This is a genomic window from Rheinheimera sp. B2H12, from assembly GCF_059620065.1.
Window position 1 is genome coordinate 2823052 of record NZ_CM184363.1, and the last position, 57671, is coordinate 2880722.

General features: G+C 47.9%; 52 protein-coding genes (1 of these 52 running past the window's edge). 24 read left to right on the top strand and 28 right to left on the bottom strand.

All coding sequences use genetic code 11. The annotated features are described in order from the left end of the window. Nucleotides 1-21 precede the first annotated feature (21 nt). Nucleotides 22-438, top strand: a complete 417-nt coding sequence (locus AC53GJ_RS12210) for a nucleotidyltransferase substrate binding protein (RefSeq protein ID WP_496727977.1) — start codon at nucleotides 22-24, stop codon at nucleotides 436-438. A 132-nt stretch (nucleotides 439-570) separates the two neighbouring features. Here AC53GJ_RS12210 and AC53GJ_RS12215 read toward each other — a convergent pair whose 3' ends face one another. Continuing rightward, nucleotides 571-1494, bottom strand: coding sequence for an FkbM family methyltransferase (locus AC53GJ_RS12215; protein ID WP_496727978.1), 924 nt, complete (start codon nucleotides 1492-1494; stop codon nucleotides 571-573). A gap of 431 nt (nucleotides 1495-1925) precedes the next feature. Here AC53GJ_RS12215 and AC53GJ_RS12220 point away from each other — a divergent pair, with 431 nt between their 5' ends. Next, nucleotides 1926-2822, top strand: a complete 897-nt coding sequence (locus AC53GJ_RS12220; RefSeq protein ID WP_496727979.1) for a hypothetical protein — start codon at nucleotides 1926-1928, stop codon at nucleotides 2820-2822. Here AC53GJ_RS12220 and AC53GJ_RS12225 read toward each other — a convergent pair. Next, entirely contained in the window at nucleotides 2785-3219 is a 435-nt protein-coding gene (locus AC53GJ_RS12225; protein WP_496727980.1) for a helix-turn-helix domain-containing protein, read from the bottom strand. The genes AC53GJ_RS12220 and AC53GJ_RS12225 overlap by 38 nt on opposite strands. Nucleotides 3220-3365: 146 nt before the next feature. Here AC53GJ_RS12225 and tmpT point away from each other — a divergent pair, with 146 nt between their 5' ends. Then, nucleotides 3366-4019 (top strand): thiopurine S-methyltransferase, encoded by a 654-nt coding sequence (gene tmpT / locus AC53GJ_RS12230; RefSeq protein ID WP_496727981.1) that lies wholly within the window; start codon nucleotides 3366-3368, stop codon nucleotides 4017-4019. 56 nt (nucleotides 4020-4075) lie between these two features. Here the strand turns inward: tmpT and AC53GJ_RS12235 are convergent, their stop codons facing one another. After that, nucleotides 4076-4702 carry a DUF7822 domain-containing protein gene (locus tag AC53GJ_RS12235; protein WP_496727982.1) on the bottom strand — a complete coding sequence of 209 codons (627 nt, stop codon included), beginning with the start codon at nucleotides 4700-4702 and terminating at the stop codon, nucleotides 4076-4078. Nucleotides 4703-5093: 391 nt separating this feature from the next. Here AC53GJ_RS12235 and AC53GJ_RS12240 point away from each other — a divergent pair, with 391 nt between their 5' ends. From AC53GJ_RS12240 to AC53GJ_RS12265, 6 genes are all read left to right on the top strand, one after another. After that, a complete protein-coding gene (locus AC53GJ_RS12240; protein WP_496732794.1) occupies nucleotides 5094-5216 on the top strand; it encodes a type II toxin-antitoxin system HicA family toxin in 123 nt (40 codons plus the stop codon). Nucleotides 5217-5268: 52 nt separating this feature from the next. Continuing rightward, complete coding sequence (locus tag AC53GJ_RS12245; RefSeq protein ID WP_496727983.1) at nucleotides 5269-5688, top strand: type II toxin-antitoxin system HicB family antitoxin; 420 nt, start codon at nucleotides 5269-5271, stop codon at nucleotides 5686-5688. Between the two features lie 232 nt (nucleotides 5689-5920). Beyond that, nucleotides 5921-6313, top strand: a complete 393-nt coding sequence (gene mntA / locus AC53GJ_RS12250; RefSeq protein ID WP_496727984.1) for a type VII toxin-antitoxin system MntA family adenylyltransferase antitoxin — start codon at nucleotides 5921-5923, stop codon at nucleotides 6311-6313. Next, nucleotides 6310-6750, top strand: coding sequence for a type VII toxin-antitoxin system HepT family RNase toxin (gene hepT / locus AC53GJ_RS12255; RefSeq protein ID WP_496727985.1), 441 nt, complete (start codon nucleotides 6310-6312; stop codon nucleotides 6748-6750). Before mntA ends, hepT begins: the two co-directional genes overlap by 4 nt. A gap of 844 nt (nucleotides 6751-7594) precedes the next feature. Further along, nucleotides 7595-7957, top strand: a complete 363-nt coding sequence (locus AC53GJ_RS12260; RefSeq protein ID WP_496727986.1) for a hypothetical protein — start codon at nucleotides 7595-7597, stop codon at nucleotides 7955-7957. Beyond that, on the top strand, nucleotides 7947-8924 hold the full coding sequence (locus AC53GJ_RS12265) for a hypothetical protein (protein WP_496727987.1): 978 nt from the start codon (nucleotides 7947-7949) through the stop codon (nucleotides 8922-8924). Before AC53GJ_RS12260 ends, AC53GJ_RS12265 begins: the two co-directional genes overlap by 11 nt. A gap of 61 nt (nucleotides 8925-8985) precedes the next feature. Here the strand turns inward: AC53GJ_RS12265 and AC53GJ_RS12270 are convergent, their stop codons facing one another. Continuing rightward, complete coding sequence (locus AC53GJ_RS12270) at nucleotides 8986-9384, bottom strand: VanZ family protein (protein WP_496727988.1); 399 nt, start codon at nucleotides 9382-9384, stop codon at nucleotides 8986-8988. Nucleotides 9385-9725: 341 nt separating this feature from the next. Here AC53GJ_RS12270 and AC53GJ_RS12275 point away from each other — a divergent pair, with 341 nt between their 5' ends. Next, nucleotides 9726-9944 (top strand): hypothetical protein, encoded by a 219-nt coding sequence (locus AC53GJ_RS12275; RefSeq protein WP_496727989.1) that lies wholly within the window; start codon nucleotides 9726-9728, stop codon nucleotides 9942-9944. Nucleotides 9945-9974: 30 nt separating this feature from the next. Here AC53GJ_RS12275 and AC53GJ_RS12280 read toward each other — a convergent pair whose 3' ends face one another. From AC53GJ_RS12280 to galU, 12 genes are all read right to left on the bottom strand, one after another. Continuing rightward, complete coding sequence (locus AC53GJ_RS12280; protein WP_496727990.1) at nucleotides 9975-10715, bottom strand: WecB/TagA/CpsF family glycosyltransferase; 741 nt, start codon at nucleotides 10713-10715, stop codon at nucleotides 9975-9977. Between the two features lie 4 nt (nucleotides 10716-10719). Next, entirely contained in the window at nucleotides 10720-11916 is a 1197-nt protein-coding gene (locus AC53GJ_RS12285) for a hypothetical protein (RefSeq protein WP_496727991.1), read from the bottom strand. A 42-nt stretch (nucleotides 11917-11958) separates the two neighbouring features. Continuing rightward, the gene (locus AC53GJ_RS12290; RefSeq protein WP_496727992.1) at nucleotides 11959-14139 is read right to left on the bottom strand and encodes a bi-domain-containing oxidoreductase; all 2181 of its coding nucleotides are present in this window, start codon (nucleotides 14137-14139) and stop codon (nucleotides 11959-11961) included. Between the two features lie 4 nt (nucleotides 14140-14143). Next, nucleotides 14144-15151 carry a glycosyltransferase family protein gene (locus tag AC53GJ_RS12295; protein ID WP_496727993.1) on the bottom strand — a complete coding sequence of 336 codons (1008 nt, stop codon included), beginning with the start codon at nucleotides 15149-15151 and terminating at the stop codon, nucleotides 14144-14146. Nucleotides 15152-15180: 29 nt separating this feature from the next. Next, nucleotides 15181-16419: a hypothetical protein gene (locus AC53GJ_RS12300; protein WP_496727994.1), complete on the bottom strand. Its 1239-nt coding sequence runs from the start codon at nucleotides 16417-16419 to the stop codon at nucleotides 15181-15183. A 7-nt stretch (nucleotides 16420-16426) separates the two neighbouring features. Continuing rightward, nucleotides 16427-17200, bottom strand: a complete 774-nt coding sequence (locus AC53GJ_RS12305) for a hypothetical protein (RefSeq protein ID WP_496727995.1) — start codon at nucleotides 17198-17200, stop codon at nucleotides 16427-16429. Next, nucleotides 17197-18141, bottom strand: coding sequence for a polysaccharide pyruvyl transferase family protein (locus AC53GJ_RS12310; protein WP_496727996.1), 945 nt, complete (start codon nucleotides 18139-18141; stop codon nucleotides 17197-17199). Before AC53GJ_RS12310 ends, AC53GJ_RS12305 begins: the two co-directional genes overlap by 4 nt. Before the next feature lie 32 nt (nucleotides 18142-18173). Next, the gene (locus AC53GJ_RS12315) at nucleotides 18174-19328 is read right to left on the bottom strand and encodes a lipopolysaccharide biosynthesis protein (RefSeq protein ID WP_496727997.1); all 1155 of its coding nucleotides are present in this window, start codon (nucleotides 19326-19328) and stop codon (nucleotides 18174-18176) included. After that, nucleotides 19328-20572, bottom strand: a complete 1245-nt coding sequence (gene wecC / locus AC53GJ_RS12320; RefSeq protein WP_496727998.1) for a UDP-N-acetyl-D-mannosamine dehydrogenase — start codon at nucleotides 20570-20572, stop codon at nucleotides 19328-19330. The genes AC53GJ_RS12315 and wecC overlap by 1 nt, the downstream gene beginning before the upstream one ends. A gap of 26 nt (nucleotides 20573-20598) precedes the next feature. Continuing rightward, a complete protein-coding gene (locus AC53GJ_RS12325) occupies nucleotides 20599-21624 on the bottom strand; it encodes an NAD-dependent epimerase (RefSeq protein ID WP_496727999.1) in 1026 nt (341 codons plus the stop codon). Nucleotides 21625-21981: 357 nt separating this feature from the next. Beyond that, nucleotides 21982-23325 carry a UDP-glucose dehydrogenase family protein gene (locus tag AC53GJ_RS12330; protein ID WP_496728000.1) on the bottom strand — a complete coding sequence of 448 codons (1344 nt, stop codon included), beginning with the start codon at nucleotides 23323-23325 and terminating at the stop codon, nucleotides 21982-21984. Between the two features lie 6 nt (nucleotides 23326-23331). Continuing rightward, the gene (galU, locus tag AC53GJ_RS12335) at nucleotides 23332-24276 is read right to left on the bottom strand and encodes a UTP--glucose-1-phosphate uridylyltransferase GalU (RefSeq protein ID WP_496728001.1); all 945 of its coding nucleotides are present in this window, start codon (nucleotides 24274-24276) and stop codon (nucleotides 23332-23334) included. Nucleotides 24277-24624: 348 nt separating this feature from the next. On the opposite strand from galU, the gene AC53GJ_RS12340 reads away from it, so the two are divergent. The 7 genes from AC53GJ_RS12340 to AC53GJ_RS12370 all read left to right on the top strand — a co-directional run bounded on the left by AC53GJ_RS12340 (nucleotide 24625) and on the right by AC53GJ_RS12370 (nucleotide 29915). Further along, a complete protein-coding gene (locus AC53GJ_RS12340) occupies nucleotides 24625-25314 on the top strand; it encodes a transglutaminase-like cysteine peptidase (RefSeq protein ID WP_496728002.1) in 690 nt (229 codons plus the stop codon). Nucleotides 25315-25606: 292 nt separating this feature from the next. Then, nucleotides 25607-27688 carry a bifunctional diguanylate cyclase/phosphodiesterase gene (locus tag AC53GJ_RS12345; protein ID WP_496728003.1) on the top strand — a complete coding sequence of 694 codons (2082 nt, stop codon included), beginning with the start codon at nucleotides 25607-25609 and terminating at the stop codon, nucleotides 27686-27688. 38 nt (nucleotides 27689-27726) lie between these two features. After that, a complete protein-coding gene (locus AC53GJ_RS12350; RefSeq protein WP_496728004.1) occupies nucleotides 27727-28215 on the top strand; it encodes a hypothetical protein in 489 nt (162 codons plus the stop codon). Nucleotides 28216-28288: 73 nt separating this feature from the next. Further along, nucleotides 28289-28630 (top strand): putative quinol monooxygenase, encoded by a 342-nt coding sequence (locus AC53GJ_RS12355; RefSeq protein WP_496728005.1) that lies wholly within the window; start codon nucleotides 28289-28291, stop codon nucleotides 28628-28630. Nucleotides 28631-29047: 417 nt separating this feature from the next. Continuing rightward, nucleotides 29048-29290 carry a hypothetical protein gene (locus tag AC53GJ_RS12360; RefSeq protein WP_496728006.1) on the top strand — a complete coding sequence of 81 codons (243 nt, stop codon included), beginning with the start codon at nucleotides 29048-29050 and terminating at the stop codon, nucleotides 29288-29290. Continuing rightward, nucleotides 29290-29541 (top strand): ATP-binding cassette domain-containing protein, encoded by a 252-nt coding sequence (locus AC53GJ_RS12365; RefSeq protein WP_496728007.1) that lies wholly within the window; start codon nucleotides 29290-29292, stop codon nucleotides 29539-29541. Before AC53GJ_RS12360 ends, AC53GJ_RS12365 begins: the two co-directional genes overlap by 1 nt. Then, nucleotides 29538-29915 carry an ATPase gene (locus AC53GJ_RS12370; protein ID WP_496728008.1) on the top strand — a complete coding sequence of 126 codons (378 nt, stop codon included), beginning with the start codon at nucleotides 29538-29540 and terminating at the stop codon, nucleotides 29913-29915. The genes AC53GJ_RS12365 and AC53GJ_RS12370 overlap by 4 nt, the downstream gene beginning before the upstream one ends. Before the next feature lie 420 nt (nucleotides 29916-30335). Here the strand turns inward: AC53GJ_RS12370 and AC53GJ_RS12375 are convergent, their stop codons facing one another. After that, nucleotides 30336-31268, bottom strand: coding sequence for a sodium-dependent bicarbonate transport family permease (locus AC53GJ_RS12375; RefSeq protein ID WP_496728009.1), 933 nt, complete (start codon nucleotides 31266-31268; stop codon nucleotides 30336-30338). A 125-nt stretch (nucleotides 31269-31393) separates the two neighbouring features. Here AC53GJ_RS12375 and AC53GJ_RS12380 point away from each other — a divergent pair, with 125 nt between their 5' ends. The 4 genes from AC53GJ_RS12380 to AC53GJ_RS12395 all read left to right on the top strand — a co-directional run bounded on the left by AC53GJ_RS12380 (nucleotide 31394) and on the right by AC53GJ_RS12395 (nucleotide 36069). Beyond that, nucleotides 31394-32341 (top strand): LysR family transcriptional regulator, encoded by a 948-nt coding sequence (locus tag AC53GJ_RS12380; protein ID WP_496728010.1) that lies wholly within the window; start codon nucleotides 31394-31396, stop codon nucleotides 32339-32341. A gap of 140 nt (nucleotides 32342-32481) precedes the next feature. Further along, entirely contained in the window at nucleotides 32482-32940 is a 459-nt protein-coding gene (locus AC53GJ_RS12385; RefSeq protein WP_496728011.1) for a hypothetical protein, read from the top strand. A 153-nt stretch (nucleotides 32941-33093) separates the two neighbouring features. Continuing rightward, nucleotides 33094-34173: a low-specificity L-threonine aldolase gene (gene ltaE / locus AC53GJ_RS12390; RefSeq protein WP_496728012.1), complete on the top strand. Its 1080-nt coding sequence runs from the start codon at nucleotides 33094-33096 to the stop codon at nucleotides 34171-34173. 48 nt (nucleotides 34174-34221) lie between these two features. Beyond that, entirely contained in the window at nucleotides 34222-36069 is a 1848-nt protein-coding gene (locus tag AC53GJ_RS12395) for an ABC transporter ATP-binding protein (protein WP_496728013.1), read from the top strand. Nucleotides 36070-36151: 82 nt separating this feature from the next. On the opposite strand, the gene AC53GJ_RS12400 is transcribed toward AC53GJ_RS12395, so the two are convergent. The 4 genes from AC53GJ_RS12400 to apbC all read right to left on the bottom strand — a co-directional run bounded on the left by AC53GJ_RS12400 (nucleotide 36152) and on the right by apbC (nucleotide 41038). Next, nucleotides 36152-36727 (bottom strand): glutathione S-transferase family protein, encoded by a 576-nt coding sequence (locus AC53GJ_RS12400; protein ID WP_496728014.1) that lies wholly within the window; start codon nucleotides 36725-36727, stop codon nucleotides 36152-36154. 45 nt (nucleotides 36728-36772) lie between these two features. After that, complete coding sequence (locus AC53GJ_RS12405) at nucleotides 36773-38917, bottom strand: DUF3300 domain-containing protein (protein ID WP_496728015.1); 2145 nt, start codon at nucleotides 38915-38917, stop codon at nucleotides 36773-36775. Nucleotides 38918-39335: 418 nt separating this feature from the next. After that, nucleotides 39336-39947, bottom strand: a complete 612-nt coding sequence (dcd, locus tag AC53GJ_RS12410) for a dCTP deaminase (protein ID WP_496728016.1) — start codon at nucleotides 39945-39947, stop codon at nucleotides 39336-39338. A 2-nt stretch (nucleotides 39948-39949) separates the two neighbouring features. After that, nucleotides 39950-41038: an iron-sulfur cluster carrier protein ApbC gene (gene apbC / locus AC53GJ_RS12415; RefSeq protein WP_496728017.1), complete on the bottom strand. Its 1089-nt coding sequence runs from the start codon at nucleotides 41036-41038 to the stop codon at nucleotides 39950-39952. Nucleotides 41039-41204: 166 nt separating this feature from the next. On the opposite strand from apbC, the gene metG reads away from it, so the two are divergent. Continuing rightward, entirely contained in the window at nucleotides 41205-43265 is a 2061-nt protein-coding gene (metG, locus tag AC53GJ_RS12420; protein WP_496728018.1) for a methionine--tRNA ligase, read from the top strand. A 153-nt stretch (nucleotides 43266-43418) separates the two neighbouring features. Beyond that, entirely contained in the window at nucleotides 43419-44810 is a 1392-nt protein-coding gene (locus tag AC53GJ_RS12425) for an MFS transporter (protein WP_496728019.1), read from the top strand. A gap of 46 nt (nucleotides 44811-44856) precedes the next feature. Here AC53GJ_RS12425 and AC53GJ_RS12430 read toward each other — a convergent pair whose 3' ends face one another. Beyond that, on the bottom strand, nucleotides 44857-45882 hold the full coding sequence (locus tag AC53GJ_RS12430) for an NAD(P)H-quinone oxidoreductase (RefSeq protein ID WP_496728020.1): 1026 nt from the start codon (nucleotides 45880-45882) through the stop codon (nucleotides 44857-44859). Between the two features lie 17 nt (nucleotides 45883-45899). Further along, nucleotides 45900-46103 (bottom strand): hypothetical protein, encoded by a 204-nt coding sequence (locus AC53GJ_RS12435; RefSeq protein WP_496728021.1) that lies wholly within the window; start codon nucleotides 46101-46103, stop codon nucleotides 45900-45902. On the opposite strand from AC53GJ_RS12435, the gene AC53GJ_RS12440 reads away from it, so the two are divergent. Then, nucleotides 46087-47277 carry a class I SAM-dependent rRNA methyltransferase gene (locus tag AC53GJ_RS12440; RefSeq protein WP_496728022.1) on the top strand — a complete coding sequence of 397 codons (1191 nt, stop codon included), beginning with the start codon at nucleotides 46087-46089 and terminating at the stop codon, nucleotides 47275-47277. The two genes, AC53GJ_RS12435 and AC53GJ_RS12440, sit on opposite strands and share 17 nt — an antisense overlap. A gap of 50 nt (nucleotides 47278-47327) precedes the next feature. On the opposite strand, the gene AC53GJ_RS12445 is transcribed toward AC53GJ_RS12440, so the two are convergent. The 5 genes in view from AC53GJ_RS12445 to AC53GJ_RS12465 are tightly spaced (at most 11 nt apart) and all read right to left on the bottom strand, a layout consistent with a single transcriptional unit that may run on beyond the window. After that, a complete protein-coding gene (locus AC53GJ_RS12445; protein WP_496728023.1) occupies nucleotides 47328-49352 on the bottom strand; it encodes a multiheme c-type cytochrome in 2025 nt (674 codons plus the stop codon). Further along, nucleotides 49349-52537, bottom strand: a complete 3189-nt coding sequence (locus tag AC53GJ_RS12450; protein WP_496728024.1) for an FG-GAP-like repeat-containing protein — start codon at nucleotides 52535-52537, stop codon at nucleotides 49349-49351. Before AC53GJ_RS12450 ends, AC53GJ_RS12445 begins: the two co-directional genes overlap by 4 nt. An 11-nt stretch (nucleotides 52538-52548) precedes the next feature. Then, entirely contained in the window at nucleotides 52549-53415 is an 867-nt protein-coding gene (locus tag AC53GJ_RS12455) for a hypothetical protein (protein ID WP_496728025.1), read from the bottom strand. Next, nucleotides 53412-53825 carry a hypothetical protein gene (locus AC53GJ_RS12460; protein WP_496728026.1) on the bottom strand — a complete coding sequence of 138 codons (414 nt, stop codon included), beginning with the start codon at nucleotides 53823-53825 and terminating at the stop codon, nucleotides 53412-53414. Before AC53GJ_RS12460 ends, AC53GJ_RS12455 begins: the two co-directional genes overlap by 4 nt. After that, on the bottom strand, nucleotides 53822-57671 hold the final stretch of the coding sequence (locus AC53GJ_RS12465; RefSeq protein WP_496728027.1) for an Ig-like domain-containing protein. Its footprint extends 5837 nt past the window's final position; 3850 of the gene's 9687 nt are visible here — the last part of the coding sequence; its start codon lies beyond the right edge, outside the window; the stop codon is at nucleotides 53822-53824. The genes AC53GJ_RS12460 and AC53GJ_RS12465 overlap by 4 nt, the downstream gene beginning before the upstream one ends.

Here is a 57671-nt window from a genome sequence, read left to right on the forward strand (position 1 = left end):
TAATCAGTAGGTTTGTTTGAGGTGGAAGATATCCGCTGGCAACAACGATTCCAAAATTTTCAACGGGCATTTGCCTTACTACGGGAAGCCATGGAGCAAGATTTCCAGCAGTTTAATCAGTTGGAAAAAGAAGGTGTGATCCAGAGATTTGAATTTACCTTTGAACTTGCCTGGAAAGTTTTGAAAGACAAAATGGAACATGACGGCTTGATCATCGACCAAATTTCTCCGCGTGCCGTGGTCAGACTCGCTTTTCAAGCGAAATACATTCCAGATGCCGAAGTTTGGCTGCGAATGATTGGCGATCGAAAGTTAATGAGTCATACCTATGACAGCGCTAAATTCGAAGCCGTGTTACAGTCGATTGCGGCAGAATATTTGCCCATGCTATCGGAGTGGCGACTCGGTTTGATGCAAGAAATGTTGGATCCAAGCTGAGATGACGGCTTCGTATGGCTTCACAGCGGCACATTGACTTGTCATTTTGACCGGCCAAACCTCTGTTGGCAGTCTCCTTAGATGTAGCTGTTATCTTCACCAAACCGGCCAACTTGAGCACAAAAAGATAATTTAACCCGCTGCAGCCGCAATTGCGGCGCAGCGCTGCTGATAACTGTGCACCGCTTGTTGCAGCAACGGATATTGCGCTGCAGTCGCGGTCAGCACATCAAAGTAGACCACTGGACCCCGTGTTAATGGGCTTTGCGCCTGCAAATAAGCCTGTAACTGGATGATGTGCGCCACCTGATCAGTTTGCAGCAGGATGTGGCCAAAATTATCGAATAACAGCCAATGCTGATAACCTTGCTGCGCCAACCGCTGCAGACTTTGCTGATAGCCCTGTTGCTGCTGACTGTTGTCGCATTGATATTCAAAAAATAACAGGGGTTGCTCGCGTGCGAGCAATGCAGTGGCTGAATCCAGCACATCATAGTCAAAACCATCCACATCAATTTTCAGCAAGGACACTGGCACAGCCGGCCACTGGCTGAGCAGTCCATCTAAAGTGGCCGCTTGCAACTGCCCCCCGGCCACCGGCAGCGCCTTGCGGGTGCCAGCCCCACCGCTTAACACCGCCTGCTGCACCTGCAACCCGACCAGCGCCTGACAAGCACGCAAACTGGCGGCTTGACATTGCTGCTGCAACAGCGCCAGATTGGCAGTTAAATAGCGGCTAAACAGCGGATCGGCCTCAATAGCCACAATATCAAGGGCCGCATTACCGCTTAACAGCGCCGCCACGCTATCCCCACAATTGGCACCAACATCAATCACCCGGCTGCCAGCTGGCAACACAGTTGCCAGTACCGGCAAAAATTGATCATAACAGGGATACTGCGCCTGATAACGCGGCAAGGCATGCTCCGGCGGCAACGCCAGCACAAAGGGACCAATGGGGTAATGATAATCCTGCCGGGTTAACCTAAGCCAGCAGGCACGCGCCTGTAAACGGCATTTTAGCAACAACGACGACAATGCTACATTCATAGGCATCAGACAAAACCTTGCAAAAAGAAAGCAGCTGATGTTTAGCTGACTGATTAAAAACAACAATTTAGCATTTTACTGCTCAAGGTGGCGAATAATTAGCTTGCGACATTTACCGCCCGCGATCAATTTTTATCGTTGTTGCACCGAACAGGTGTTGCCAGCGCAATGGACGGTACTTGATTCAGTCCTTAGCTCTGCTGCTTTGCTGTGGATGAGTTCAGCAGCAACTACAGGCAGATTAATAGGTTGATAGCATCACCATTGCAAAGGCTCCGGTCGACTTCAGGTTCAAACAACTCAAGGTATCAGCAAGACTTCACCTGATGATAAGCATTAAAATAAAGTATTTGACACAAAAATTAACACGAATTAAAAATACCGATACCAGAGTGAGCTTGATGAAAATATTCAGCGATTCATAAACAAGGAATTTCATGAAGTTAAAAATTTTTGCAGCTTTACTATTATCACTGATCACTGCTGTCAATGCTGCTATTGCAGCGGTATCTTTGTCGGCGTGCCCGACCAATTATGCCCAGTACATCTCGAACCTAGGTTTTTATGTAAAAAATGAAGCGGACGGCATTCAAAAAGTAACGGCTGAGTTTAGTCACTGTTATCTTCACCGACAGAAAGATGCCCAGGATGGGACCATATGGCAGTTAGAATATCTGAGAAATGTGGCCTATATCACAGGGCATAAAAAGGTCCTTGCTGAAGCGAAAGCGTTTTATCAAAACCTATCAGGCATGAAAAGCTCGATAAAGCTATATGATAAGTTATTTGATATCGCACTTATCTTCAGAGATGCTGAGTTTGCTGCGCTTTTAACAGCAAAACATCAGGTAAATCGAGAAATACCGCCACCATTAACGACGAAGGCAGCCAGAAACATTCTTAAGAACCACAATGGCGTTCGCAGCTGGCATAGTTTCAGCTTTCCCCAAGGTGGCCATATCATTGTGATTGCCAATGAATTCTGCGCTTTTTCAAAGGCATTTCATCGCTTCTTGCAATCCGAGCCTAAGTTAAATCAATCCATAGCAAAACAAATAACCTGGCTATCACCGGTAGATTCACAACTCGAATCAGGCGCTTTAATTCACGATGTTTATAGCCATGCCGAATGGCCAGAAATAGATCTGTGGGAAACGCCGACCATCTATTTTTTTGCTAGCGGTAAGTTAGTATCCAAAATTATTGGCTGGCCTAAAGGTGGGCAAGCAGATAAGTTTATTGCACAAGCCGCGCAGATCGGCATCAATATTGAAAAGGCAGCAGCCAATGTTCGCCCTAGTCTAACACCCCACCGGGCGTTGCCCGCTTTTTAGGCCGGGCTTTACGCTGCTGTTGACTGACGATATTCACCAGTTGTAAGAATTTCGGACATTCGAAATGACTGGGAGCACGACAAGCGGCGACATGACGTAAACCATCACACATCGCTTGTAGCTGGGCAATTTTTTGCTGCAATTCATCGGCTTTTTTTAACAACAAAGCGCGGTCAATCTGCGGACCTTCTGCCGTGAACATAGCCGCAATCTCATCGAGCGAGAAGCCGGCATTTTGTGCCAGCGTAATCAACGCCAGCCGCTGCAACACCTCAGGTTTAAACAACCGGCGTAAGCCGCGGCGGCCATAAGACTGCAGCAGGCGTTTCTCCTCGTAATAACGCAAGGTCGACGCCGGGATGCCAGAGCGCTTACTGACTTCAACAATATCTATCAAGTGGATCTCCACGGGCTGTAATCAGCACACTTTGCTGGTTGGGTGCAGCGAAGCCGGCATGAACACCACAAAAAAAGCGGCTTTGCTCTTGACTTCAAGTCGACTTGAATTTGTATGCTAAGACAAATACAACACAAAAGGAACTGATGATGGATGCAAATTTTTGGCGGCAAAAATGGCTTGAAGGTGATATTGGTTTTCATCAACACCAGGTCGAGCCAGCACTGGTTGCTTATTTAGCTGAATGTAAGCTGCCGGCGAAGGCACGGATTTTTCTGCCGTTATGCGGTAAAACCCTGGATATGGTTTGGCTGCAGCAGCAAGGTTATCAAGTGGTTGGCGCTGAGCTGAGCGAGCTGGCCGTTGAGCAATTTTTTCAGTCGCTTGGGGTTGTCCCTGACATCAGCGAATATCCTCGTCATCGTCATTACCGCACCACAGATATTGAGATTTGGGTTGGCGATTTATTCGATATAAACCGCGCCATGTTAGGTCAGGTCGACGCCGTTTATGACAGAGCGGCACTGGTCGCATTGCCAGATCAAATGCGGTCGCGTTATGCGCAGCAAATCAGCGCTATTACAGCGCAAGCACCGCAATTGCTGCTCAGTTTTGTCTATGAACAGCAGCTTTACGTCGGACCGCCGTTTTCAGTGACAGCAGACGAAATTCAGCAACTCTATGCTGAGCACTACCGGCTGCATTTGTTGGCAGAGCAAAGCGGTGCTCGCTTAAAAAATCAAACACCGGCCAGCACCATGTGCTGGTTATTGCAACCTAAAACCCGCACGACAGGCTAAAACTCAAGCGATGTGTTGCGGCCATGGTGAACCGCGGCCGCTATGTTGCTTTCGGCTTAAACTTCGGCGGTGTGCGGTTCCGGCGCCATATCAAACCGGTAACAAAGATGGTTGGTCCAACAGCCGAGCCCCAGTCTTAACAGCTGATCGCGGGCGCTAAACTGCTGGGGTGGCTGCGCTGGTTTTAACCCCAATAATCTGGCAAAAAAACCTGGCGGGTTCACTGCTGGCTGCGGCGCAAACAACTGCACAGCGGCCGCAATTTCAGCGTCCAACTGCTGCACATGGTGCAACAACTGCTGGTTTTGCTGTTGCATCGGCACATCATCCATGCTGTAAATTTCGCCGCATTCCAACACCAGATAACGGCGCTGGTTTTCTGGGGCCTGCAAAAATTCTAAGGCATGCTGGATGTCTTGTTGCACCGAAGGCTCAGTGATTTGTGCCAAAAATTGCGCCAATCTGGCCACCCCGGCCTGATAGTCACCCTGCAGCGCAATTGGATCTAACTCATCCCACAACAACGAACGACACGGCTGCGTATTGCCAGAAATCAGCAATTTAAACACCAGCGGAATATCATAATTCCACTCCGAAATACCAATTTGCCGGCCTTCTGACCATTGTTCAATCTGCTGTGGCGACACATCGGTGGCGTAAAGATAACTACGATTGGCCATCATTCAACTCCTGTTGCTGGTTTCATCCTTGGCGGATACTAACTCAATTAAAGTTATATAAAAGCAAATAATGATTTTTTTATGTTGCAGATTAATGAACGCAGGCTTGCATCATCCGCAGACTCGACTCAAGTAACCTGATCGATTGGACGCGGCACAAATCTGTACCAGCAACCAGCGACATGTCCTCACGATTTAAGAACACAGTTTGAACAAATAATAGCTATGTCGAAATTTCAGCTAAATTTCTCTCCGGGGTTATCGGAGTTATTTTATGTGTTGCACCTTGCCTTGAGAGGGGTTATGCTAACCCCGATATCACAACAGGATAAGTCAATTGACAAGCAGTGACTTAATAAAAGAACTTGAGTTGGCAGGTTGGGTGCAGGTAAGGGTGAAAGGAAGTCATCACCAGTTCAAACATCCACACCATAAGTTGCCAATCACAGTCCCACATCCTAAAAAGGATTTAGGTATCGGCTTAGTAAAGGCAATTAAAAGACAAGCTGGGCTGTAGCCCCACGCTTTCTGTCCCAATAGTTAAATTATGCAAAATTAAGGAACTGCTTATGTTGTATCCGGTAGCAATCGAAAAAGGTTCTGAAACCGCTGCGTTTGGTGTAGTTGTGCCGGATGTACCAGGTTGTTTTAGTGCAGGCGAAACTTTTGAGCAGGCTTTGATCAATGCTAAAGAGGCATTAGAGCTGCACTTTGAAGGGTTAGCAGAGCTTGAAGAATTGCCACCTTTAGCCACCAGTATTGATCATCACTTTACGAATTCTGAATTTAATGGCTGGGTGTGGGCATTGGTTGATATTGACCTGGAGCCTTATATGGGCAAAGCCAGTAAAATAAATGTCACCTTGCCTAATCTACTCACTAAAAAGATAGATGCTTTGGTGCAATCAAACAGCATGTATAAAAGCCGCTCTCATTTTCTGCAGGTCGCGGCAACCCATGAGTTTGAACGCGAAATGCATGGTCTGTAATTGCAGATGGAAGAAAAAAGTCCACCAGGCTATTCGCTGTTTATTGAAAGATCCAGACAAAACCGTTAACGCCAATGTTATTGACGTTGTGCTCTCTTAGTCGGGTCGCTTCAGGCGAAACTGCATCCGCAGAACGCGGCTCTGGAATGCTTTGACCGCATTTTTCTTTAGGGTTAGCATGGCAACTTATTGCCACAACAACGTGCCAGGGATTCTATTTAAGTTGAGCGCCATGATGCAATCCGAACAAATTCTGTTAAAGCTGCCACAACTTGCCAGCCAAAATGCTGACATCGCGGCACTTTGGCTCTATGGCTCACGGCTGAATGGACGAGCGCGACAGGATAGTGATTATGATCTGGCGGTTGCATTTCGGGATTTTTCGTTAGATCCAATGCAGCGTTATACCCGTCCACATACCTTAGCGCTTGATTGGGCTGCGGCGTTAAATGTGCCAGCGCAATTGTTGTCTGTAGTCGATATTAACCAAGCGCCCATTTATCTGGCATATCAGATCATTGATACCGGGCAGCTGATTTATAACGACAACAGCGCACGGGCATGGCAAGAGATCAGCCGTATCAATAGTCTATTTGAATATCAGCAAAGAGAATCGCAGCGATGAAACATCAGGATGCTGGATTTCAGTTATATTTAACTGAAGCTGCCATACATAAACAAGATTATTTTCAACAACTTGACGAGTTGAGGTTAGAGCTGGCACAAGGCGAACTACGCCGCCGTGACTACTTAGCAATAGAGCGTTTGTTGCAAATATTCACCGAGTTGTGTATTGGTTTGGCTAAACATTGCTTAAAAAAATACCAACGGCTAGCTGCGACAGACGCTTACCAAACCTTTTCACAACTCCACCTGCACGGCATGATCACGGCGAGTGAGCTAGCACAATGGCGACAGATTATTGGCATGCGAAATGGATTGGTGCATGATTATTTAACGATTGATCTGAATATTGTTCGCGCCATAGTGGCACAAGGCAGCTATCAAGCCCTGGCTGAGTTTTGCGATAAAGCTATTGAATTTTTACGACAAGAAAGCTGATTGAAGTCAAAGCTGGAACCACTGCAAACACGTAGCTAAGCTTGAGCGGCTTAAGGCGTATGAATTAGCAAACAGCTCGGTCCGCCCTACAAATCACCGAACGTAACTCACTGATTTATATACAACTAACCATAATAACGCGTAGGTTGGGCTTGCCACGAAGTGCGACCAGGCTTGCCTGGGCTGTCCGACAAGCCTGATGAAAACCGGTTGCTCAGATACCTGTCGGACTGCCGCAACGCTTTGCACCGCGTCGAGTCCGACCTACAGATCAATGATCTCAACTCACTGATTTGTATACAACTAACCATAATAACGCGTAGGTTGGGCTTGCCACGAAGTGCGACCAGGCTTGCCTGGGCAGTCCGACAAGCCTGATGAAAACCGGTTGCTCAGATACCTGTCGGACTGCCGCAACGCTTTGCGCCGCGTCGAGTCCGACCTACAGATCAATGATCTCAACTCACTGATTTGTATACAACTAACCATAATAACGCGTAGGTTGGGCTTGCCACGAAGTGCGACCAGGCTTGCCTGGGCAGTCCGACAAGCCTGATGAAAACCGGTTGCTCAGATACCTGTCGGACTGCCGCAACGCTTTGCGCCGCGTCGAGTCCGACCTACAGATCAATGATCTCAACTCACTGATTTGTATACAAATAACAATAAAATCTCGTAGGTCAGACGCGAAGCGGCAGTCCGACAGGCCTGATGAAAAACGGTTACTCTGACACCTGTCAGACTGCCCTGCAGCAAGGCAGCAGGTCGAGCCCGACCTACAAATTTTTATTGACAACGCGAAAAATTTATATTTATTTAACTAAGCAATATAAATGGAGCTGCAATGAAAAAAATAATATTTACCCTGACACAACAACAGTTCAGTGCGCTGACTGGCAAAGAAACCGCACCCTTGTTGGGTGAGATCATTACATTGGATGGCCATGCCAAACTCTGCTGTATAGGTTCGGGTCATGGCATTAATGGCGGAGATTTAATTCAGTTCCTGCTCGACCACAGTACAGCCATTCTTACCGGTGTTGTTGCAACTTATATTTCTGACAAACTTAAAAAGCCTGAAACATCAACCATTACCATCAAAATTGAACAAACCACCACCCACATTAACGTCACTGACACCGGTAAAATTGAACAATTGCTCGAACAGCACTTGCCAAAAAATCAAGATAACAACAATGAGCAATGATACAACAGAAAGCTGCGAATATTTGGCAATGCTAGCGTCGCAGTTTCCTACATCCACAGCAACGGATACATCCATAGCTGCGGCAAATAAGGTGATTGAACATTGGGGGCCAGAAAGTTTTACCAAAATAACAACAACCGATGACGTTATTAAGGATCCAACTGCAATTTTTTATGCTTATGCAGCGGATATCATCGCAGCAAATCAGTTAACTGCTGAAAATTTTCAGGTCGGGCTTTCAAACTATGACTGGAATAATGCTTTTGCGAATCTGACCAGCAAGGGTGATAAAATTGTGCATATCTACGAAAAGTTTAATGCATTCATCAATGAGTTTATGATCACAGTAGCTGTCTGCGCTTTTAGTGATCCGCAACCGGCAAAAACAGAATTTTATTATCAGGTGCTGGCCATAGCCACTGAGGAGTATGTAGAAAATAAACTTTCTTCATCGGCATTTGCAGGAAAATTTATTGAGATTGCATCTTATGATTACACTCTGACCGAGATAGGCGCTTTTGTCGCAAGTTCTATCTTTGCTTTTGTAGTCTGCCATGAAATTGCGCACCATCAGCTCAAACATTACGGCAGCAACAAAGCAGATACAGAGCAAACCCTGATAGAAATAGCGGCTGACAGATATGGTTATGATCTTTATCTAAAAACGCTTTATAACAGCCGGCAAAACACACATTTAAAATTAAATGAGCAACTCATTCACACACCAGTGCTGTTATTTGAAATTCTGCAGTCAATTAATCAAGTCAGTGCAAAAAATGCCATCGCTAATTTTCACACTCAGCATTTAACAGAGCGAAAGCAGCACCTGCTTGACCATATTGACGCCAGCCAAACGATGTCTGACAGAGACATATATCACGGCATGCTCGCTTGTTGCAGCAAGTATCTGTTAAGCCAGCATAGTGCCTGCCGCGCCGACCCGAATCAGCTAAACTGTCACGGTTGAAAATCTAAGCCAAAGCCACGTTGCCGCAAACACAGCACAACACACCCTGGGTTTGCTCGCGTTAAACCCGCCACCGCAGCGCCTTCAGCAATAACCAAGACAACACTGTAATACACCAGCCCAGCAGCGACATGCCGTAATCGCCCCAGTTCGATTCGCGATGCGGGGTAAAAGACTGCACAAATTCATCGATACCATAACAAAGCGGGAACACCGCAAAAAAAGCGCACTGAAAGCGCACTGAACGGCGATAAGCCCGGCTTAATACCGCCAGCGTCAGCGGCAACAACGCCCCGACCCCAACATGCAGCACATGGTCCCCACCAATGGCGCGCTGCCAGGGTTTTAGCAGCTTAAAAGTGTCCGGATTGGCATGCAGTAATAGCAAAGAAATCACCGCCAGTAACACCAGCACAGCGAACACTTCTAATAGCAACAATTTGATCGATTTGGTTTGCAAAATAGCTCTGTACCTCAATAACCAGCGCCAATGTAAAGATTAAATTACAATGCGAATTGTTTTCAGCAGCATTATAGACTTGCAGCTTACCGCGCCCCAGCTAGGCTCTAAATGTCTATACAAGCTGAACGTCGATGGTTTTGCTGTCCACCCGTCAGGCTGATACAACAATGAGCAGCCAAGTACTGCTTATTCGGGGCTCCAGTCGGAGTCAGTCATCAACAAGAGGTGAACTATGTCACCGGACATATGTAAGTTAAATATCAATCACTTAATTGTTAGACCGACTGCATCCGGCGCCGCTGTGATGCATGTTAATCACAACCTTACAGGAGCTCGTTATGCAACCAAACATGAATCCGGGCCACCGCAATGACCGTCATGGTCAGCCTTTAACCGAGGAACAAATCAAAGCATTTCTGGCCGCACAAAGTAATCAACCGCAAACACCGGCGGGTAACCCAGCAGTAACTGAGCAACCGTTGTTAAAGCAACCGCCAGGTTATGGTGAAACCAAAGATAGCGATATTGCCGATATGATTGACGCTGCAATTTGGTAAGCTGTGATAGCGACTAAACAGAGCCGGAACTTAAGCGCCGGCTTTTTTAAACTTTTCTTTCAGCAGCAACCAGGCAAAAGCACTATTGGTCAAAAGGTAACGCTTCCACATCCGGCCTGGCTCTTGTAACACCCGGTACAGCCATTCCAACCCGGCATTTTGCATCCATAGCGGCGCACGAGTCACTTTACCAGCCACCACATCAAAAGTACCGCCAACCCCCATCACAAAATCGACACCCAACTGGTCGCGCCATTTATTGATAAAGTTTTCTTTCTTCGGTGAAGTTATCGCGACAAACAATAACCGCGCCCCGGATTGACGAATTAACTCGACCACAGCTTGCTCATCGTCCCAGAAGTAACCATGATGAGCACCCGCCAGTTTCAGACCTGGGTTTTGCTGCTGTACCACTTCGGCCGTTTTGCTAACCACTTCATCAGTAGCGCCTAATAAAAACACCGGATAAGCATTGCGATTGGCCAGCGCAAGTAACTGATGAAACAAATCCACCCCGGCCACCCGCTCTGGCACTTGATGACCGCAAAAACGAGCGCCCCATACCACGCCCATGCCGTCAATATTGACAATATCACAAGCTTTTACCGACTCGGCCAGCACTGCGTCGGTTTGCATATGGACTAATTTTGCCACGTTTACCACCACATGCTGGGTAAACTGTTTCTGTTCGATGTTTTGTTCAATACAAGCGACAGTCTCAATCATGGTGCTACTGTGCATTTGGGTATTTAAAAAACGGATAGATTGCATATTGTTATTCATGTTGAGGAACTGTTACCCGGTTATAAAAAGCAAAAGAGTAATAAACCCAGGCTTGGGTCCAACGGATATAGTTGATTTTGTTGTTAAAACCAGGCTGTTTCTGATAATAAAACTGCTGCTGCGAAGGGATATACATCTCTTGCAGCGACCATTGAATGACTTTGCCTGCCAAGGCTAAATCGTCAGCCTGGCCGCCAACCCGCAGCAAAGTGAAGACAGCTTGTGCCACAGAGTGCATATCCAGCGGATACCTGTTGTTATGGTAATACTTCGCGGTGCCATCTGCTTCAAATAATTCGGCTTTGTAATAAGCAAGACCGCGCGCAATCGCATCATCAAACTCATGGGTCTGCAGTGATTGACGGATCAGATGCAAAGCTTCGAGATTATAACCCGTGTGAAAACCATCAATAAACTGATGGTGATGGCGTGAGCCATAGACCCAACTACCATCCTCGGCTTGTTCACGCACACTTTGCCAGGCGACTTGCAGCGCTAAATCAGCATAAGTCTGGTTATTGGTTTGACTGGCAACCACAGCCACCCAGGCCGCGCCCCATAAACTGGCATTGTGCACAAAAGCGGTTTCACCCGGAATATAAGCAAAAAACGCCCGGCCATCATGTTCGGTGTACAGGGTTTTGACAATAAAATGGGCCGCATCAAAAGCCGCGTCACGATAATCTTGCCGCGCTACCACTTGACTCAGCGCCCACAACGCCTGTGCCACATAAATAGTGGTAATCACATTTGGCTTGCCTTTGGGCACAAAAAACGCCCGCGCATTCCAGTCAAAGTGATAACCCCAGCACGCATGTTGCCACAAGGCTTTATCACTTTGCTGAGTCAGTAGCCAATCAGCCAGTTCCAGTGCTTGTTGCAGATACTGCGCCTCTGAAGTCCGCTGATAATCTTCCAGTAAACCCAAAATAAATAGCGCAACCCCTTTCGGGTTACGCCCTTTTGGAATACCACAGAAAGGCCGCAAATTAATTGGCGATCTTTTATGCAACTGGATCCAAGCCAGCCCGACCATGCCTTTTTTCAGTGCTGGCGCCAACTTAAATAAACTGCTGTTCAGGCCATCGAAAGGATCATAGCCGGCAAAACTATGGCTGTGGGCGTCCGCTAATAAAGTGCCAGCCACCAGCGCACATTGCTGAGTTAAGGGCAAATTTGCCTTGGTCATAGTGCTCACTCCTGCTGCGTCAAGCATAAATACAGCAGCGCATTATTGCGCTGCCTCAGTGAGAGCATTGAAACTTACCTGCAATGGCGCAGCAATCGTCATAGATTCAACCGCCAGAATAGTGGCCAGGCTATTGGCCATTAAACAATCGTAACTGACACAAGGTGTGCCAGCAGTTAAACCCGCAATCCAGCTATTGAGCATATTTTTCTGGCCTTTATCCTGTGATGGCTGTTTTTTCAGGGTTTCTTTACTGTCGCCTTCATACAGCACAGCTTCACGGAAGTCGTTGATCACAGCCGAACGACCACCACCGAACATCTCAACATACTCTTTTGCCATCGCTTTAGAGCCATCTGCCGTGTAGGTAATAGTGGCGATGCTGCCGTCTGGATAGGTCAAAGTGATAATGACGTTGTCATTCAATAAGGCTGACTTATTGGCTTTGGCTGTGCCAATCGCATACACAGTCGCAGGGTTTTGTTGCAATAGTGCTGAAGCTAAATCAATAAAGTGACAACCTTCGCCAATCAGACGACCGCCGCCTTCTTTTGGATCCTGGATCCAGTGATCAGCCGGAATACTGCCAGAGTTCACCCGGATATTCACCACTTTAGGTGAGGTCACATGGGAAAAATGCTGGATCACATCCAGTGTTGAAGGCGCAAATCTGCGGTTAAAACCAACCATCAGTTGTACTGCAGGGTTGTGCTGATGCGCTGCGTCTATCGCCAGGATCTCCTCCACATTCAGCGCGACCGGTTTTTCAACATACACATGTTTGCCGCCTTGGATCGCAGCAATCACCGAACTGGCGTGGCTGTCATGCCGGGTAGTGACCACAATGACATCGGTGTCTGCGGTCAGCAGCTCGGCAAAATTACCAGCACAGAATTGGAAACCGAACTGTTTCGCCACCCCTTGCGCTGTTCTGCCACTGGCAGTGACCAGACCACGGAAATCAGCTTTGCCACTGTCTTTCAGTGGTGGCAGTAAACTGGCTGTCGCGTAGTTACCGGCACCAAAAAACGACAAACCCAACTTGTCTTTGCTGATTGGCTGACTGGCAGTCGCAATCCGAGCTGGCTGCACAGCATCTGCTTTGGCGTTATAGCCCATCACTATGCCAAGGTAGGGTTCGCGTTTTTCACCTTCAATTAAGGCATAAGCCTGTGCCGCATCGTCCACGGCAAAACGATGGGTAATTAACGACTTCACATCAACTTTTTGCTGCGACACCAGTTCCAGGAAGGTTTGCATATTGCGTTGTTCAGTAAAACGCACATAAGCCAGCGGATAATCATTGCCGTTTTCTTCATAAAACGGATCATAACGGCCAGGGCCATAAGAACGTGAAATAACCACCGAGATCTCTTTTTTAAAGTAGTCTTCACGTGGAATATCCATCCGTACTGCGCCAACCACTACGACGCGGCCTTTCGAACGCGTCACGGCACCACAAAGCTCAATCGGCTGATTGCTGGAGGTTCCGGCACAGACCAGTACGCCGTCCACGCCATAACCGGCAGTTAAATCTTTGCATACGGCCTCAACATCACTGCCTGGATAAATACCGGTAGCACCAAAACCTTCTGCCCGTTGAATTAACGCCGGATCTAAATCAGTGGCCAGCACATGACAGCCATTGGCACGCAGCAGCTGGACTGCAATTTGGCCTAATAAACCTAAGCCCAATACCAGGAAAGTTTCGCCCAGTTTAGGTTCAGATAAGCGAACACCTTGCAGCGCGATAGAACCCACAGTGGTAAAAGCAGCTTCTTCATCGGTCACATTCGCCGGAATTTTCACGACCAGATTTTTTGGCACTGCGACAAATTCAGCATGGTTTGCATAATCAGCACCACCACAGGCAACTCTGTCGCCAGGTTGCAGGCCATCGACCAAACCACCCACGGCAACCACCTGACCCGCACAGCTATAACCCAAAGGCGAAGGCGAATTTAACCGAGAATTCACTGTCTGGAAGGTTTTTGCCAAGCCTTCAGTGCGAATTTTTTTAATCACCTGCTTGACCAAATCTGGCCGCGCCTTGGCTTTTTGCAGCAGATTCTTTTTGCCCATATCAATTTTAGTTTTTTCGGTACCCGCAGAAATAACTGAAGCAGTATTGCAAACCAGCACAAATGCATCCGTCAGTGCAGGAACCGGCACTTCATTTACTTCTACCACACCGGTTCTAAGAGTTTGGGTTACTTGTTTCATAGCATCATGCCCCTAAATATTTTTTGTATATATCGATCAATTGGATATGAAAGTCAGTTTTATCAATTTGACTTTTATCCAACCGAAAATTTATTAATTCAAGTTCATTAATAGTGTGAATTAAACTTTGTACAGAGCCACTGCTAAATAAACGCGCCCCTTTCGCTCTTGTACAGACATCAGAAGCTATTACCGACACCCCCAAATCGAGAGCTTCTTTAACGGAAACTCCATACGCATCCTCTCGATTCAAACGCAAAAACAAATCAGCACAACTTAAGTACTCTATTAGATTTTCACAAGCTATCGAATTTATATTGCTTATTTTATTTTCTGAAACATAATCATCAACAAACTTCGCCGAAACTTCATCACCAACAAAACAATAAAAATTATAGTCTCTAAAATGAACAGCCAATTTGGCCAGCAAATCAAAACCATAAACCTTTGAAAGACTTTTGTTTAATTTCCAAGCATTAAACAGCACTATTGGCTTTGCATTTTCATTTGGCAATTTTTTATGCTCTACATTTGATGGAGGTACGTAGGCCGGTAAGTAACGAATATTGATACAATGCTTGGATTGAAGTGCAGAAAAAACCTTTTCAGAAACAATTATATAATCACAGCGCCTTGAAACCTTAACAAAAAAAGTCGCAAAAAATTTATAGAGGTTGCCCTTATTTAGTATGTTCTCATTGTGCACTGAAACAATGACTTTTGATTTTGAACTTAGAGACAGGATAAAAGCATATATAAATATAAAAAAAGAAAACTGATGGATATGAATCACTTTAGGCTTACTTCTAAATAAATACCCAAGCCACCAGGCCATACTTTTGTTAGTTGCAATTATTTTTTTACTATCTAAATTTGTGCTGTATTGATCATACAAAATATATGATATCTTGCTCGATTTTAGAAAAGGCAGCATCCTTGCTATATGAACAGAAACACCACCATAAGGAGGTGGGTAAGGCCCTACTATATGTAAATCTTCTTTAACTTTCATCTATTACACCAACAATACCAACAAAAAAATCAATTGTTATTTTTGCGTCCGGAAATTTTTCTTTGTTTATCTAAATAAATAAACCTGATGCATAGAGCCGCTGCTAGGGGGGCTGCCATTGCCGAATTGTAAAAATGACCTGCCAAAAAGCCTAAAACAAAAAAAGAAATGCAGAAAGCCAACTTAAAAAAATTTAGGTCTGTTTTAAAGAAAGCCCCCCAAGAAGAGAACCATAGATACACATATAATATGGTGAAGAAAATACCTAACAAAGTTACTAGATCGAAAAAATCCATTTCGACTTGGTAAAGTCCGACGGGATAACCTCCGACGACCAAAGACCATGGTGAGTAACTCATAAGTTCAGAAAACACAAAACTGAACTTGTAATCTCTCCCCGTAAGAGCCAAGTTGAAGAAACTATCATTAGCAGTATTATCAAAATGCCACATGAAATAAGCTATGTTATTATCGATATTTTCTTGTACTGCTGGTAAGGAGTAATACATAACTATAGTAATTATGAATAGAAAAAAAGCAGCTAATAACGATATTAAAACCCCTAAAGCTCTGTATTTTATGATGAAATAGCAAAATGTTGCGAATATCAGAGATAACATTGAAGCTTTTGTACCTGATAAAAGACAAGCTAAAGCTATTATTACAAATGAACAAAATTTCATCTTTGAAGAAGTATCAATTAACGCCCAGAAAATTGCGATTAATAAAAAACCCGATGCTTCATTTCCAGCTATAATAATACCTTTGACACCCCACCGTTCTGTTTCTAGGTAATTGTGAAATATCTCAGAACCAGAAAACGCCCCATATACAATAAAGAATGCATATGAAAAAATCACAAGACTAAAATACTTTTCAAATTTATCGAAAGAAATTATTTCATTATCAATGATATACTTAAATGCATACAAATAAAGAAAGAACAAAAAGTATTTAAGCAAAAACAACATTGTTTCAAATAAAAGAGATAAATCAACACCATCGACAACAAAAAAATTTGTAACAACAGATAATGCCCCAAATAAAAAAACGAAAAATACTGTGTTTTTCCTCCAGCTTCTATAGTTCAAGGCGAGAACTAAGGCCAAAATCATTAATATCAATCTAAAAACAAGACTAAATCGTTCTAGCGCATTGATATCATTATATCTTCCATAAACAGAAATAAAATCGGATACCGGAACTATCAATAATCCAATAAACAAAACAATTGACAACATTCCATTAATTCTTGAGTAAGCTAACATTGTATTCTCACCGTTCAGCTTTTATCTTTTCCATGAATGATTTTAATTCATCTGTTGTCCCATGCTGGAAATAAAAAAACTCATCAAGAAAATTTATTGGTCTAGTACGACCGTAGCCAAAGGGGACATATTGAAATCCTTTGTGCATGTGCAGAACACGGGAGGTGATGCCAGCTTTTATCGTCCATAAAAAATTAGGGAATAACGACCAGAAACTAGAGGACGCAATTGCAAATTTACTTTCAGGAGAAATTTGATTATCAGTAAAGTTAATAGATTGAAGTCTGCACATGAACTTTTCCATACCGAGCCTACTAATAATAAAGAAAGACTGCTGAAGAGAATGAGAAGTGCCTTCACCGGAACCAAAAAGATAATCAGATTTCATGTTTTTTATACAATGCTCAATTATACCCTCTTTACTAAGTAACGTATCTTGTTCTACGTATACAAAGTAATCAGCGTCAGATAATATCGCATATTGAAGCCCTAACAGTACAGATCTGGTCCAACCACAATATTTTCCAGTGTGTTTAACTGCGTGACCTGCATTGATTGGTAGTGAAATAAATTCAACCTCATCGCCATAATCTGTAGAAGGTTTAACTGGCGAGTTACTATCTACAATTATAATCTTTTCAGGTTTTGTATATTTTGTTAATAAATCATACCAGATTTTATTAAACTCAACACCTCGAATTTTTTCGTCACCATACAACACTCGCTTACCATCTGAAGTGTCCGCTCCACACCACCAACCACTGCCAATTATATATTTCACTTTGCACCCTTAATAACAGGAGAGTTCTTTGTCCAAGCCGCTCGATACCGACTAATTTTCCCATAGTTATTATCAAGTGGCTCGTGCTCCATTGAAAGCAACATTGAGAAAATATGACCATGCAGTCGATTTGTTACGAAATTATCGTATTTAGTTATTGAAACACATGCATTACAAACACTTTTTAATGCTTGTGTTCTCCATTGCGCCTCAATGAATCCATTGATATTTTTGGAGATTGGCAACTTTGAAATACGACTGATAATTGAAGAATATATCCGTGATGAAATTGGCAAGTCATCATACCAGTCATAGGTGCAGTAGTTGTTGTATAAATGTCCAAATTCTTGCTTAGAATTTTCCTTGTCGATTCTATTCTGAATCAAGGTTTTTGATACTTTACTTTCTACGATATTTTCTTTTATTTTTTCTAGTAAAATTGAGCCCCATAAACAATGGGCCATATCTGGAAGCATATACACATTATCACTAAAATTAAATGCCTCATCATAAGAAAATGAATCTCTACAACAAATATGCACATCTGTATGAGTTCTGAAAATTTCTGCAGATTTTCTTAATTCATCATTATTTGAAAAGTGAATACTCTGAGGTAAAATAACAACTCTGTTTTCCGAGTATTCTTTTACTATTTTTTCTCTGAGCTTTTGGTGTTTACTATAAAGGTCTCCAAAATTCCCACCACCATGCATCATTATAATAACATCAGACGGCAGATCAATAAAGCTAGAATCATCTTCAGCTTTATCGCAGCAACTATATACAATGTTATAACCAGATTCTTCAAAAAATTGAATAGTTCCTAGATAAATTAGTAAATCGCCAATATTAAAGTGCACAGGATAATCGAAATAAGCAATTGAGCTTCCTTTAGGGGCAATCGAATGTATCTTTTCTAAATTTTTTTTAAGACCTAACATCAGGTTGGCATGATTCAATTTTTCACCACATCTTACTCTGAGAAATAATATGACAACACATATCTAAATAATGCTGCTACCAAGTTGGCAAGCGAAACATTAAGTATGTCATCCGTAAAATATAAAATATTTACTGAAATAAAGAACACAATTAGTGATAGTAAATTCCTTATTATCAAAATATATGGTTTTCCATTAGCAGTAGCTCTCTGTGAAATAATCCAAGATGAACTAGAAATCAATACACTCAGAAATAAAACACCACTAGATATCCCGTGACCACCGTATGAATCTGAAAAAACATGATGAATTAAATACTCACCGAATATATATCCAACGATAAACATTACTGGCGAAAATAAAAGACAATAATATGTAATTTTACGTCTAACAAATTCATGTTTTGAATCAGATGCATTAACAAAGTACGTCACTGCAATTCTTTCTGAAATGCGTGAGAAAAAACTAGATACTGTCTGCAAAACAGCATATACGCCCAGTTGGGACAGACCCAAATGATAGCCTAAAAAAACTTTATCAATATTTGTAACCATTGAACTAGAAATTTGAAATAACCAGTATCCAGATGCAAACTTGTAATCAAAACACCCATCTCCTCCTGTACTGCCTATCAATATAGTTTTTGTTTTCCAGAGATATAAAAAGAAACCTATCAAATAGGAGAATGAGTAAGAAAGTAACACTAACTCCAAATTGAAAATATTCGATAGAAAATAAAACATTAGTAAAAAAATAAGACAGGAGGTTGGTTGAATAATTTGAATAAAGGAATATAAATTTAGATCTTCTTTATTTTTAGCTCTCTCTGAACAATAAAAAAAAGAAAAGAAAGAAAAAAAGAAAAGTATGTAGCTGTATGCATTACTGAAAATCGTTTTATCGTAGAAAAATAATGAAAACAAAGTACAAAAAAAGGCAGATAAAAAATACAAATAATGATCAGCAGGCCTAGTTAAATCTTTATTTACTTTGTAAGCATTATGAAATGGAACACCTAAAGAAAAAAATACAGAAAGTATCGTGACATTAACAATTATGAGTTGCAGTGCTCCACGTTCTACTACTGAAAGGAAGTTCGCCGTTATAATAGCGATTAACAACGAAGCTGAAACTGAACCAACTCCATTATAGACTGCTTGAATATATTTTTTCGATAAAAATGGCATTACATAACAATCCCACGTGTATCAATCATCACCTTGCTCAGGAATAATGATTTATCACAAGATTTAAACTGTTTATGGTCCACCAGCACCACCACCACATTGGCTTGTTCCAGTGCTTGTTCCAGCGTCGCCAGTTCAACGCCGGCGGTGGCTAGTTTGGCTGGTAACTGCTGAATATTCGGTTCCACCGCCAGAATACGGCCTACGCCCTGCTCTGCCAGATGTTTGACAATATCCAGCGCCGGGCTTTCGCGTAAATCGTCGATATCGGCTTTAAAGGCTAACCCTAAGCAGGCAATCACTGGTTTTTTAAATTGATCAGCGGCGGCGGCAATTTTTTCAATCACAAAATGTGGTTTATGGTCATTCACTAAGCGGGCCTGATGGATAAGCTTGGCTTCATTCGGCGCTGAATTAACAATAAACCAAGGGTCAACTGCAATACAGTGGCCGCCAACACCTGGGCCAGGGCTTAAAATATTCACCCGCGGATGGCGATTAGCCAGCTTAATCAGCTCCCAGACATTAATTTTCAGCTTGTCACAAATCATCGATAATTCATTGGCAAAAGCAATGTTGACATCGCGGAAGCTGTTTTCGGTCAGTTTGGCCATTTCGGCGGTGCGGGCATTGGTCACCACACATTCACCACGGACAAAAGTCTGGTACAACGCCACGGCTTTCGCCGAGCAAGCCGCTGACATCCCACCAATCACCCGGTCATTGGCAACCAATTCAGTCAGCACATGGCCTGGCAATACCCGCTCCGGGCAATGCGCCACATTCACATCGGCAGCATCACCGGCATGTTGTGGGAAGGTTAAGTCTGGACGCGCTGCCGCCAGCCAGGCCGCCAATTGTTCGGTAGCGCCAACAGGTGAAGTACTTTCTAAAATCACTAAATTGCCTTTTGCCAATACAGGCGCAATAGCTGCAGCGGCTTTTTCGATATAACTTAAATCTGGTTCGTGGTCTTCACCTTTAAAGGGTGTTGGCACTGCAATTAAAAAAGCTTCAGCCGTTTCTGGCGTGGTGGTGGCACGCAATTTGCCCATAGTCACCACACTGCGTACCACAATATCTAAATCAGGCTCCACAATATGAATATTGCCTTGATTGATGGTATCGACCGCTTTTTGATTCACATCCACGCCAATCACTTCAATACCACGTGAGGCAAATACCGCTGCCGTTGGTAAACCGATATACCCTAAACCAATCACTGAAATACGTTTAAAATCCATGTTCTTTGTTTCCACTTTCGAAAAAATTAAAGTTGTGTTGATGCTGATTGCTGGTAAGCCCGATACCAGTCGACGAATAACTGCATGCCCTGCGTTAAGCTGGTTGCCGGTTTGAAGTTGACCGCCTGTTGCAACTGGCCGACATCGGCATAAGTTTGCAGCACGTCACCGGCTTGCATCGGTAAGTAGTTTTTGCTCGCTTGCAAACCAGCCGCCTGCTCAATGGCGCGAATAAAATCTTCCAGCTTTTCCGGCTGGTTATTGCCAATATTAAACAAGCTGTAATAAGGATTCGTGACAAGCTGGGTTGGATAACCATTGCTGGCAGGCACTTTATCCTGAATGCGGAGCACCCCTTCAACGATATCGTCGATATAGGTAAAGTCGCGTTGTAATTGGCCGTGGTTATACACATCAATCGGCTGACCGGCCAAAATGGCTTTGGTGAATTTCCACGGCGCCATATCGGGTCTGCCCCATGGCCCATACACAGTAAAAAAGCGCAGGCCAGTGGTGGGTAACTGATATAAGTGGCTATAGGTATGCGCCATCAGCTCATTGGCTTTTTTGGTGGCGGCATAGAGCGAAATGGGCGTATCAACCGGGTCCGACTCACTAAAAGGCACTTTTTGCTGGTTGCCATACACAGAGCTGGAACTGGCATACACCAGATGCTCGACCTGGTGATGGCGGCAACCTTCTAAGATGGTCATCATACCCACCAGGTTGGAATCGACATAAGCCATTGGATTATCAATGGAATAACGCACACCGGCCTGAGCGGCTAAATGGATCACCCGCTGAAATTTTTCGCTGGCAAATAACTCAGCCATAGCCACACGGTCACTGATATCCAGTTTAATAAACCGAAATAACGGCAGTTGCTCTGCAGTCAGTGTGTCGCAGATGCGTTGTAACCGGGCTTGTTTTAACGCCGGATCATAATAGTCATTCAGGTTATCAATCCCAACCACCTGATGGCCTTGCTGGCATAATACTTCAGCAACTTTACTACCGATAAAACCGGCGACGCCTGTTACTAAAAATTTCATGGTTTGCTCCATCCGGGGTTGATAAGCGGAATTTTTATCTGCCGCATTTTTTCAATTGTTTTGGGCTTTGGCTAACATTTGCCATCAACCATGTTCAAACCAAACATTCGTCGTCAAGCATGGATTAAAACCCTTAGGTTGACGACTGCGACCATTTTCCATCGTGCTTGTCGGACTGCCCCGGCTTATGCCGGGTCGCACTTCGTGGTGAGTCCGACCTACAAACGCTCGAACATTGTGGTAAGTCTGACCTGCCTGGCGCACCATAGCTACCGCAGGGAGCAGCAAACACTGGCCCCTTAAAATAACACTGCCAGCAAAAACTGCTGGCAGTCACTGCATTGTTACTCGACTCGCTTATTGAAATTTTTGCACGCTATCGGCACGACCAATGGCGTAATAAGTGAAACCTTCACGTTTTAACTGTGCTGGATCATATAAGTTGCGGCCATCAAAAATCACCGGCTGACTTAAGCTGGCTTTCAGGCTGGCAAAATCTGGCGCCCGGAAGTTTTTCCACTCAGTACAAATTAACAAGGCATCTGCTTGTTGCAAGGCCGCTTCTTTGGTGCCACACAACACTAAATCAGCGCGCTGGCCATAAATACGCTGGGTTTCTTCCATCGCTTCCGGATCATAAGCCTGCACTTTGGCACCAGCCGCCCATAAGGCCTCCATCAGCACCCGACTGGCCGCTTCACGCATATCATCGGTATTGGGCTTAAAGCTCAGGCCCCAGATGGCAAAGGTTTTACCGGTTAAATCAGCGCCAAAGTGCTGCACCACCCGGTTAAACAACACGGTTTTTTGCCGATCATTCACCGCTTCAACCGCTTGCAGTACATGCGGTGTATAACCAATGCTTTGCGCGGTTTGAATTAACGCCTGCACATCTTTTGGAAAACAACTGCCACCATAACCACAGCCTGGGTAAATAAAGTGGTAGCCAATGCGTGGATCTGAACCTATGCCAAGCCGAACTTGTTCGATATCTGCGCCTAACCGTTCGGCCAGATTCGACATTTCATTCATAAAGCTGATTTTGGTAGCCAGCATGCAGTTGGCGGCATATTTAGTCAGTTCACTGGAGCGGATATCCATCACAATCACCCGGTCATGATTGCGATTAAAAGGGGCATACAACTCTTTCATCACGGCCACTGCGTGCTCAGATTTAGCACCAATCACAATCCGATCCGGCCGCATGCAGTCGTTAACCGCAGCACCTTCTTTTAAAAATTCCGGATTAGACACCACATCAAAGCTAAGCTCACTGTGTCGCTCAGCCAGCACACTACTTAACAGCGCCGCCACTTTATCAGCGGTGCCAACCGGCACAGTAGACTTATTCACCACAATTTTGTGGCTGGTCATATGCTTGGCAATAGTTGCTGCCACAGCCAGTACGTATTTCAGATCAGCAGAGCCATCTTCATCCGGCGGGGTGCCGACGGCTATAAATTGCACTTCAGCATGCGCCACCCCTTCGGCGGCATCCGTGGTAAATTGCAGATTGCCACTGGCTACATTTGCCACAACAACAGCTTCCAGTCCTGGTTCGTAAATTGGGATCACGCCTTTTTTCAGCTTATCCACTTTTTGCTGGTCGATATCTACACATAAAACTTTGTGGCCCATATCAGCCAAACATGCGCCAGTCACCAGACCCACATAACCAGTACCGAATATTGTTATCTGCATAAATGCTTATTCCGCCAGAAGTTGTTGTAATTTTTGTTTAAACTCAGCGCCGAAATTGCTGCGCAGCGCATATTCTGCGTTGGCAATGGCATAACCCAGCTTATTGCCACAATCATGCGATTTGCCTTTGATATGGTAAGCTTCCAGCGTTTCCAGCAAGCGTAACTGATGCAAACCATCTGTCAGCTGAATTTCATCACCGGCACCTGGTGGGGTAAATTCCAGCAAGTCCCAAATGGTTGGAGACAATACATAACGGCCAGTAATGGCAAAATTGCTTGGCGCTTCTTCCAGATCTGGTTTTTCCACCATATCAGCAATAGTGGCGTTTTCACCTTGCGCTAAGCTGGCACCGCTAATATCCACCACCCCATATTGATTGACCAGGTGCTGCGGTACTGGCTCCACCATAATCTGACTATGGCCGGTTTCGCTATATCTTTTGATCATCGCGGCCAGATTGTCTTTTTTCAGATTGGATTGGTATTGATCGACAATCACATCCGGTAATAACACGGCAAATGGGTGGTTTCGCACCACGGGGCGGGCACATAAAATGGCATGACCTAACCCCAGCGCCTGCGGCTGGCGTACCGAAATCACTGTGACGTGTTTTGGCGTAATATTACGAACTTCTTCTAGCAGTTGCCGTTTGACCCGTTTTTCCAGCGCTGCTTCTAATTCAAAGCTGGTATCAAAGTGGTTTTCAATGCTGTTTTTTGAAGAATGCGTCACCAGCACAATTTCTGTAATACCAGCGGCGACCGCCTCTTGTACTACGTATTGGATCAATGGCTTATCAACGATAGGCAACATTTCTTTTGGCATGGCTTTAGTGGCCGGTAACATCCGGGTTCCTAAACCTGCAACTGGAATAACGGCTCTGGTGACTTTGAAATCGTCGTCAGTACGACGACCAAATTGAGACTGCTGAATTGGCGACTTGACCATTTACTCTGTCCTGTTCCACTGTGGAGAATTAATACCCATGGAACCGCATGTCAGCATTGTGAAGCACTGCAGTTCCTTCTACAGAAAAATATGTTGCCATCTGGCAAAAAACAGCCTGGCAATTGCTGCGCGCTGTAGATCCCACCCTTGGAATGAAGGCGTATTTATACCGTTTTTTCAGTTTTGATGCAAATTACATTTTTATGGCGAACGTCATTCAGCCGCCATCTGCGGCGGTTTTTACCGGTAAAACTGAGGGCTAAATCAATGATTCACAGTGTTATTATTTGATGTGCTCTGAAGGGCTATGCTAACCTCATGTACAGATGCTGCCAGAGGTTGTGATACATGGGCTGGTCAGCTGGATCGCGGCTTGTTCCGGAGTTTGCCATTTTAAAACACAGTTTTTGGTCGGTATTGGCCCTCTTCTCGCTGGCGCTTGGTGCTAACTATGCCGATACCACTTTTACTGCGACTTTTTTCGCTGACGTTGAACAACGGTACGGCGCGGCTGCGACTGCGCGTTTTACCGCATGGCGTGATTTGATCAAAAAAGGTAGCGATGCCAGTGATTGGGACCGCGTCCACCAGGCCAATCAATTTTTTAATCGCAAGGTGGCGTACAAATCAGATGCTGAGCACTGGGGCAAAGTCGATTATTGGGCGACGCCTGTTGAATCGCTTGGTACTGGCGCCGGCGATTGTGAAGACTATGCCATCGCCAAATATTTTACCTTGCGCGCTATGGGAGTGGCGGACGAAAAGCTCCGGCTGATGTATGTGCGGGCTTTGTCGGTGAACGAGCCACATATGGTGCTGGTGTATTTTGAAAATCCACAGGATTACCCGCTGGTGCTGGATAATATGGATCCACAGATTAAACCCGCCAACGAGCGGACCGATTTACGCCCGGTGTATAGCTTTAACGCCAGCGGTTTGTGGTTAGCCAAGGCCAATGGCCTGGGCCGGCGGGTGAAAGACAGCAGCGGTATCACCAGTTGGACCGAAGTGATGAATAAAATTGAGCAAGGTTTGTAGCCTCATATTGATGCTCGCGGTAGGTCGGACTGACCAAATGTAACATGTATTACCGTAGGTCGGGACTTACCACGAAGTGCGACCAACTGCATTGCAGTTGGGCAGTCCGACAAGCGCAATAAATAAAGGTTACCGCCGCCAGTGTTGGGCTTTAATCCATGGTTGATGGCAAATGTTGGACTACCGCAGCGCTTCGCGCTCCGTCAAGGCCAAGCTACGGATTGATCGCGAGTCCAACCAACAAATGGTATTTAGTTAACGAAGTGTCCTGTCACGGATAAAGGCCGAAACGATGAGCACAGAAAAACAATTACAACACCGCCCTTTTAAAGGTGGCATCGCGCTGAGTACTCAGCTCAGTGTACTGCTACTGCTACTGGCCATTATTACTTTTGTCGCCACAGTGCTGGTCAGCGCCAATCATATGCGCAGCTATCTGGACACTCAGCTGTCGCGTACGGCACTGGATACCGCCAATAGTCTGGGGTTGTCGATGTCGCCGCATCTGGCTGAGCAGGATACCGTGATGGCAGATACCATGGTGTCGGCCATTTTTGACTCTGGCTATTATCTGCAAATTAAATTTACCGCTGCTGATGGCAAAGTGGTATTTGACCGCCACAATCCGGTGCAGGTACAAGGCGTGCCAGCCTGGTTTATTCGCTGGTTTGCGCTCAATCCGCCGGTGATGACATCTGAAGTGAATGACGGCTGGCGTATTGCAGGGGTGTTGGCGGTACAGGCGCACCCGGGTCATGCTTACAGCAGTTTATGGAACCACGTCAAAGCGGTGTTCTGGGCGAGTTTGTTTATCTGCCTTGGCGCCCTGGCGGCAGTGCATCTGTTGTTACTGGCGGTGTTAAATCCGCTGAAAGATATTGAACGTCAAGCCTCACAACTAGCGGAAAAACGCTTTGAACTGCTGGATTACCTGCCGCTGACCAAAGAACTGCGCGCCGTTGTTTATGCGCTGAATCATATGGTTGGCAATGTTAAACGCAGTTTTACCGAGCTGACTGAACGGGCTGAACAACTGAATCAACAAGCCTATTTGGATCCGTTAACAGCGTTGCCAAACCGGCGGGCACTGGCACAGTCTTATGCCAGCCTGCAGGCTGAGCCAGGGGAAGATGGTAACGCCTTGTATTTAGGACTCATTGCCCTGCCCTCGTTAAAAGACTTAAACGACGCAGCAGGTTACGCCAGTGGCGATGCCTATGTCGAAAAAGCCGGTTCATTATTACAGGCACAATTAAAAGCTTTGCAATGGTCGCAGCTATTTCGGATCAGCGGTTCGGAATTTGCCATTCTGGCCAGGCTGGGTGCCACCACTGCGGTTGAATTTGATGCCCAGTTGCGTCAGTCGTTTGAAATTGCCAACAACGATGCCTATCCACATGGCTTTGCCAGCTTAGTGTTACTGCCGGTGCAAGCTGGGGCCGATTTAAGCAGTAGCTTAAGCCGGCTTGATGCCATGCAAGCCAAACAACAAGCTGCCGTGATGCCAATTTTGGATTTTCAGCAAGAAAATCACCAAACCTTGCATTCACGCTCTGAATGGCAACACATTTTGCATCGTTTCACCCGTTCTGTGATTGCCGACACTGCGGCGAGCGATTACAGCACCGAGCTGAGCTTGTCTGATGACATGGAAAAGATGTTTGATCTGGTGCTGCAGCCGGTCTATCAGCAACAACAAATTCTGTATGTCGAAACCTTTATTAAATTTAATGCCGATGGCAAACAACTGGCATCTTCCGACGTCTTTGCCATGGCAGAGCGGCTTGGTGTGTCGCTATTACTGGATAAAGCGCTGGTCACATATATCCTGTGCAAACTGAAACAGCATAAAAAGCAGTCATTTGCCATTAACCTGAGTAAAAGTGCGTTTCATGACAAACATTTTGTCCGCTGGCTGACTAACACCCTGCGGGCCAATCAACAGCAATTGCCAGCGTTAGTGTTTGAAGTGAATGAACAGGCGACCCTGGGTGCTATCAGCTCGGCGGCAGAGTTTTTTAATGCGGTGAAACAAGCCGGTGCTCAGGTGGCAATTGAACGATTCGGCGCCAGTTTCAGTTCTTTTCGCTATTTACAGGGGCTGAATATCGACTTCATCAAAATTGACGGCAGTTATATCCGGGCCTTGCAGCAGCCGGATACCCGCTTTTTTGTCCAGACCATGACGCATATTTGTCATGGAATTGGGATAAAAGTAATAGCGCCTCAGATTGAAAGCGCCGATATTGTGAAGATCTGTCATGAAATTCATATTGATGCGGTGCAAGGGCGTGGTTTACACGCGCCGGTTGCGTTCGAAAAAGTTTCACAAAATAATGACTGTATTTTCGACAAGAATCAGGTAGAATCCTAAAATCTTTGTTGTAACCATTTGTTGTGCGAGGAATGCATATGAAATTAGTAAAAATCGCTTTGGTAGCTGCTGCTTTACAGCTGACAGTTCCGGCAGTGTCTGCGCAGGAAGCATCGACTGACGTTGCCACGATGTTTGCAACAGCGCAAGGCAAAGGCCAGTCCATCACTGACTTCGTTGCCGAAATGACAGACATTAAAACCTGTAGCCCGGTATTAGCAGAACAAGTTGTTGAATTTGCACTTGATTTCGCTAAAAACGATCCGGCTCTGGTCGAAGATATTTTAAAAGCCACAGCGACCAGCTGTGTTGATAACGACACAGTCACAGCTTACGCTGTTGCTTCAGGTATTGACCCGACTTTAGTTGCTAACGCGCTGAATACTGCCACTGCCGCTGGTGGTGCGCCAGGTGCTGGTGCGCCAGGTGCTGCTACAGCCGCTATCGCTCCTGCCCCGGCTCCAGCTGGTAACGGTATCGGTGGTGGTACTGGTGCAGGTGTACCGGAAGCCGCTTCACTGAACTAATTGTGAGTCGTAAATAAATATCAAAAGCCTCCTGTTGGAGGTTTTTTTTTACCACTGAACCATGGAAAGTTTTATGTCGAAAAAAGTCTATTGTTTAGCCCAGTTTCTGCCTAAACCAGGCAAAGAGGCTGAGCTGTTTCAGGTGTTGCAGGCACTTGAACCAAACACCTTGCGCGAGGACGGCTGTCTGCAGTATCGGGTCACCCGGCAAATCAGCAGTCCTTTTGCACCTGGACACAGCTTTCCGCTGCTGTTTAATGAAATCTGGACCGATTTAGCTGCCTTTGAAGCGCATTGCCAGCGTCCACAAATTCAGCAGTTTTTTGCCCGTTATTGTACCGCCGAAGATGGTCTGGCCGCGGATTGGAATGTCTGTATTTATACCGACGAACCGGCAGACTTTGATGCGCCATAGCTGTAACAGCACGCCATCTTGTGCGTTATTGCAATGCATATGAGTTAGTCAGCTCCATGATTAATCATAAGTAAATCAGTAACTTGGGTTCAAAAATTTGTAGAAGAGACTCAACATTTGACACAAAGCGGCAGCCCAACATTTGGCATCCACATGATGCACATTTTTTAAACGATTCAATCGTGCCGGTGTGGCGGTTTAAATGCGTATTAGAAAAATGTACAACCAAAAACCAGTGTAACTCAAATAAAATTAACAACTTAATTAAGTTTAGTTCCTTTCGCGTGGTCTAATAAAAACTTAAAGGCTAAAATAGACCTATATGAGTTGAGTAAGATAACAACTGGTGGCTATGTTTTACGTCAAATGGCGATTGTGGTACCATCTTTAATGAATTCTTAGAAAGGTGACTTCAGAATGAATAAAACTGTTCTTAGAGCTTCATATAGTGCAGGTCAAGATGCTCTTGAAAACTTTGATACACTGGCTGCATACGCTGCAAGTGGAGCAAAAAAAACCAAACGACGCGTACTTCAAAGTGGTCATAACGTTACTGTCATTAAGGATGGTTATGTCGTTGAAGTTATGCCTAATGGTGAAGAGTCAGTACGTCATATTGTAAATACAGGTAAATTTATACCTCTGCTGGCGGGCGAATAGTGCCTCGGATCAGATTAATTGCAGGACCAAACGGTTCCGGAAAAACAACTCTCTTTTCTACGCTTCAAGAGCATAAAGACGTTCATTTTGGCCAATACATCAATCCTGATGATGTCGCACTAACTTTGAAAAACTACAAAATTGATGGACGCGAAATTGGTGATATAGAACGCGTTGAAATGTCTCAAAAAATTTGTACAGGACTCAGAGAAAGATACCTTGAACTTAACCTTTCTTTGACATATGAATGAGTCATTACTCACATTTAGAGTATATTCAGCGTGCAAAAGCAGCTGGCTTTAAAACTTATCTTTATTATGTCTGCATAAACGATCCTGTCGTCAATATAGCAAGGGTCAATCAGCGTGTTTCATCAGGTGGTCACAATGTACCAACGGCGAAGATTATAAGTCGATATAACAAGAGCTTATCTAATCTCTATGATATGAGCTTACTTTGCGATAGAGTCTACTACTTTGACAACTCTTATGAGCAAGAGTTGTTCGCTGAGAAATCAGAAAATAATTTATTAAAAATTAAGATTGAAAAGTACAACAGAATTCAACCAGTTTGGTTTCAGGATTATGTTCTTTCTAAATGGGACAAAAATAAAATCCGCTATTGATAATAAAATAATGGTTTTATGAAGAAAGAAGGTGAGCATTTTTTAAGTGTTATATTTTTGAGCTCGTATAATATACAACATGAGTACAAATCATAAATCCACATAGCTCGCTAAACTTTCTAATACTAAAAATGTACTAGCTGCTGTAATCCCTCATATTATGAACGAACATTCTTGATCCCATTTTTCAACAATTCAGTAGCACAATACTCGTCGATCATGTCTAAAACAATTACGGGTTCTTAAGTTTTGTGCCTATGTCGTGGGATCCGATCACCTGCTAACCCTCTTGTTCTTGATGGTATTTTTGTACGCTAAGTGATCGGATTGCTCTGGTTTTTCAGCGGTTCTGCTGAATTGCTGATGCAAATGAAATCCAAATTCAAACATCGAGCGACCCCAACATTCACGGCAACATCATTAATAAAACCAACCCAGCCATTGCTGATACAGCGGGATGCCAATCAGCACATTGACCGGAAAGGTGATGCCAAGCGCTGCCAGCATTGCCAGACCGATATCAGCGCCAGGTACTGCTACCCGGATTGCTGCCGGTGCCGCAATATAAGAGGCACTGGCGCAAAGCCCGGCCAGGACCAGCGCACTGCCTTCTGGCAATTGCAACAATAACGCCGTGGCAATACCAGCCCAGGCCAGGATAAAAGGTGCCACCACCGCAAAAATCATCAGACGCCAGTGCTGCCATGGCATCGGTGAGCAAGCGCGGGCAGTACAAAGGCCCATTTCCAGCAAAAACATCGCTAACATGGTTTTAAAGCCACCCAGCAGCACCGGCGCTATCGGGGCCATCCCTTCAGGGCCGTAACAATACCCAATCAGCACACCACCACCGAGCAACAGCACACCCCGGCTGGTCAGCGACTCCCGCAAAATGCCACCAGCACTGCCCTGTCCTGTCAAACGCCGGTGCAGCCATAACATCACTACAATGGCCGGTAATTCCAGTAACACCAGATATAAGGTGGTTTCGGCATTGAGCGGTAAACCGGCTTTTTCCACCAGCGCCAACACCACAGCAAAGGTACCGGCACTGACCGAGCCATAATGTGCCGCCACACTGACCGCATCATCCAGCTTTAACTTCACCACTTTTTGCAGTATGACAAAACACAACAGCGGTAACACAAAGCCCAAACCGACAATTGGCAGCAACTGCACCAGCATCCGTTGTTCAAACTGGCCATGTAACGCCAGACCGCCTTTTAACCCCAGTACCAGCATTAACAAAATCGACAAGGTGTCATAAATCGATTGCGGCACTTTCAAATCTGACTTTAACAAGCCGGCGGCCAGCCCCAGCATAAAAAACGCAATCACAATATCTGGCATCATCAAACCTCTTCTCTGGATGACTAGCAGCAGCCTGCTCTGCTCCTGCTTTGCTGGCTGGCGATTGTCGGTGGAAAAAGGTATATTGGATAATTAATTATTAACCGCATAGGTATAGATGTTTATCTATGAACATTCGCCATCTTAGTTTTCGGCTGTTGCAGGTGTACCTGCATGTGGTGCAAACAGGCTCGGTCTCGGCCGCAGCCCGGGCCTTACATCTGACGCAACCGACAGTGTCACTGCAACTGAAAAAACTCACCGAAACGGTCGGCGAACCTTTGCTGGAACATCGTGATCAGCAGATGGTGCCCACGCATGTTGGCCGGGCTTTATATCAGGCCGCTGCCGACGTGTTGGGCCGGTTTGATGATTTTTCGCTGTACTTAGAAGAAGCACGCAGTGGTCAGGTCGGTCAGCTCAGCATCGCCATTGTGACCACCGCCAAATATGTGATGCCAAGGATCCTCGGTGGCTTTTACCGGCTGTTTCCCAAAGTGAATGTCACGCTGAATATCGGTAACAGAGCCCATATTCTGTCGCGGTTTGAACAACAACTGGACGATTTGTACCTGTTCAGCCATCCGCCGAGCGGCCAAACCACCCAGGCAGTGCGCATTTTAAAAAACCCGTTGCAACTGATTGCACCCGCCGATCACTGGGCGGTGCAACAACCGGAGCTAACCCTGGCGCAACTAAAAAATCAGCGCTTTTTAATTCGTGAACCCGGCTCTGCCACCCGACTGATGTTTGAGTCCTGGCTAAGTAGCCAGGGTATGGATTTGGCCAATACCATGCAAATTGAAAGTAATGAAGCCATCAGGCTGAGCGTGGTATCAGGCTTGGGATTGTCGGTGATCTCAGCCCATACCCTGCACCAGAGCCAGGAAGGCATTGCCGTGTTGCCGGTAGCTGGTTTTCCACTGGAAAGTCATTGGTATCTGGTGCGGCGCAAGGACCGCCGGATGCCGCATGCGGCCAGACAACTGGTGCAGTATATGGCAGAACATCTGCAGGATTGTGTTGAAGCGCAGTGGATGCTGCCGGACATCAGCAAACTCAGCCAGCAGTTTTAGCAGCAGACTGGTATTGCACTGTGCTGGTTTGTGCTCGGCAGTACCCATAAATAAACCAAATGCTTTCGCGCTGCCGAGTTGTTGGCATATGTTTTGCTAATTTTTTGCCTAGCAAACCCGCCAGCACAGGAACCGCAGCTATGACTATTTCAGCCCTCAATCAGGCATACGCCAGCCAGTACACAACTGCAGCGCTGCCCGATTTCAGCCAGCGGCAACAACAGCAAGTTGCCCAACAGCAAAGTGCCGGTGTGCAGGTGACGTTAAGTTCAATGGCAGCAGGCGGCGCCATCAGCACCGATTTCGACAGCTACGATATGCTGAAAAAACTGCGCAGCCCCAGTATTGAAAAGCTGACCGGACTGGAAAAAATGCTGCAAGGAACTTTGGACCAACGGCTTGGTTTGGACAGGCAAACGCTGGAGCAGTTGGAGCAAAAAATTGAAGAGTTACAAAAACTGGATCCAAGAACAGATGCGCAACAATCGCTGCTTGATAATCTGCTGAAAGAGCGCGAAGCGCTGATTGCCAAAACTGCCCGTGAGCTGAATGAAAAAGAACAAAACAGCAAAGCCGAAAAGGAACAGCCTGAGCGCTAAGCAAGTTTTGCATCCCCTGCCTGCTCAAGCGGTAATAGCTTTGTTTGTGTCGCAGTGGCTACAACCTCAGATAACCTGCTGCTGAGCGCAGAAAGCTGCGTTTCACCCTGCTAACAGGCAAACTATTATTTTTAGCTGTTAGCAGGAGTCCCCATGACTGATTTTCGCAGTGATACCGTCACTCAACCTACAGCTGGCATGCGGCTGGCCATGCAACAAGCCCAACTGGGCGATGACGTGTTTGGAGACGACCCTGCCGTCAATAGCCTGCAACATTTTGCCGCCAGTCAACTGGGTTTTGAGCAAGCACTCTTTGCCCCCAGCGGCACCATGACCAATTTAATCGCGCTGATGGCGCATTGCCAGCGCGGGGATGAAGCCATCGTTGGCCAGCAGTGGCATACCTATAAATGGGAGGCCGGTGGTATGGCGGTGTTAGGCTCCATTCAGCCACAACCCTTGCCGCATCAGGCCGATGGTTCTATTGCCCTGCATGATATTGCCGCGGCCATCAAACCCGATGATGTTCATTTTGCCCGCACTAAACTGGTAGTGATAGAAAACACCACTGGCGGTCAGGTGCTCTCGGCCGATTATATGCGCCAGGTGGCAACTTTATGCCATGAGCGTAACCTGGCCTGCCATATAGACGGCGCGCGGATTTTTAATGCGGCTGTAGCCCTGGCAGGTCCGGCTGCGGATCCTTGGCCGCTGGCACGGCAGTTAGTGCAGGGTTACCATTCAGTTTCTGTGTGTTTATCCAAAGGTTTAGGTGCGCCGGTCGGTTCATTATTGCTCGGCAGTTGCGCGTTTATTGCCAAAGCACGGCGCATTCGTAAGATGCTCGGCGGTGGTATGCGCCAGGCCGGTATCCTGGCAGCGGCCGGTGAATATGCGCTCCGTCATCAGGTGGTCCGACTGGCCGAAGATCATCAGCATGCAGCACAGCTGGCTGCGGGCTTAGCCGAACAGGTGCAGAGACTGCAACTGGAGGCTGATTTTCAGCTAAGTCCGGTGCAAACCAATATTCTATTTGCTGAATTGACGCCTGAATTGGCGACTTTTTACCAGCAGCAATTAGCAGAACAAGGTATTCTGTGCACCGCTGGCAGTTACGTGTCGGCCACTGGTGTTCGCACCCGCATGCGATTTGTTACCCATCTTGGGATCAGTGCTGCCGATATCGCACATATGCTGCAACAATCGGCAGCTATACTGGCACGCTGGCGCTAAACCAGAGCATTGATTTTTTTACTGCGTTCTTATTGTTAAAAGGTACTTATGCTGGGCTTTTTTGAACGACTAACCAACCCCTTTCCGGCGGCTGAACCCACGCAACCGCCCCAAGGTTTATATGCTTTTTGCCGCCATTACAGCAAAGGCATGGAATGGCCACTGCTGCTGATGGCGCTGTTGACGGCACTCATCGCAATACTGGAAGTGTCTTTATTTGGCTTTATGGGTCAACTGGTCGATTGGCTGATTGAAAAAGATCCAGCGACATTATGGCAAACTGAAGGCAATACTTTGCTGCTGATGGGTTTTCTGACGGCCATTGGTATTCCGCTGCTGATTTTGTTACACGCCTCCATTATTCACCAAACCATTTTGGGTAATTTCCCGATGGCGATCCGTTGGTCGGCGCATCGGTATTTACTGAAACAAAGTATTGGTTTTTATCAGAATGAATTTGCCGGCCGCATTGCCACTAAGGTGATGCAAACTGCGCTGGCAGTGCGCGAAACGGCGACTAAACTGCTGGATGTCATGGTTTATGTGCTGGTGTATTTCAGCGCTATGGTGTTCCTGGTGGCCGATGCCGATTTCCGGCTGGTCGCACCTTTATTGGTTTGGTTAGTGCTGTATATCTGTTTGCAATGCTATTTTGTGCCGCGGTTAAAAGATGTGGCCAGCCGGCAAGCAGACGCCCGTTCCGAGATGACGGGTCGTATTGTTGATAGTTACACCAATATCAATACCATTAAATTATTCTCCCACACCAGTCGTGAAGCCAGTTATGCCCGCGACAGTATGAATGTATTCCTGACCCCGGTTTATCAGCAAATGCGACTGGTAACCTGGTTGACCTTTTCAGTACAGACGCTGAACTATCTGTTGGTGTTCGCCATCGGCGCTATGTCGATCTGGCTTTGGACTGAGCAGGCGGTCAGCATTGGCTCTATTGCTATTGCCGTCAGTCTGGCGCTGCGCTTAAACGGCATGTCGCAATGGATCATGTGGGAAGTCAGTAGTTTATTTGAAAATATCGGCACAGTGGTGGATGGGATGGCAACCTTATCCCAACCGCAGCAAGTGCAGGATGTAGCCGATGCTAAACCATTACAAGTGAATGGCGGCGCTATTGAATTTCGCGATTTGTATTTTAACTATGGCAAAGTAAGCAGCGAAGGTGGTAAAGCACCGGTGCTGGCCGGGTTAAACTTGCAGATCAAACCGGGTGAAAAAGTCGGTTTGGTCGGTCGTTCTGGCGCCGGAAAATCCACGCTGGTGAACTTGTTGCTCAGGTTTTACGATCTGGAGCAAGGCAAAATTCTGCTGGATGGCCAGGATATCAGCCAGGTGCAACAGGAATCGTTACGGGCCCAGATTGCGATGGTGACGCAGGATACTTCGTTACTGCACCGCTCAGTGCGGGAAAACGTGTTGTATGGTAAACCTGATGCCACCGAAGCCGAATTACAAGCAGCCATTGCAGCCGCCGAAGCCGATCTGTTTATTGCCGAACTGACCGATCCTAAAGGTCAGAGCGGACTGGACGCGCAGGTGGGTGAACGTGGAGTGAAGTTATCCGGCGGTCAACGCCAGCGTATTGCCATTGCGCGGGTGCTGTTGAAAAACGCGCCAGTGCTGATCCTGGACGAAGCGACTTCGGCACTCGACTCTGAGGTAGAAGCCGCGATCCAACACAGTCTGAACACGCTGATGGCGGGTAAAACTGTGATCGCTATCGCGCACCGGTTGTCGACGATTGCCGCGATGGATCGACTGATAGTGCTGGATCAGGGGCAAATTGTGGAACAAGGCAGTCATCAGGAGCTGATCGCTGGTGGCGGGATCTACGCCCAGTTATGGGCGCATCAGACCGGCGGTTTTATCGGGCTGGATTAATGTTATCCCTAGATTGATACATGTGTACGGACTCGACCAGGCTTTGCCTGGGCAGTCCGTACACATTCAAGCTCAGTGCAACCTAGTTTTGGCGCGGATCTGTACTCAGCACTGCCGGCTGATTGGCAAAAGTCCGCAGATACTGTTGCAACGTCGGATATGGGCTTAAATCAGCCATTTCTCGGAAGATCAGCCAGTCCAACAAACTGTACAGGCTCATGGCAAGATAATCCCACTGCTGAAACTGCCCTGCTTTTACTGCGGCTTCAAAGTGGCTCAGGATGGCCTGAATACGTTCATGTTGCAGATTAAAAAACAGTTTATCAGCCTGAATATCAAAACCACTGCGCTTGCATAATAACAATTCTACCAAGGAGTCATTGGCAGCGTTAATCAGCGTCAGTTGATTTTCTTGCTCCCAACTCAAGGGGGCCAGTTGCAATTTTGCCGCCAGATAACGGTAAATCACGCCAGAGTCAAAAATGACCTGTTCACCATCCAGTAACATTGGCACTTTACGAGCCGGGTTGTGGGCAACGAGCACTGCCCTGTCCTGTTGTTCGAAAATATTCAGCGTGACAAACTCATAAGGTTGATCAACCAATAACATTCTGATCCGTCTGACAAAAGGTGATGGTCCCGAGCCAAAAAGTTTCATCGTTACTCCTTTGTTGCTACACACCGTTTGCTGACGATGCTGTGATTAAAATTGTTGCTGTTGTTCTGTCGGCGGCTGATATACCGGCTCTGGTTGCTGATACACTGGCTCTGGTTGCTGATACACCGGCTCTGGCTGCTGATACACCGGCTCTGGTTGCTGATACACCGGCTCTGGCTGCTGATACACCGGCTCTGGTTGCTGATACACCGGCTCTGGTTGCTGATACACCGGCTCTGGTTGCTGATACACCGGCTCTGGCTGCTGATACACCGGCTCTGGCTGCTGATACACCGGCTCTGGCTGCTGATACACCGGCTCTGGCTGCTGATACACCGGCTCTGGCTGCTGATACACCGGCTCTGGTTGCTGATACACCGGCTCTGGTTGCTGATACACCGGCTCTGGCTGCTGATACACCGGCTCTGGCTGCTGATACACCGGCTCTGGCTGCTGATACACCGGCTCTGGTTGCTGATACACCGGCTCTGGTTGCTGATACACCGGCTCTGGTTGCTGATACACCGGCTCTGGTTGCGGTGAAGGTTGCGATTCAAGCACCGGTTCCGGTTGTTGATACACCGGTTCTGGCTGCGCTGCAGGTTGCGATTCAAGCACCGGTTCCGGTTGCTGATACACCGGTTCTGGCTGCGCTGCAGGTTGCGATTCAAGCACCGGTTCCGGTTGTTGATACACTGTCTCTGGCTGCGCTGCAGGCTGCGATTCAAGCACCGGCTCCGGTTGTTGATACACTGGCTCTGGCTGCGCTGCAGGCTGCGATTCAAGCACCGGCTCCGGTTGTTGATACACTGGCTCTGCCGGTGTTTGAGGCTGTGATTCAAGCACCGGTTCCGGTTGCTGATATACTGGCTCTGGCGCAGGGTCCGCCACAGGCGGTGATTCAATCACCGGCTGCGATACAGGCTGCTCTGCGCCTGGAGCTGTGATCTCAGTTGTATTACCTGCATTGTCCACCGGCGCCGGCAAAGGTGCTAACGACTGACCGTCGACCACTGAGGCCACAGGCTCTGATGCTTGCTGTAAACGGTCACGATCAGGATCATAAGCTGTGCTGACGTCTGGTGCTATCGGCTGACCCTGGCTTTCAATGGTATTGCCGCTGACCGGATATTGCTGATTAATATGCTGATCAGAGGGCACACTCACCTGATGTTCAGAGCGTTGTTCGGCCGCCCAGCGTCTGCGCTCGCCCACATCATCCAGTCGCCGATCCGCACCATAATATTCGCGGGTTGGCTGGTAACTGGTGTGATAAACCACGCCATGGCGGTGCTGTGGATTATGCCGCCAGTGCCGGCGTTCTTCATGGCGGATAATATCGTCATAATGGTAATAACGACTGGGTCTGTGATGATGATTAATCACGATAATTTCACGTTGCGGCCAATAAAAAGTAGAAAAGTAGAAGCTGGTCGACACCCTGGCGCCACCTCCCCAGTACACATAACTGCTGCCGCCGTAAGGGCGGCCATAGGGCCAGTGAATGGGTGGATAATCGCGCCACCACCAGTCACCATACACCACGCGGGTATCGTAAACCGGGATATAGACCACTTCACGTTGTCTCGGCTCGATAATGATCACTTTTTCTTGTTCCCGCCGGGTTACCGTAATGTGTTCCTGATCTTTCAGATGGCCGCTACTGTAAGCTTTTTGCCGTAAGCTCTGCACTGTCGCCATCACGGCGGCTTGCTGAATTAAAAAGGCATCCCCCAGTTTTTGCGTCCAGTCCAGTTCATTATTCATTTTGGTCAGCAAAGGAGGAAAGGCCACCAGCGCTCTGACACTCGGATCCCAGGCTTCATTTTCAGCCGCTTTTAACGCTTGCTCCGCGGTCATGCCTGGTTTACCGCTGAGCCAGCGGGTGGCTTTAATAATTTCCAGCGGATAAGTGGCTGCAATCAGCACATGTGACAACACGGTATCGGGATAAAGCGCCACCGGTGCCAGCATTTGGTCAAGTTCAGCCTGGCTGAATAATTTCTGGCCAGCACTGGCTGTTTGCTGATTTGGCTTGCTGCTTTGCTGCGGGACTGTGGCTTTTTTACTGCTCCCGGCCGAAATGGTTGAGGTCTGACGCTGTTGCTCAGCCACTGCTTCAGGCAGCGGCAGCACCAAAGCCAGTGCTAAGGTCAAAGTAGAAAACTGCATTACCGGGCGTGCCATCATTCAACTCCTGCTGCATCTGCAGCGCGTCAGACTTCGGATCTTGCTGTAAGTTCGGCATAACGCCAACTCTGGTTTCAGTTATGGCATGGCGCAACTGAACGCATTCTGAATTTTCAGTCAGCCTGGATCCCCAGCACCACAGCAGATATAACTTTTTCTGCTCCTGCTGGCAACCTGACTTGCCAGCAGGGCGCTCAGTCCTGCTGGCACTTCCACAGCAGTGCAGTGCTGGCATCCAGCTGTCAGCTATTGATGGCCAATAAAGCGCCATGCTCTGGAAAAAAACCAACAAAAGTACCGGCTTCAGCTTGCATGACTACGCAGTTTTATTGCATAATCACCGGGCTTCATTTTTGCTTTATTGCTTCGGCCCATACATTTGTATGGGCTTTTTAATTTCTAGCCCCCGCTGTCGAAGTTAATCTGCTTTTTCCCGCTGTGCAGACTGATCATCCTGACCAATCCGACTGGCCACAGCGCCGGTTTGCTGTTGATATTTGGCATCCGTTCTTTTGTTATAAGGCCGGTCGGCTGGTCCCGTCATCAGTTCAAAATTGAGTGCACCAATTTTCATCCCAGGGCGCAGCGCCAACGGCAAACGGCCACTGTTGTAAAATTCCAGCACTATATTACCCGACCAGCCCGGATCAATTCGATGTGCCGTGACATGCACCATCAAGCCAAGCCTGGCTAAACTGGAGCGTCCATCTAACCAACCGACGATATCGGCAGGTAAAGTGACAGACTCCAGCGTAATTGCCAGCGCCAGTTCACCCGGATGCAGGTAAAAGGCTTCATCATCGGCGAGCACCAGCTCATCACTCATCACTGAGTCCAGCGCTGCCTGCACTTCTTCCCGGGGGCCGCTTAAATCAATAAAAGGTGCGGCATAAGCAGTAAAACTTCTGAATTTATGCCCCAGCCGGATGTCGACGCTGACACCGCTGATCATCTCAGCTGAGGGTGTTGGCTCGATGCTGATTTTACCTTCCGCCAGGTAACGTTCGATATCACGGTCACACAATCTCATTTTTAATCGTCCGTCATCAATATTTCGGGTTGTTGTTCACTGATTTTTTTACCACGCCAGTATAAAGCGAAGATCACTTGCCTGGCTATTTTCCGATATATATCAGTACATTGTTGTTCATCATCTAAAGCTATAGGCGCACCATCATCGCTGTGTTGCCGGATGGCTTTGGTCAGGGGTAACTGGCCAAGCACCGGCACCTGATAACGCTCTGCTAAAGCGACACCACCGTCTGTGCCAAAAATATCATCGATGTGACCGCAGTTGCCGCACTGGTAAAAACTCATATTTTCAATCAAGCCCAGCAGCGGAATATTGACCTGGCGGAACATGCTGATGCCTTTTTGCGCATCAGCCAGCGCCACATCTTGTGGTGTGGTTACGACAATAGCACCCGCGACCGGAATTTTTTGTGCCAGTGTCAGTTGAATATCGCCGGTGCCCGGCGGCATGTCCACCACCAGATAATCCAGCTCGGGCCACAAGGTTTCATTCAGCAACTGCAATAAAGCCTGACTGGCCATAGGACCGCGCCAGACCGAGGCCGCTTGTGGGTCGACCAGAAAACCGATCGATTGCAAATAAATGCCATGTTTATGCAGCGGCGACAGATGTTTATCATCCGGTGAGCTGGCTTTGGCATCACTCATGCCAAGCATAGTCGGTATTGATGGCCCATAAATATCGGCATCAAGTAAACCTACTTTGGCGTCTTCCCGCGCCAGCGCAATCGCCAGATTGACCGCCGTCGTGGATTTGCCCACCCCACCTTTACCGGAAGCGACCAAAATCACTTGTTTAATCTGGCCCAAAGTCGCCGGCACTGTGTTTTGATAACTCAATTGCAGTTCAGCGCTAAAACCGCTTTGTTGTAAGGCCTGTAATAACAATGGCTGCAGTGACTGCATCGGAAAAGGTAATTGCAACTGCAATTGTTTGCCATCGAACTGCAGCGAGTTACAAAGCTCTGCAATAGCAACCGGCATCTCATCGGTTTGAAATTGTTGTAATACCAACAGCTCAGCTGCAGATAATTCAGTGTTATGGCCACCTGCGGCAGCCGCAATTTTATTTTTCCACCAGCTAAACATGCAGAAAACTCCAGAAAAAAATTAACCAGCGTCAGCTTCACGCCATCAGCACAGAAATAACAGAGAAAATTGCCCGGCATTTAGCTGGCGGGGTGCGCTTTAACGGCCGTTATTGTATCATGTTGTCATCTCTTTTCAGTTATTTATGCATTCAGAGTTAGATTTGATGACCCAACGTAAAATTTTGATCACAAGCGCATTGCCTTATGCCAACGGTCCTATCCATTTAGGCCACTTGCTGGAATATATTCAGACGGATATCTGGTCGCGGTTTCAAAAAGCCCGTGGTCATCAATGTTATTACGTCTGTGCCGATGACGCCCACGGCACGCCAATTATGCTCAAAGCGCAGCAGCTTGGCCTGACGCCAGAAGCGATGATTGCACAAACATCCATTGAACATCAGGCCGACTTTAAAGAGTTCCTGGTCGGTTTTGATAACTACCACAGCACGCACAGCGAAGAAAACCGCGCTTTTGCCAGCGAGATTTATCAGAAACTGGATGCTGGTGGCTACATCAAGCGTAAGACCATCAGCCAGTTGTTTGACCCGGAAAAACAAATGTTCCTGCCGGATCGTTTTGTTAAAGGCGATTGCCCAAAATGCGGCGCTGTTGATCAAAACGGTGACAGTTGTGATGCCTGTGGCGCCACTTACAGCCCGACTGAGCTGAAAAACCCAAGGTCTGTGGTGTCAGGCGCGACGCCTGTGCTGAAAGACTCAGAGCACTATTTCTTTGATTTACCTGCTTTTGAACAAATGCTGCAAGACTGGACCCGCGGTGGTTCTTTGCAAAGCGAAATGGCCAATAAGCTGCAGGAATGGTTTAAAGAAGGCCTGCAACAGTGGGATATCAGCCGCGACGCTCCTTATTTTGGTTTTGAAATTCCAGGCGCGCCGGGTAAATTTTTCTATGTCTGGCTGGATGCGCCTATTGGCTACCTCGCCAGCTTCAAAAACCTCTGTGATAAAACCGGTATCAATTTTGACGAATTCTGGCAGCTTGATTCCGACGCTGAGGTTTATCACTTTATCGGTAAAGATATTATTTACTTCCATAGCCTGTTTTGGCCAGCCATGTTAGATGGTGCTGGCTATCGCAAACCAACCAGCGTGTTTGCGCATGGTTTTGTCACCGTCAATGGTGCCAAGATGTCAAAATCACGTGGCACTTTTATCAAAGCCCGGACTTATCTGGAACATTTAAACCCGGAATATCTGCGTTATTATTTCGCCTCCAAACTCACTTCAGGCATTGTCGATCTGGATTTAAATCTGGAAGATTTCAGTCAGAAAGTAAACGCCGATCTGGTGGGTAAAGTGGTGAATATCGCCAGCCGTTGTGCCAGCTTTATCAGCAAAAAATTCGATAGCACCTTATCGGCTGAAGTGGCAGAAGCAGAATTACTGGCCGAGTTTGTCGCGCAGGGCGAACAGATCGCGGCTTCCTTTGAACAACGCGAATTTGCCCGCGCCATCCGCGATATTATGGCACTGGCGGATAAAGCCAATCAGTATATTGATGCCAAAGCGCCCTGGGTGCTGGCCAAAGACGAAACCAAACAAGTGGAGACCCATCAGGTTTGTTCTATGGGCATCAACCTGTTCCGGGTGTTAATGCATTATTTAAAACCGGTATTACCGGCCATGGCGGCAGAAGTTGAGGCTTTCCTCAACATCGAACTGCGCTGGGATAACTATCAGAGTGCTTTAACCTCACATCAAATCAACAGCTTTAAGCCGCTGATGCAGCGGGTTGATCCGGTGAAAGTGCAAGCGATGGTGGATGCCTCGAAAGAAAACCTGCAACCTCAAGCTGCGCCTGCGCCAGTTGCGGCCAAAGTAGCTGTGCCAGCAACCAACACAGCGGCTGCCAGTGGCGAGTATGAGCCACTGGCGCCCACTATTGCTTTTGATGACTTTGCCAAACTGGATTTACGGGTGGCGCGGATTGTCAGCGCTGAGCATGTCGAAGGCGCCGATAAACTGGTGAAGTTGCAACTGGATCTGGGCTTTGAAACCCGCCAGGTATTTGCCGGCATCAAGTCTGCCTATGATCCAGCGGAGCTGACTGGTCGGCTGACGGTGATGGTCGCCAACCTGGCACCACGCAAAATGCGTTTTGGCATGTCAGAAGGCATGGTGATGGCTGCAGGCCCTGGTGGCAGCGACATTTTCCTACTGACGCCGGATGATGGTGCGACGCCAGGCATGCAAGTGAAATAACATGTGCTGAGTGCAGCAACCGGCTTCTGGTGCAATTCCAATTGCGCACAGCGGCCGGTACAATTTTTTGCAAATAAAATCATGATTTAGCACAAACCGGTCGCATGCATTTGATCTAAAATAGCAATCTCTGTTCAGGCTGAAGGACAGTCCATGTCTGCCACAATACGTTCATTTTCTTCGCTTTATCTGGCTACCCTTTTAATGGTGCTGGCTGCAGGTTTATTAACCACCTATCTTGGCTTACGCCTCGCTGCCATTGAAGTTTCTAAAATCTGGATCGGCGCCATGATGTCGGCTTATTATCTCGGGCTGGTCGCCGGTTCCAAAATCGGCCATAGACTAATAGCCCGGGTTGGGCATATCCGCGCTTTTGTAGCCACCGCTGGTTTAGTCACCGCTTCAGCGCTAGGGCATGCCCTGATTGATAATTTACAGGTCTGGATAGTCCTGAGGTTAATGGTTGGTGTTTGTATGATGTGCCAGTATATGGTGCTGGAAAGCTGGCTCAATGAGCAAGCGGATAGCAAAAACCGTGGCACTGTGTTCGCCAGTTATATGATTGTGTCTTATCTTGGGTTAGTGCTGGGTCAGGGTGCCATGAGTCTGAATCCGGAGCTGACCATCAAACCACTGATTTTAGTCGCGATGTGTTTTGCTTTATGTATAGTGCCGCTGGCATTAACCCGTCGCATTCACCCGCAACCGATGCGACCTGCGCCGCTGAAAATCAAAGCCTTCTGGCAACAAGTGCCACAATCGCTGACCACTATTGCCTTGGCGGGCATGATCGTCGGTTCCTTTTATGGCCTGGCACCCGCCTTTGCCGCGGCACAGGGCATGAATACCGAACAAGTGGCCGCTTATATGGCGACCACAGTGATGGCAGGCTTACTGGCGCAATGGCCGATGGGGAAGCTGTCCGACCGCATCCGGCGTTCACGTTTAATCCGTACCAATACGGCCTTGCTGGGTTTTCTGGTACTGGCGATGGCGCTGCTGCCACTGTCGGGCACACTGCAACTGGTGTTTACCTTCTGTTTTGGCGTACTGGCCTTTACGCTCTATCCATTAGCTACCGCATTAGCGAATCAAAATATTGAGCAAGATCAGCGTGTTGCTTTGTCAGCAACTATTTTGTTAACCTTCGGCCTTGGCGCCAGTACAGGTCCACTGATCGCTTCTGCCTTTATGCAGTTTGCTGGCAGCCAGATGCTGTATGGCTTTATGGCTTTGGTGGCCGCCTTGTTGTTTGTGCGGTTAACTCATGTGAACTACCAACAAAAACAACAAGATAAATCACAACCTAAGGATTATGTGATGGCCTCTGGTGACTTAGTTTCATCACCGTTAGCGGCAGCTTTAGATCCACGGGTCGATCAAGCCACGGCACAACAGCAATTGATGGCGGATCAGGACGAGCACGCCACGGCACAGCCGGAGGATGAAGGCCAACGGCAGCAAGAATTCGAATTTGCCGAACCATCAGCCACTACCACGAACGCTGACCCAGCGCCAGTGACTGAAACCAAAACCAGCCATTAATACTGTTGGACTGGCCGACTTTGCGAGTTGGCTGTCCAACGCATTTTTAACTCGAACAGATTTTAAGCACCAGTTTACCGGCCAGTTGATTACTGGCCATTAACGCATGCGCTTGTTCAGCCTGCTGCCAAGCAAACACTTGCGCCAGCACCGGCCGGATCTGACCTGAGGCCAGCGCTTCGCCAAACTGTTGACTAAAATCAGCACATAATTGTGCTTTATAAGCATCAGTGCGATTTCGCAGCGTCGAACAAATCAGCTGGCCGCGTTTTTTGAACATCAGTGCCAGATCAAAAGCTGGCACCTGGCGCCCGCCCATCATCGCCAGCACCACGATGCGCCCATCCAACGCCAGCAGTGGTAGATCCTTGGCGATATAATCACCAGCGACCGGATCAACAATCACATCAAAACCTGCGGGCCGGAAGCTACCGAGGGCGCTGACAAAGTCTGTGGTTTTATAATTGACCGCAAAATCGGCGCCCAACTGCTGACAAAACGCCACTTTATCGGCAGAGCCAACAGTCACCGCCACTGTGGCGCCTAGCTGTTTAGCCAGTTGAATCGCAGCGGTACCCACACCACTGGCACCAGCATGCAGCAACACGGCCCCGCCCGGCTTTAAACCACCAATCTGCAGCACCGCCTGATAAGCGGTCAAAAAAACTTCGGCAGTTGCTGCTGCTTGCTCGGCACTGAACAACGCCGGTTTGACCAGTAAATGCGCTGCCGCCAATACGGCATATTCGGCATAACCACCGCCCGGCACCAAACCAAACACCTGCTGCCCCAACCAGCACTCTAGCTCTGGTGCGCCAACCGCCACCACAGTACCTGCGACTTCGAGGCCTAAAATCGGACTCTCGCCGACCGGTGGCGGATAAACGCCAGCGCGCTGAGCTAAATCCGCTCTGTTGACACCTGCCGCCGCCACTTTGACCAGCACTTGTTGCGCGTTGGGAATTGGCAATGGCAGCTCGACAAACACTAGTTCACTGACTGTTCCGCTATGGCGGACGTCAATGGCTTGCATCAGTGCCGGCAACGATGATGTAAAATTCGGAACTGTCATAATGTACCTTGTTGAGCTTAGGTTTTAACATGGCGGATCAGCACTATGTTAGTTGCAAGCTGGCTTATCAAGCCAAATCCTGCTGCCAGATCCACAATTCGGTTTGCCCCTTGCGAAAAAGCCTGCATCGGCGCAAGTTTTGCTTTAGCTTTGCCGTTTTCCTGACTAAAATGCGCCTCTTTTACTTTATTGCAGAAACCAGCCATGACCGCCAGCATCATTTTACAAGCCGACCGCGACAAATCGTTAAAACGCCGCCATCCATGGGTGTTTTCCCAGGCGGTAAAACAGGTGCATGGTACACCGAACTCGGGTGATACCGTGGATATTGTCACTGTTGACGGTAAATTTGTCGCCCGTGGTGCTTATTCCCCGAACTCGCAGATCCGCGCCAGAGTCTGGACCTTTGATGCTGATGAACAAATTGATGCTGATTTTTTCCAGCGTCGTGTGCAACATGCCTGGGCAGTACGGCAACAACTGTTTGATTTAAACCAAACCAACGGTATTCGGGTCATCGCGGCCGAATCGGACGGCTTACCTGGCGTCACCGTGGACTTGTATGCTGATATTCTGGTCTGTCAGTTATTAAGTGCTGGTGCCGAGCGGCAGCGTAAACTGATTGTGGCCGCGCTGAAAAACATCTTCCCTGGTTACAGTATTTATGAACGCTCCGATGTGGATGTGCGGAAAAAAGAAGGTCTGGAGCCAAAAACCGGCTGGTTACATCTGCCGCGTGAAACTGGTGAAGTGGTCATCAAAGAAAATGGTCTGAATATCCTGGTGGATGTGATAAACGGCCATAAAACCGGTTTTTATCTGGATCAACGCGACAGTCGTGCTGCGGCTGGCCGTTATGCCAAAGGCAAAACAGTGCTGAATTGTTTTAGCTATACCGGTACTTTTGCGCTCAGCGCGTTAGCTGGCGGCGCCACTCATGTCACCAACGCCGACTTATCAGAATTGGCGCTAACGACAGCGACACGCAATGCACAGCTCAATCAGCTAGATTTATCCAAACTCACCATGACCAAAGCCGATGTATTTAAACTGTTACGGCAGTACAAAGAAGAAGGTCAGCAGTTTGATATGGTGATTTTGGATCCGCCAAAATTTGCCGAAAACAAAAACCAACTGGTCGGGGCTTGTCGCGGTTACAAAGATATTAACCGGGTGGCAATGCAAATTGTTAAACCAGGTGGTTTATTGCTGACCTTCTCTTGCTCTGGCCTGATAGAAGAAAGCCTGTTCCAGAAAGTGGTGGCGGATGCCGCGTTAGATGCTAACCGGGGTTGTTTATTCCTCGAACGCTTAAGTCAGGCCACTGATCACCCAATAGCCAGCTTTTATCCAGAAGGCCATTACCTGAAAGGCCTGGTTTGCCTGATCCAATAACAGGTGTGAGGCCCTGTCAGTGTACTGACAGGGCTCCATCGACAAAGCGGTCAAGGTTGCAGCGCCAGTCGAGTGTCTGCTTGGGTTTTTAACGGTATTTGTAAGCTATCTCTGGCCATATCTATCACCGGCAAACTCACTTTGCTATCACCCAGCGCCCAGTCGGTGTATTTTTTGTTCAACTTGCGATACTTCAAAGTTGCGGCCACATGTAACGGCGACACCGCCCAGGCGGGCACCTGAAACTGATACTGCACCAAATCACTGGCGCCAGGTGCCACCGCATTACGATACCGATCGCCAACCATATTAAATAAATCATGTTTCCAGACATCTTTACCAAACCGGTCCACCGGCATTGAGCGATAAAAATAAGCTTTAGCATCCACAGTTTGATCGGCCTGGAGCAAACCACTGGCAAATACTTGCTGGCCACTGGCATCGGTCACCACAATTTCCAGCCAGGCTTCGTTAATATCGATGGTACCGCCGGGAAAATGATGGCCGACGCCAATATTGCTAACGGCGATATTCAGCTCTGCCTGTTCATTTAAATAATAGAAATAAGGCGCTGTCACCAACTGACGCGCGTCCATCTCACCTTCCAGCGGTTTATAGTTTTGCGTAGCCGTTTGCCGGTTCGGTTTATCAATGGTCAACCGCATCTTATTACTTTGTAAAAACCGTACCATTTGCTGATACTGCTCCGGACTGTCGTTGAGCAGTGCCAGCAAAGAATTAGCACCTAAAAACCGATGTGAGCGGATCTGACCCTGTTGATCAGCCGACGGATCCTGACCTACCACCAACGGCATATGACAACCCTGACAAGGCACAGCCGTTTGCTGATTAAACCGCGGATTTTGCGAGGAAAATGGCCCCGCCAGCCATGACGCATAATCATCCTGCATCTTTACCCAGCCCCATTTGTTCATCTCTTTATCCATAAATTGGGCATGGCAAGTGGCGCATAAATCAGCACTGCGGGTAAAAGCTTTGCCCATATCCTGTTTATGCTGCGCCGGATCCAACCGGATGGATAACTGATTCAGCAGTGCCAGCGCCGGGTTAGTACTGCCGTCAAATAAATAAGGCTGGGCCTGACCATACCGATAACTGCCATTGCCTTTGACATGCTCGATACTTTGCAAACCATGGCAACTGAGACAATTCACTCCTTCTCTGTTACCTGGCGTACCAACAATACCGCCGTGTTGACCGCCTGGGCTCAGTTGGCCGGTCAGCAATGCCACCGGCGCATGACAACCTTCGCAATAACGGGTGGCTGTAATGCCTTTGCGCTCGGCTAGTAAACTGATATTTTTGATGTAAGTTGGATCGGAAGCGGCTTTTTTATGCGCAGAATCCAGCCACTGCCGGGTGATGTCCTGATGGCAGTTACCGCACTGCGCTGATTGGACAATTTGCCGTTCATCAATAAATTTGTTGTGATAAGTCTCGGTTTGACTTGGCCGAAACGGCTGCGCCCCATAATCGTACACATAATCCGCCACCAACGGCTTATCACTGTAGGCAGGATCGTACCAGCCAGAGGCGGCAACGCACAACACAAACAACAGTGCCAGTGCTGCGCTGCCGACAGCCGTCTGGCGACTGACCTGGCGGTCCTGTGATTTAAACAACCGTACATCGCCCTGCTGTCTGGCCGCCAGATAATACGCCAGCAGATGTAATAGCAGAAACAGCAACAGTGAGGCGGTGCTGACAAGGTGTAGCAGATACCAGTGCTGATCTTGTTCCTGCCGTCCCTGCACGGCCATCGTCGCCCCACTGTAGATCACCAGCAGTAACAACAGCGCAGCAAAAACGCCCAGGGTAAACACCAAAGGACGCCGTACCCCAAAAGTACGTTTAAAATGCAGCACCAGATACAAGGTTAAACTACTAAAAAACACCAGCCCGGCCAGCGCATGGAACAGATCTGACCACAAAGCCCAATCACTATGGCCCTGATACACTAAACCTGCCAGACCTGTGATCGCCAGCACCAATAACGAAAGCCAGAACAGCACCACAGTATTTTTTTCCAGCTGTAACAGTTTTTCCTTGTTCATTCGGCCTCCACTGCCCCAGTTGGCTGGCTGAACCAGCGTTGATACAGGCGACTATCTTTGATTTCTTGCTGTGCCATCAATTGCACAAATTGCGCATCCGATAAACGCCGGTGCAGGATCCGACTTAACTGGCGTCGCTCGGTTTCAGCTAACTGACCAAACAGCGTCGGAGCAATCGCAACAATCTCAGGCGGTAACGGGAAATGGCTACTGATATACAGCTTTTCATAGACTTGCAAGCCAGGATCCGTGAGTAGGTCCTCCAGCAGCAGCGGATAATGCGCTGAGACTGCTAACTGACTGGCCACTAAGCTGGCAGTCTGGTAATGCCCGCTGTGCAGCAGTTGTTTTAGTCGTGCCGTCCACGCTGACAGCTGTGCAACGTCCAGCGGCTGGCACAGCTCAGGCGCAGCGGCAAACAACCGCAAACAGCTTTGCCGGTCCTGCATCTGCGGTAACTTCAGTACTTGTAACAAAGCCGCTTGTGATAATAACGGCAACAGCTGCAACTGTTCACTGGCGGGCAAAGCGATAAATACCTGTAACTGTTGCGTCGGCACTGGCAACTGAATGGCTCCTTTTTGCCAAAGCTGACTGAATTCGGCAATAAAATTATTGCCCTGCAAGGTCGGAAACTGCTGATACAGCTGGACTAAGGTGGCCAGATCCAGCGCCGCCAGCAGTTGTCGTTGGGGTAACGTCACCAGAGACGACCAGGCAACCGCATGTTGTTGCTGACTGACCGCATCATCAGACTGAAAACTGGCCGCTACAAAAAACCAGCGTTCGCGTTCAGTCATGGTACTAAACATCTGACTGACAGCAGCCACCGGTTGTTGCAGCCGGTTCAGTGCAATCAGAATATGGGCTTTGGCAATAGGTGACGAAGTTCTGGCCAGTGCTGCCGTTAAATCAGCAGCGGTCTCAGTCTGGCGCAAATAACCCAGTGCCCGCGCAGCCTGACTGACCAGCAATTCATTATCGGACTGCAACAACTGTTGTAAAGTACTGACCGCCCGGTAAGACTCAGTTTCTGCCAACAATTCGATAAAACAACTTTGCACCATCGCTTGCTGCTGTGGTAACAGTTGCAATACCGCCGGCACCGCCAGACCTTTCCGCTCCGGCACTGCTTCATCTTTCCAGTGGTAAAATTGCAACGCACGGCTGGCAGCGCACTGAATTTGTGCATCGGCTGAACTTAACAAATGCAGCAAAGTCGGCACTGTTTGTTCCAGCTCAAACTGGCGTAATAATTCAATCGCCGGTAATGCCAACTCAGGCCGCTGAGTACGGGCTATTTCATCAAGCAGCGGAAATAACGGCTTGGCAGGTTTTGCCTGCAGCAATGCCATCAGTTCGGCCAGCAGTGCTGGATTATTGGCAAAGTGCTGCTGATACAACGGATAGAAACTGCCATCATAATGGCCCTGCCCCAACTGGTACAAAGCGGATTCGATCTGCTGCTCTGCTGCAGTGGCTTCGGGCGCGGCCGGCGTCAAGGCGCTGAGGGTCGCCTTTTGCAAATCAAGCAGATAATACTGCTGCAACTGCGGGATCTGCAGTTGTAATCGTTTTCCAGCCGTGACCACTTCAATTCTTGACTGGGCTAACGCCCCGCGATGCAAATAGCCATGTAGCGAAAAAGAGCCAAAAGTACGCTGGCCAGCAAAGGCGTTTTGCACCAGGGTGTCATCAATAAAAAGCTGAGCTTTTTTGCACAAAAAAGCCGGCAAACATTTCAGGCCAAACCAGGGCAACTGGCTCTGGGCTTCATTTTTTAACAAGGTTGGATAATCATTGTTGTTGCCAATCACCAGATCCATTTTGCCGTCAAGATTAAAATCCAGCACAGCAGCGCCACGCGACGAGGCCACCCGTTCGTCGGTCAGTTGCTGGGTTTGGAAGTTTTTCTGCTCAGGCCGCATCAGTAACAGATGATTCGGCTGTCCCACCGGAATATGCGCAGCATCCGGGTGCGGTAACACACTGCCATTGGCTAGGAAAAAATCATCATAACCATCCAAATCAAAATCAGCCTGCGCCACAGACCAGCTGTGGGCAAATAGCGTTTCAGCTCTGTTCACCCACTGATCCCAACTTTTCTCATTGGCAAAATCGGTGGTTTCCAGCACAAACAGACCAGTCCGACCAGCAAAACTACCGAGCGCAAACTCAGATTCCGCTTGCTGTGGCCAGTGGAAAAACTTCATATCACGGGCGTTCAGCACAAATTTTTCCCAAGGTAACGGACCTTGTAACTGACGACTGGGCGAGCCACTGTCATTGAGCACTAGCAGCGTATCCCGATCAACATAATTCAGCGTCCGGCCCTGGCGATTACTGGTGCCGTCATCGCTGGTTAATTGATACTGCAACGGAGCAATGTTGCGATACAGATGATCGGGCTCGGCATCAAAAAAAGTCACATCAAAGTTACTTTCTTTGAAATTGGCATAGCCGGCATTGAGCTCCAGCATGTTCTGGTTCTGGACAAAGCTGACATAATTACCAAACAACAATTCATCCTGTTGATCGCCATCGAGATCTTTTAATAAGATTGCGGTGGTAAAGGCTGCGGGATCCTCGTTAAACGCATCTTTCACCAGTTTAAACTGAGTGCCTTGCTGGTTATGGAACAACTGGTTTTTTCCTTTATTACCGACAATCAAGTCCAGATAACCGTCCTGATCCAAGTCATCCACCAGACAAGCAAGGCTGAAACTGGCCGCTTCGCTCCCGAGCATTGCACTGACATTTTCGAAATACTGACCTTGCCGGTTCAGATAAAGTTGGTTTAACTGCGGCAGATGCCACCAGTTTTGTTTGCCAAAATGACGTAAATTGCCGGACCCAGTGGTAAAAAACAGATCATCAAAGCCATCGTTATTAAAATCTGCCACGCAGACACTGGCGGTCAGAGTATCTTCAAAACTAAGCAACTGGTCCTTTTTTTGTACGTGCCGGTGCTGGAGACCAGCCAGGAAGGTGATGTCACGAAATTTGGCCTGGCTCAGTGCTGACGGACTGGCAGGCTGACTTAATTGCGCGCTGATCTGCTCAAAAGCTTTGATTTCCGCAATCGCCACCGGCTCTGACAGCCAGTACCAAAATCCCAGCACTATCAGGCAGCTCAAGCTGACGATTGCACTAAAACCATAACCGCTTTGCCATAGTCTATTCATCAGGATAACGCTCAGATCTGCAGCGGTAAAAATTGCAAATGCAGGGGTAAAGCCGACGGAGCCACCAGGGTGCCATTGAGGACCACACTATATTGCTCTGTTGACAGGCCAAACAATAGTCTGGCTTCGGCCGCATTGTAGTCCAGTGAGGCCAATTGCTGGCATTGTGCCTGCAACTGACAAATCTGTTGCTGCTGCCCGGTACTGCCAGCAAACAAATACACCCTGGCTGTTTTGACTGAGGCTAAAGTGGCCAACAAAGCAGACACACTTTGTTCGGCAGCAGTGGCTGGCAAAAATACCGCCACATCATCCTCCCCCGTCGCTGGCGTGACCAGATTGCTCCGATAACGCTGCCATGGTACTTTCACTTGAGCTGCCGGTTTTTTTTGCTGTTGCAACGCCACCAATTCAGCCGCGTAGGTACGTTGTCCACTGAGATAATAGGCTGGCACCGCATCCGGCAGATAGGCGTCAACCATCTGCTGATTGACCTGTGCTAACTGTTGTTGCAGATCTCCGTCACAAGCAGGCGCCTGACGCGCCAACATCGCTTTTTGTACCAAAGGTCCCGTTGGGTTTTGACAGCGAAAAAATTGCTGAACCCGCTCTTCACTGGAGGTACCAAAAATCGGATACCAGAATAAATACACATTATACGCTGCCAGTTGTGCCGAATTGGCCATCGCCTTGATGCAATAGCCACAAAACGGATCTTTAAACACCACCACTGACGGTGCTGCCGGTTGGTAAGGCCGCAATAAAAATTGTCGGTGCCCGACCGGATCTGGCTGCGGCAAAGCCGTTTTTTCTGCTGCAACAACAGGCCCGAGCAAGCACCAAGCCAACAAGCACAGGATAAGCCGGTACCAACTCATTGTGTAACCGCCAGTTTGAGCGCCAGTTGATTGTATTCAGCCGTCAAGGCTGCATATTGCTGCTCAATTTGCTGGCGTTGTTCCGGCACATCAAGCACCTTGTCCAATTGTTGCCCCAACGCCTGCAACTCCTGGCCCAGCTGTTGATAACGCTCAGTAGTTTCCTTCCTTTGCCCGGCATCGAGCACCAACACAGCAGCTGGCTTTTCAACCGGTTTGCCGCTGGCGTCGATTTGTGGTCCGAACAGCGTTGGCGCTGTTGCGACCTCATCCTGCACAGCTTTACTCTGTGGCTGCACCACGACTGTGGTCGGCTGTGATGATGGCACCTGCCACCAATACCAGCCAGCCGCAACAGCAATGGTTAAAGTGGCGATCACGTAATTGCTGAACTTGATCCCTGTCTTCATGGCTGATTTCCTGTGGTAAATTCAAAAATTCGGTAATTCACATTATTACCGGCAATATCCTGCAGACTTTGGTTATAGCTCAGATAAAGATAATAACGGCGGTTGGGCCGCAGGGCAGCTGCAGGCAGAAGTTTCAGCATTTTCCGGTCGGCAGAAAACTCCGGCTGCCAGCTAATATCCACACCTTCGACCGAATCATACCAACGCACCGACGATGGATTGACCGTAGTGGTATCTATCGCGCCACTAAAGCTGATTTCCGGTGTTACATTCAGCGCAATCTGAGTTTGCCCATTGCCAGGCACAGACGACAACACCTGATCAGCCTGTAAATCGAAACTATTGCCAGTGACAAAGTTGCGTTGCTGATCTGGCAGCACATTACCGGCGATATCCTCCATACCCTGCAACTGGAGACTGTAACTGCTATTTGCCGTCAATAATGCCAATGGGATCAGCGTTAATAGCCGACGATCAGCACTCCATTCCTGCCGTACAGCAACAGCTTGACCTTGCAACCATAAACTGGCCCCCTGCGCGGTTTGCGGATTCATCGCCTCATCAAATTTAACTCGTAACCGGGCATTTTGTGGCACATTTTGCTCGCCTTCCCGCACTGACATCAGCTCAACCTGCGGTACCGTGCTATCCGCCTGCGCTGCAGCCGTGAAGTTTCCTGACCACCATGAACTTGGATTACCCGCTAAATCACGGAAATAGTTCAAGTAAAGCTGCACAGTGCGATTCACTGCCCAACTTTCTGCCGGGGTAAACACCGCCTCACGCCCTGAACTGCCAAGCGCCAGTGTGCCCGCTATTCTGTTGCCTGTTTGTGCATCATAGACCTGCAGTCCATCACCCGCTAAACTCAATGGGTTCACGGCTTCACTAAACACCAGACGTAACGGCGTATTCACCGGCACCTGCTGACTGCCAGATGGCGGATTGATTGATAATAATTGCGGCGCTGCCACATCCAAACCACCATGGGTCCGATAACTCAGCGCTGCGCTGCGTAGTGGATGACCCGCTGCGTCACGGATACTGCTAAAAGATTCAGTCACCACTGTGTCCGCCTGCTGTAATCCCGTTTTACGCCAGCGCAATTCACTGTTACCAACCAGGAATTGGATCTCATCGGCTGCCGCCACATCTGTCCACAGCGGGTTCACCGGCTCGTCAAAACGAGCGTGCACTTCCACATTACGAGGCACTTGCTGCTGACCATCAGCCGGACTGCTGGCTTGCAGCGTCGGTTGTTGATCGTCGACCACCAGTTGCGCTGCAGTATTGAAATAGCTGTAGGTTTCGCCGCCGATGGCATCACCATCCACATCTTTCAAGCCAGTTAACACCCGCAGGTAGTAATTACGACTGACACTCAGCGGTTGTGTTGGTTTAACGGAGACCCGGCGACCATCGGCACTGAGTATGATATCAGCCGGTACCACTGCTCCGGAGTAATCGGGTCTGAGTTGCACCGTATTGGCATTGACGGTACGACCATCCAGTGGCTGGTCAAACACTAAATCCAGCTGCGGATTGCTGATTTGGAACACTGAGCCCCAAGCCGGGAAATAATTTTGCAGCACAGGTGCGCGGCCGGGCACAGACGCCTGACTGCTGCCCGTGGTAAAGCTGCCCCGATAGCTGTACAGCAAATTGTCATTGCGGTCGCGTAACTGTTCTGGCACCCAAACATCGATAGTGGCGTCATTGGGAATAGCCGTGTCAGGGATAAATACCAACGCCTGTTGCTCGGCAGCCAGCTCAGTCCGACCGCTGACCAAACGGCCATTAGCGGAAACTTCAACCGCGACCGCCGGTAAATTAGCCGCCAGTTCTTTATTGGCATACAAGTAGATCCGCTCTGGTGAGCGCACCTGACTCGCCCCATTGAGCGGACTTTGCCGCGCAATTGACGGACGCTGCCTATCATTATTGATAACGGCGGTCTGGAAAGTAAACACGGTATTGGCCAGCCGGTTCCCCGCCAGGTCCATCAGGTTATCCGTCAAGACTACACTGACTGATTTGCTCGATGCTAAGGTACTTTCCAGCGTCAGAACTCGGTTATCACTGCTGCGATAAATCGACGGATTCACCCTGTTGCCATCAATAAACAACATCAGATTGTTACTGTTAATGGTATTTTCCCGCATGGATTCAGAAAAAGTCAGCACTATAGGTGTGTGCGGCCCGATATCCATCTGACCATTGACCGGCGTCGTTAATATCAACCTTGGCGCTGTGTTATCCAACCGACCTCCCACCCTAAAATTGCGCGTGCTATTACTCATCTGGTTACCCGCTAAATCAGTAAGACCGTATAAATACACCGTGATTTGTGCTTCAGATGGATAGCCTTGCTGCGGGATAAACGTTAATTGACTGCCCTGCGCTTGCCACTCGCCGGCAATCTGACCAGAGACGCCAGACGCTGTTACCTGCAGACTGGACAATTGCGTTGGATCTATCTCTTCACTGAGTTGCAGCAAGATGGCACTGTCTGGATCGACATTGGTGCTTTGATGCTGCGGTGACATACTCTGCAACACCGGTCTGACCAGATCAGGTTGGGTCACTGCACTGGTAGTAAAGGCCACTTGTTGTGGAGCAATGATGTTACCACTGGCGTCACACAGTCCGGTGAATGTCAGTTGGTAGTTGCCGCTCGCTGAAAGCACTGCCGGAGTCACGACCAATGAGCGCCGATCTGTGCTCAGGACAGCCGTGATCGCACTGGTCGCGCCAGTACCGACATCCAGCAATTGGACGGTATTGCCAGCCAGACAAGCCGGATTTAATACCTCATCAAATTGCAGTACCAAACGTCCATTCACCGGGATATTGGCGGCACCATCAGCAAAACTTTGCCTGATCACAACAGGTGCACTCTGATCTACTCTGTTCCCTGTGGTAAAAGACATGGTGTAATAACGAACCGCATTACCGGCGATATCATAAAAGTTTTGCTGATAACTCAACGTCAGGCTGTATCTTTGGTTGGCCGCTAATTGCTCGACCGATTTCAGTGTGAGTTTCAGCCGATCCGGGCTGACCAGATATGTAAAGGGCACTTCACGACCTTCGCTATCGTTTGACAAGGTCATACTTCTATTGCCCAGCGTGCTGTCATCGATCGCGGCGCTAAACTGCACCTCGATGAGAGCGTTCTGCGCGACATTGCTACTTCCGGCGGCAGGACTAATCTGCGTGACATTGTCTATATCCAAATCGACCCTGTTACCGGTGGTAAATTGTCTGGTTTGCGTTGTCACTGCGTTGCCGGAAATATCCTGCAGATCGGCCAGATTGAGATCATAAGTACTGTGTTGTTCCAGCAGCGCCAACGGCGTCAATGTCAGCAAACGACGATCCGCACTCCACTCCTGCCGCACTGCAACAGTTTGACCTTGCAGTAATAAGCGAGCACCCAGCCCAGTTTGCGGGTTCATTGCCTCATCAAATTTAACTCGTAACCGGGCATTTTGTGGCACATTTTGCTCGCCTTCCCGCACTGACATCAGCTCAACCTGCGGTGCCGTGCTATCCGCCTGCGCTGCAGCCGTGAAGTTTCCTGACCACCATGAACTTGGATTACCCGCTAAATCACGGAAATAGTTCAAGTAAAGCTGCACAGTGCGATTCACTGCCCAACTTTCTGCCGGGGTAAACACCGCCTCGCGCCCTGAACTGCCGAGCGCCAGTGTGCCCGCTATTCTGATCCCCGTTTGCGAATCAAGCACCTGCAGCCCATCGCCCGCTAAACTCAATGGATTCACGGCTTCACTAAATACCAGACGTAACGGCGTATTCACCGGCACCTGCTGACTGCCAGATGGC

Bases quoted from the DNA above. Each gene is read 5' to 3' on its own strand.
- AC53GJ_RS12295 (WP_496727993.1), bottom strand. From the start codon at position 15,151: ATGAAAGTTAAAGAAGATTTACATATAGTAGGGCCTTACCCACCTCCT.
- AC53GJ_RS12425 (WP_496728019.1), top strand. From the start codon at position 43,419: ATGTCTGCCACAATACGTTCATTTTCTTCGCTTTATCTGGCTACCCTT.
- AC53GJ_RS12375 (WP_496728009.1), bottom strand. From the start codon at position 31,268: ATGATGCCAGATATTGTGATTGCGTTTTTTATGCTGGGGCTGGCCGCC.
- apbC (WP_496728017.1), bottom strand. From the start codon at position 41,038: ATGTTTAGCTGGTGGAAAAATAAAATTGCGGCTGCCGCAGGTGGCCAT.
- galU (WP_496728001.1), bottom strand. From the start codon at position 24,276: ATGGTCAAGTCGCCAATTCAGCAGTCTCAATTTGGTCGTCGTACTGAC.
- AC53GJ_RS12265 (WP_496727987.1), top strand. From the start codon at position 7,947: ATGAGCAATGATACAACAGAAAGCTGCGAATATTTGGCAATGCTAGCG.
- AC53GJ_RS12235 (WP_496727982.1), bottom strand. From the start codon at position 4,702: ATGATGGCCAATCGTAGTTATCTTTACGCCACCGATGTGTCGCCACAG.
- AC53GJ_RS12430 (WP_496728020.1), bottom strand. From the start codon at position 45,882: ATGACAGTTCCGAATTTTACATCATCGTTGCCGGCACTGATGCAAGCC.
- AC53GJ_RS12385 (WP_496728011.1), top strand. From the start codon at position 32,482: ATGACTATTTCAGCCCTCAATCAGGCATACGCCAGCCAGTACACAACT.
- AC53GJ_RS12370 (WP_496728008.1), top strand. From the start codon at position 29,538: ATGAGTCATTACTCACATTTAGAGTATATTCAGCGTGCAAAAGCAGCT.
- AC53GJ_RS12220 (WP_496727979.1), top strand. From the start codon at position 1,926: ATGAAGTTAAAAATTTTTGCAGCTTTACTATTATCACTGATCACTGCT.
- AC53GJ_RS12330 (WP_496728000.1), bottom strand. From the start codon at position 23,325: ATGCAGATAACAATATTCGGTACTGGTTATGTGGGTCTGGTGACTGGC.
- AC53GJ_RS12290 (WP_496727992.1), bottom strand. From the start codon at position 14,139: ATGAAACAAGTAACCCAAACTCTTAGAACCGGTGTGGTAGAAGTAAAT.
- AC53GJ_RS12280 (WP_496727990.1), bottom strand. From the start codon at position 10,715: ATGCAATCTATCCGTTTTTTAAATACCCAAATGCACAGTAGCACCATG.
- AC53GJ_RS12360 (WP_496728006.1), top strand. From the start codon at position 29,048: ATGAATAAAACTGTTCTTAGAGCTTCATATAGTGCAGGTCAAGATGCT.
- AC53GJ_RS12460 (WP_496728026.1), bottom strand. From the start codon at position 53,825: ATGAAGACAGGGATCAAGTTCAGCAATTACGTGATCGCCACTTTAACC.
- dcd (WP_496728016.1), bottom strand. From the start codon at position 39,947: ATGAGATTGTGTGACCGTGATATCGAACGTTACCTGGCGGAAGGTAAA.
- metG (WP_496728018.1), top strand. From the start codon at position 41,205: ATGACCCAACGTAAAATTTTGATCACAAGCGCATTGCCTTATGCCAAC.
- AC53GJ_RS12345 (WP_496728003.1), top strand. From the start codon at position 25,607: ATGAGCACAGAAAAACAATTACAACACCGCCCTTTTAAAGGTGGCATC.
- AC53GJ_RS12440 (WP_496728022.1), top strand. From the start codon at position 46,087: ATGACCGCCAGCATCATTTTACAAGCCGACCGCGACAAATCGTTAAAA.
- tmpT (WP_496727981.1), top strand. From the start codon at position 3,366: ATGATGGATGCAAATTTTTGGCGGCAAAAATGGCTTGAAGGTGATATT.
- AC53GJ_RS12455 (WP_496728025.1), bottom strand. From the start codon at position 53,415: ATGAGTTGGTACCGGCTTATCCTGTGCTTGTTGGCTTGGTGCTTGCTC.
- AC53GJ_RS12445 (WP_496728023.1), bottom strand. From the start codon at position 49,352: ATGAACAAGGAAAAACTGTTACAGCTGGAAAAAAATACTGTGGTGCTG.
- AC53GJ_RS12405 (WP_496728015.1), bottom strand. From the start codon at position 38,917: ATGATGGCACGCCCGGTAATGCAGTTTTCTACTTTGACCTTAGCACTG.
- AC53GJ_RS12325 (WP_496727999.1), bottom strand. From the start codon at position 21,624: ATGAAATTTTTAGTAACAGGCGTCGCCGGTTTTATCGGTAGTAAAGTT.
- hepT (WP_496727985.1), top strand. From the start codon at position 6,310: ATGAAACATCAGGATGCTGGATTTCAGTTATATTTAACTGAAGCTGCC.
- wecC (WP_496727998.1), bottom strand. From the start codon at position 20,572: ATGGATTTTAAACGTATTTCAGTGATTGGTTTAGGGTATATCGGTTTA.
- AC53GJ_RS12245 (WP_496727983.1), top strand. From the start codon at position 5,269: ATGTTGTATCCGGTAGCAATCGAAAAAGGTTCTGAAACCGCTGCGTTT.
- AC53GJ_RS12400 (WP_496728014.1), bottom strand. From the start codon at position 36,727: ATGAAACTTTTTGGCTCGGGACCATCACCTTTTGTCAGACGGATCAGA.
- AC53GJ_RS12310 (WP_496727996.1), bottom strand. From the start codon at position 18,141: ATGTTAGGTCTTAAAAAAAATTTAGAAAAGATACATTCGATTGCCCCT.
- AC53GJ_RS12340 (WP_496728002.1), top strand. From the start codon at position 24,625: ATGGGCTGGTCAGCTGGATCGCGGCTTGTTCCGGAGTTTGCCATTTTA.
- AC53GJ_RS12285 (WP_496727991.1), bottom strand. From the start codon at position 11,916: ATGACCAAGGCAAATTTGCCCTTAACTCAGCAATGTGCGCTGGTGGCT.
- AC53GJ_RS12260 (WP_496727986.1), top strand. From the start codon at position 7,595: ATGAAAAAAATAATATTTACCCTGACACAACAACAGTTCAGTGCGCTG.
- AC53GJ_RS12275 (WP_496727989.1), top strand. From the start codon at position 9,726: ATGCAACCAAACATGAATCCGGGCCACCGCAATGACCGTCATGGTCAG.
- AC53GJ_RS12350 (WP_496728004.1), top strand. From the start codon at position 27,727: ATGAAATTAGTAAAAATCGCTTTGGTAGCTGCTGCTTTACAGCTGACA.
- AC53GJ_RS12380 (WP_496728010.1), top strand. From the start codon at position 31,394: ATGAACATTCGCCATCTTAGTTTTCGGCTGTTGCAGGTGTACCTGCAT.
- AC53GJ_RS12300 (WP_496727994.1), bottom strand. From the start codon at position 16,419: ATGTTAGCTTACTCAAGAATTAATGGAATGTTGTCAATTGTTTTGTTT.
- AC53GJ_RS12450 (WP_496728024.1), bottom strand. From the start codon at position 52,537: ATGAATAGACTATGGCAAAGCGGTTATGGTTTTAGTGCAATCGTCAGC.
- AC53GJ_RS12395 (WP_496728013.1), top strand. From the start codon at position 34,222: ATGCTGGGCTTTTTTGAACGACTAACCAACCCCTTTCCGGCGGCTGAA.
- ltaE (WP_496728012.1), top strand. From the start codon at position 33,094: ATGACTGATTTTCGCAGTGATACCGTCACTCAACCTACAGCTGGCATG.
- mntA (WP_496727984.1), top strand. From the start codon at position 5,921: ATGATGCAATCCGAACAAATTCTGTTAAAGCTGCCACAACTTGCCAGC.
- AC53GJ_RS12215 (WP_496727978.1), bottom strand. From the start codon at position 1,494: ATGCCTATGAATGTAGCATTGTCGTCGTTGTTGCTAAAATGCCGTTTA.
- AC53GJ_RS12435 (WP_496728021.1), bottom strand. From the start codon at position 46,103: ATGATGCTGGCGGTCATGGCTGGTTTCTGCAATAAAGTAAAAGAGGCG.
- AC53GJ_RS12355 (WP_496728005.1), top strand. From the start codon at position 28,289: ATGTCGAAAAAAGTCTATTGTTTAGCCCAGTTTCTGCCTAAACCAGGC.
- AC53GJ_RS12315 (WP_496727997.1), bottom strand. From the start codon at position 19,328: ATGCCATTTTTATCGAAAAAATATATTCAAGCAGTCTATAATGGAGTT.